This window comes from Pseudoalteromonas sp. B131b (assembly GCF_037162545.1).
Lineage (GTDB): Bacteria > Pseudomonadota > Gammaproteobacteria > Enterobacterales > Alteromonadaceae > Pseudoalteromonas > Pseudoalteromonas fuliginea.
Genome location: NZ_JARLUZ010000002.1, coordinates 692058 through 749728 on the forward strand (window position 1 = coordinate 692058; position 57671 = coordinate 749728).

Consider the following 57671-nt stretch of genomic DNA (forward strand, 5'->3'; position numbering starts at 1 on the left):
ATTTTATCACCAACGGCGCATTTAAATACCCTGTACGCGCATTGCCATACGGTTTTGACGGCAGAACGTATTATGCAAAAGTAAGCTTTAGCTTTTAATTTGTAAAGCAAACTAAGTAATTATAAGCGCAGTTATTAACTGCGCTTTTTTTATGCTTTTTTATTATTAAAAAGTACCTGTTGGGCATTAAAAATACTTGCGCGGTTGAAAATTAAGCCTACAATCGCCATCTCTTAAATAGGCCAATATAAAAGCCTCTTTATTATTTAACTTAAAATAACCATTAGTTGATAGGAAATATATGACTAAAAAATCTAAAGCAAAAACCGCAAACACCAGCGCGGTAGACACAGGACGAGGCGTTATAAACCACAATGCACTAGCGGCGATGGTCACCTCTAAATTATTTAAACCACAAGTAGTTAAAGCTAAAAAAGGCAAAGGTTCGTTTAAACGTAGCAACAAGCTTTCAGGACAAGAGTCCTATTTAATCGCCGCTTAAATAGCACCGATCAAATAGGGCTTTCGCCAGCGCAGAACTAACTCACGCGAGAAGCAAAGCTTCTCATTACTTAATATCCTAAAAACTGCGTTTTTACACGCCAGCAAGCTGCGCGTCTACAAGGGTTTATACCCAAGTTTCAGAATATGATGTGTAGACGTCGAGCTTGCTCACGTTAGAAGCAAAGCTTCTCATTACTTAATACCCTAAAAACTGCGTTTTTACACGCCAGCAAGCTGCGCGTCTACAGGGGAATGATCATTGAGCTGCGGTTACGATTTCTTGTAGGCGTAGAGCTTGCTCACGCGAGAAGCGCAGCTTCTAATCTAAAGTCTGTTTTTCATTTTAAATATGACGAGCTGCACTCGTTACGCCAGCAAGCTGCGCGTCTACAAGGGAATGATTATTGAGCTGCGGTTACGATTTCTTGTAGGCGTAGAGCTTGCTCACGCGAGAAGCAAAGCTTCTCATTACTTAATATCCTAAAAACTGCGTTTTTACACGCCAGCAAGCTGCGCGTCTACAAATGAATGATCATTGAGCTGTGGTTACGGTTTTTGTAGACGTCGAGCTTGCTCACGTTAGAAGCAAAGCTTCTCATTACTTAATACCCTAAAAACTGCGTTTTTACACGCCAGCAAGCTGCGCGTCTACAGGCTATTCCAGTCTTGTTACTTTTACTTTTATTTTTCCTGCGTTCGCACCATAAAAGCGGCTTAAGTCGTTTGCAAATGGGCAAAACTCACCAGATTTAGTAATTTTAATATCAGCGCCGTTAGCTATTTTAAATAGGTGCTCGTCGTTTTTATTAATCGCTCCTATCAACGAAAACCATTGTGCATGAGGCAATCGTCTAAATGGCTCAAGCACTGCCATTGGGATTTCTTTTACGCCAAGCTTCACATTATCGCGATGCCAACCTATTGGTGTGCACTTTATACCATCGTCAAACCAGTATTGATTTGGATATGGGGTAAAACGGTAAGTAGCGCCTTGCTCTAGCATAAGGCCAGTTGCATTGTATTGCTCACTAGCAAATACTATTACATCTTGGCTTTGGTTAACGCTCAGCACATTCATGTTTTGATTAGCCAGTTCTATATGTTGGCTTAAACCAATAAAGCTAAGCGTGGTGTTGTCGTTATAGCTAATTTTGTAATGCAGTTTTTTAAGCGATTCTGGGCGGTAACTGGTTAGCTTGTTAATACGCTCTGCAACGCTGTGATGCACTAAAGGTTTAAGATTGCTAGCTTCGTTATCTATAAGTACATAGCATTCTCTGTCTACCAGTTTAAATAAGGGGTTAAACCAAAAGTAATTTTGCTGATGGCTTAATGCGAGCGGATCAGGAATAACCGTCACATCATCTTGCGCAACTAAGTTGTTATCGGGTAGTAGTGTTGTGTAATCTATATCGCGGCTAGTTAATAACGAAATATTAAGCGGTTGCTCTATTAACCACTCAAGTGCATAACGTAAGCTAATATCGGCTAGGCCATCGCGGTAGTAACCACCGCCAATGTCTGAATGCGCGCCAGCAAACCACAGCTCGGTAATATTATTTTGATGGTTCATTAGTGTGGGTTCAAAGGCGCGGCGTTTTTCGTCAAGCGATACACAGTGCAGAGCTTGAGATACGTTTGTGGCTATGGTGTGGTTTTCAAAAATAACATGTTCAGCGCCGCGCGTTGCTTTACTTACTTTTGATAAGCCAATTGAGGCTACTGTATCAAATACACAAAGGTAGACTCGCTCACATATTAATAACTCCAAACATTTTGCAAAGCGCCTGGCAAGTGCTGCACCTCGACTAAAGCCTGCTAAAAGTAGTGAATCGCCTAGTTGGTAATGAGTTTTAAAATCGGTTAAAGCCTGATTTAAAATACTGGCTACATCGTCACCACGAGGTGCAAATGTTTGGTTTAATACACGCTTTAAGCGACTACCTTTAGTGCCTATCCCTTGATAATAAAAACTGAGTTGGTTTGACTGTGGGGTAATGGGGAGTCTTCTAATTTACCGCCAAGCAGTAAGTGTAATTTTAGAATATTAGAAATACTGGCGTCTTCTTTAAAGTGTTCTGAGCTAAATTGCTCTGCGTCACGGGGCTCATTCCCTGTGCCATCAAAGTTGAAAATTAGCGTTTTGCCCGTCATAACCCAATTTCCTTAGTTGTTTTAAATACTCTACACAGACAATGTTAAAAATTAAAGACAGTGATAACGCTCACTGCCTTTAATTTAAATCGCCTTTAATGTAACTTCATTTTTGGGCGCACTACACGCAGTACTTTTTCGCTTATCCATAATGCAAAGGTTTTTGCACTGCCGTGAATAGCGCGTTGATGCATTCTATAAAGCGATATATACATAAAGCGGGCAATTTTACCTTCAATAAAAAAGGTATTACTGGTGAGGTTACCCATTAAATTACCCACAGTACTGTAGCTTGATAAATTAACAAGTGAGCCATGGTCGCTATACTTAAAGCCGCGTAGTGGTTGCTGTTTTAGCGTGGCGATAAGGTTTTTTTCGACGCACTGCGCCATTTGGTGCGCCGATTGTGCGCGTGGTGGTACTTGCTTACCATCTGCTTGCGTAAATGCGCAGCAATCGCCTAACACAAAAATGCTTTCATCAACGGTGCTTTGTAAAAACTCGTTTACTTGAATTTGGTTGCTGCGGGTCAACTCAAAAACACCTAAATCTTTTATAAAATCAGGCGCTTTTACGCCTGCTGCCCACACCATAATATCGGCATCAATGTGTTCTTCATCTTTGGTGATAAAGCCTTGTGCGGTGCCTTCTTTTACTTGCGTTTGCTCACGTACGTTTACGCCAAGCTTTAATAGTTCGCGTTTGGCGCTGGTGGCTATGCGCTCTGGTAATGCAGGTAGAATACGCGGGCCTGCCTCTATTAAATGTATATGTAAACGTTTAGAGGACATATTTGTTAAGCCGTATAGCTTTAATAGCTCAGACACATGGTAAAGCTCGGCAGATAGCTCAACACCGGTAGCACCGCCGCCTACAATGGCGATATTAAGCGATTGTTGTTGATTGTCGTCCTGATGAAGGCGCGTAAAGCTGTCGAGTAATGAATGCTGAAAGCGTTCTGCTTGTTGGCTTGAGTCTAAAAAGTAACAATGCTCTTTTATACCTGGGGTATTAAAGTCGTTACTTACGCTGCCAATGGCAATAACAAGGTGATCGTAGCGTACCGTGCGCCCAGGTAAAATGGTGTGGCCTAACTCGTCGTTGAGCGGGGAGAGAGTAATTGTTTTATTGCTTTGGTCTATATTGCAAAAAGTACCAAGTTGAAAACGGTAATGATGTTTTGCGGCATGGGCTGAGTACACAACGCCATCTAAATCGGGGTCAATAGAGCCTGTCGCTACTTCGTGCAGTAACGGCTTCCATATGTGGGTACGGTTTTTGTCTATTAACAGTATATCTGCTTGGTTTTTTTCCCTAGTTTATGCCCTAGTTGGGTTGCAAGCTCTAGCCCGCCAGCACCACCGCCAATAACGACTATTTTAGGTATTGTAATACTCATAACGTTGCCCTTAAAAATAATATACCCAAATAATCTGTATTATTTTTAGTGTTTTGAGGTTATTTGGGTATTATGAAAATTATTTTTGGCAAACGTAATAACATACTCTTTAGTGAGGTTATTTTGCGCTTAAATAAAGGATATGTCAGCAAAAAATGATGATTAAAGGCATATAAGTTATACTCACTTTTTTATCGCTTAGCTGTGCAGTTAAATCGCTGTTTGAAAAACAACGAAAAGGGTATTTATGACCACGCCATTAATTCAGTCACTTGAACAACATTTTGGTTTTAGCCAATTTAGAACAGGGCAGCAACAAACTATAGAGCAGCTTTTAAATGGTCAATCGTCGTTGGCTATATTTCCGACCGGCTCGGGTAAATCGTTGTGTTACCAACTCACTGCTTTGCACTTACCTAATTTAACCTTAGTGGTTTCGCCTTTACTTGCGTTGATGAAAGATCAAATTAGCTTTTTAAATAGCAAAGGCATTTATGCTGCCAGCCTTGATTCGAGCCAAGATCAAATGCAAAGCAGCACTGTAATGAACGACGTGCGAAACGGTAAAATTAGAGTATTAATGGTCTCGGTTGAGCGATTTAAAAACGAACGCTTTAGAGAATTTATAAGCCAAGTGGCGCTTTCGATGTTAGTGGTAGACGAAGCGCACTGTATATCAGAATGGGGCCATAACTTTAGACCCGACTACCTTAAACTGCCACGTTACCGCGAAGAGCTTAATATTCCTTTAGTGTTGTTGCTTACTGCAACGGCCACAAAAAAAGTAAAGCGCGATATGGCAGAGCGATTTGCTATATCGCCTGAGTGCATTGTACAAACGGGCTTTTACCGCGCTAATTTAGATTTAAGCGTGTTGAGTGTTAAAACAGCCGATAAAAATACCGAGCTTACCAACATTGTGCGCGCGCAAAGTGGCCCTGGTATTGTGTATGTAACGCTACAGCAAAGCGCAGAGCAAGTCGCTAATGTGCTAAGCGCGCAAGGTATTCACGCTGTTGCTTACCATGCAGGGCTTGAAGATACGCTACGCTGGCAAATTCAAGATGACTTTATGGCGGGTAAAATTAACGTAGTGGTGGCTACCATTGCCTTTGGTATGGGCGTTGATAAGTCGGACATTCGCTTTGTTATACACTATGACTTACCTAAATCGATAGAAAACTACAGCCAAGAAATTGGCCGTGCAGGGCGCGATGGCAATCCATCAAATTGCTACACCCTTGCCAATTTAGATGGGCTAAATACGGTTGAAAACTTTGTATATGGCGACACCCCAGAGCTTAGCGGTATTGAATATGTAATTAACGATATTCGCCAAAGCCACCAGCAATGGGAAATGCAAGAGTACAGCCTTTCAAGCGAAAGCAATATTAGGCAACTGGCCCTTAAAACCTTGCTAGTACAACTAGAAATGCAAGGCGCAATAACGCCACAATATGCCTACTATGCCGATTTTAAATACAAATTTTTGGTTGATAAAAACGAGCTACTAAGCCAGTTTGACCAGCAGCGCCAAGCATTTTTAACACAAATATTTAGCCATACCGATTTTAAAAAAATATGGGGTACGCTAAATTTTGACTCCCTTACACAAGCCGCGCAGGTTGATCGAAAACGTGTAGTGGCTGCTCTTGACTACCTAGCCGAAAAAAACCTAATAACGCTTGAAACCAAACGTATTACCCAAGTATACAAAGTGCATGGAGAGGTTATAAACAACCCTGAACTTGCCCAGCAACTGCACGACTACTTTAGCGATAAAGAACAGGCCGAAATTAAACGTATTGCTGCACTGGTTCGCTTTTTTGAGCTACAAAGTTGCTTAAGCTATAACTTAGCGCGCTATTTTGACGATCAAAATGCACCTGAGCAATGCGGGCATTGTAGTGTGTGTAGAGGCCATGCGGTTAAGCTTGAATACTCTATAGAGCCTGCCTATATTGACGAGCAACTTATTTATCAAAAGGTAGATGAGTTTTTAGCGCATATGGCAGGTAAGGGTAATCATAATGTGGGTATTGAAACCCAATGCCGCTTTTTAGCGGGGATGAGTGTGCCGTTATTTGCGCGTAATAAAGTGCGCCAGCTGAGTGGTTTTGCACTGTGCGAGCAGATGCGTTATAGCGAAATTAAAGCAACACTTCTTGCTAGATAGGTATTTAAATAATTACCAAACCAGAATAACGATAAAAATGTTAAATTTTTGTTTATTTTCTCGTGGTTTAACTATACTCAACGTGGATATCTCGTTCATACATAGATGATGTGAGCATCGAGACTTCAAAATTGATTGTTTTAGATGTGTTTAAAACTGCTGCAAGAAAGAGACAAAGTGGCTCGTTTTCATCAGCAGTAATGAGTAATAGTAAAGTAACCACGTTTGGTATTGTTTTTTAAGGGGATAGAGATGAAAAAATTAGTGTTATGTGTTCTGTTTTTGTTTAGTAATGTTGCCTTTGCAGATTTTGCCATTATTGTGCATCCCTCGAATGATAGCAGCTTTGACGAGTCTGTTATTACTCGAATTTACACCGGAAAAGAAAAGTCGTTTAGTAATGGCAATACAATTATTCCTGTATCTCAAGAAGAAAAAAATACCGCTACAGAGCAGTTTAACAGCAAGTTACTCAATAAAAGCGCTTCACAGTTGAGAGCATATTGGTCAAAACTTATTTTTACTGGCAAAGGCACGCCACCTAAAGCGCTCGAAAATGACGCTGAGGTCATTAAAATGGTTGCAACTAACCCAAATACCATTGGTTTTGTTTCTACCTCTGCGGTATCGGGCGATGTTAAAGTGGTTTTAAACTTTTAATATTAAACAACACCAAACAAGCGTGCTAAGTAATTGCACGCTTAATATTTTTAATTGGCATACCCGCTCGTTTAATTAAATGAGCTACTTTAAGATAAAAAAGTATTGGTTATAACAAGACAAAAATTTTGTTATTTAGTTGTTATCGATAATTGCTCCCTGCATTGCTCTGCATCCATGCAGTCGTATATAAGAAATTTTAGTATCAGATTAACTAATCAAATTGATTAAGTATTATTTCGGATTAGTATTATATTTATCAACTACAATAAAATTTACTAGCACGTTTTGTTTGCTCGTGTATCCTAATTGACGAGTTTCTCTTATTTAAGCCACTATGCCGCATATTGTTATCCCCGTTGAAAATATTTCTACTATCTCAGAGCCAGTTACATGTGCTAACTGCCAAGCCTGTTGTTGCCAATTAGAAGTGCGCATAGTAACCGATACCGGCGTGCCCTTTAACTATATTGAATACGACAAATGGGGGAGCGAGGTAATGAAGCGCGCAGACGATGGTTGGTGCGAAGCGCTCGATAGAAATACGCTTATGTGCTCTATTTACGAAAACCGCCCATTGGTATGCCGCGAGTTTGAAATGGCGTCGGGTGAGTGTATTACTGAGCGCGATTTAGCGGGTATATAGTGATAGCATCCAAGTTAGTTAACTAGATTATACCTACATACAACTTATTACTACCTACAACAAAGGGGCTTAAAGCCCCTTTTTTAATTACTGTAAAACGCTAAACACTTAAACTTTAAAGTAACTAATATATTTCTTAAGTGTGTTTGAAAGGTCAGCTAATGCAACGGCTTCTTGTGCGTTACTATTAAGTGACATACTGGTTTCTTTCGACATACTGGCAATTTCTTCAACGCCGGTACTAATTTGCGCCACGGTGGCTACTTGGTTTGATGTTGCTTCAACAATTTCAAGTACGTTACTTAATGAGTCGTTAGCTTGTTGCTGTATTTGGTGTAGTAACTCGTTTGCCTCGTGAGTAAGCGTTAAGCCGTTTTCGACTTGCGGTACAGTGGTTTCCATTGCTGTTACCGATGCTTGCGTGTTTTCTTGTACTTGCAAAATCATCTTTTCAATATCGCCTGTTGCATCACCGGTACGCTGGGCAAGTTGTCTTACCTCATCAGCAACAACGGCAAACCCTCGGCCTGTTTCGCCTGCTCTTGCGGCTTCTATTGCAGCATTTAGTGCAAGCAAGTTTGTTTGATCAGAAATACCGCGTATCACACTTAAAATATCGCCAATGTGCTTTACATGTTCTTGAAGTACATTTACTTGAGTAACCGTCGCTTTTACCGTTACCGATATTTGTTCAATTTCGGCTGCTACTTTTTGCACTGCCGTACTGCCTTGCTGCGATAACTGGGCCGTAATTTTTGAATTGTCTTCAGTTTGCCTTACTGCATCGGCAACAGAGTGAATACTGCGACTCATTTCTTCTAAACTACTGACAGCAGAATTGGTATATGTCACTTGTGTATCGGCTGCGCTTAGTGCTTGTTGTGAGCCTGATGCCACACTTGCCGAATGTGTTGAGAGCTCTTCAGATGAATTAATAATACTATCTACAATGGCTTTTAGCTTAGTTTGCATTACTCCTACTGATGCCATCATGCTGTTGGGGCAACACGAGTGTACATCGCCTCTTAAATCGCCTTGTGCGATAAGTGCAATTACTTCAGCGGCTTCTTGCGGTTCTCCACCGACTGAATTTCTGATCAGTTGGCTAATAATATAAGCGACGCTTGCACCAATGATAATAGCGAGTGCCGTTAGCGAAATCATCCAAATTTCAAACGAGCTGGCAATATCGAGAGTATCAATAGTAGTGGTTTGGTTTGCTTGCGCTTGCAAGTTTATAAATTGATTTATGGTATTAAGCCACTCGGTAAAAGCAGGGCGGGCATCGTTTAATAAAATATTCGAAGCCTCGTTTAAATTACCTGCATTTCTAGCACTTATTACATTTTGTATAAAAGGGAGGGTACGTCGTTCTATTTGGTTAATCTTATTTATAAGAGCGCGCTCTGCACTCGACATATCTGTAGTTAACTCGGCCATAGCGCGACTCGATGTTTGATAAAATGTGTCGAGTTCTTTTATATTATTAAAAACTGTATTTAAATCGCTCTGGTTTGTTATTAACACAACATCGCGAACTGCAATAGCCCTGTCGTGTACACTGCCTCTAAAATTAATAGCGTATCGCTGCTTTACCGAATTTACGTCTGTTATGTGAGTAATATTAGAGTTAATGAGGCTAACACGTGAAATTCCGATAATGGTTAAAATAAGCATCATTGATAAGATCACGCCGAAACCAGTAGCTAAGCGCATATTTATTGTCATGATTTGTCCCAAATATGAAAAGTACTCGTTTTTAAGCTTACCAGTACAATTAAGAAATTTTATAATAATGAATGTATTATGCACCATGACCATTGGTTTTAGCACAATAATAAGTTTTTTTGTAAAAAATATGTATATAAAATTTATGGTTAAGCTATAAAGCTAAAAAAGAGGCCTAAGGCCTCTTGAATTTATCTGTATTAAATCATTTATTAGTCGTACTTTGCTTCTAGTTCATTAGCTGTATGAAACTTTTCATGGCTTTGTAATTGCTCGTCGTATTTAACGAGGTTTTTAAAGTGCGCTAATTGACCTGAGTTTTTAACTATTTCAACAATAAACGACATCATAAAATCAGCGCCCGTTAGGGTATCGCCCACTAAATAACGTTTACTTTCAAGGCGGTCGTTAAAGTAGCTAATTACTTTAGCTGTTTCAGCGTCGGCATAGCCTTCTAAAAACTGTGTTTTAGCGCCGTCTTTTAGTACAAACATTTTAAGTAAAAGCGGTAAAATTGCTGAGCTTTCTGCAAAGTGAAGCCATTGCTGGTAGTCAACATATTCAGCGGTATCTACTTTTGGAGCAAATTTACCGTTACCGTATTTAGAAATAAGGTAGTCGGTAATAGCGCCTGATTCAGCAATAATTAAACCGCCGTCTTCAATTACCGGAGACTTACCAAGTTGATGAATATGCTTTAATTCGTCAGGTGCTAGGAAGGTGTCTTTATTGCGCTGATAAGCAACAATTTCGTAGTCAACATCTAGCTCTTCTAAAAGCCAAATTATACGTTTAGAACGGGATTTATTTAAATGGTGTAGTTTGATCATGTCAGTCCTTTTGTGGCTTGTAAGGGCTTGGCCTTACAAGCCGTTTAAAATTAAAGTGGGTTATTAATTTTAACCACTGTTTTACCAAAGTTTTTGCCGCAAATCATATCGTTGAACGCGCCTACTGTATTTTCGATGCCTTCTACCATGTGCTCACGGTATTGAATTTTTCCGTCTTGTAGCCATTTTTGCATGTCTTGTGCAAACTCGTCGTAACGGTCACCGTAATCATCAAAAATGATAAAACCTTGCATTTTAATACGCTTAGTAAGCAATTGACCCATTAGCATACCTAAGCGGTCTGGGCCTTCTGGCAAGCTAGTAGCGTTGTATTGCGATACTAAACCACACAGTGGTACGCGCGCTGCGGTATTTAATAGTGGCAGTACGGCGTCGAATACTTTTCCGCCCACATTTTCGTAGTAAACATCAATGCCTTTATCGCAGGCTTTTTCTAGCTGCTCCGCAAAGTCATCAGCTTTGTGATCGATACAGGCATCAAACCCTAGTTTTTCAACTGCGTGTGCACATTTTTCGCTACCACCAGCAACACCCACTACTTTACAGCCTTTAATTTTAGCTATTTGACCAACGGTTGCGCCTACAGGGCCTGTTGCTGCTGCAACAACTACGGTTTCGCCTTCTTTAGGCTGGCCAATATCAAGTAAACCCATGTAAGCAGTAAAGCCAGGCATACCCATAATACCTAATGCGTATGAAGGGTTTGCAGGTTCTTTACCTAACTGCATTAAGCCTTCGCCGTCGGTAATGGCGTAGTCTTGCCAACCTGTGTAGGCAAGTACCCATTCGCCGATCCTAAACTTATCGTTTTTAGACTCCTCTACTTGGCACACGGTTGCGCCAACCATTACATCGCCAATATTAACTGGGTCTGCGTACGACTTAGCATCGCTCATACGACCACGCATATACGGGTCTAGTGATAGGTAAATAGTGCGTAGTAAAACTTCGCCGTCTTTTAATGCAGGAAGCTCTACTGTTTTTAATTTAAAGTTTTCATCTGTTGGAGCGCCATTAGGGCGTGATTCAAGAGTAAGTTGGCGACTAGTTGTAGACATAAAAGATCTCCTATTAAAGTGAATTTACTTAGCGAATGTTTATGCGTTAAATTAATATCTAACCTAAACTAAACAATAATGCGTGCTAAGCAGTGTAAATATATATTTTTACCTCAATAGATGAGCTTTGGGCGAGGTACTGGTAATTCAAGCTTTGCAGAGTATTTATTCTAAATGGTTTATTTTAGCTTACTAAATATATGATTGTTGTAAAACACCCCGTTTTTATAAATGGCCTGTTTAAGCACAGCCTCTTGCTCAAAGCCGCTCTTAGTAAGTGCCTTCATAGAGCCAGTATTACCAGCAAACACAGCGCCAAAAATTCTATTTAGGTTAGATTGCGCAAACGCTTCTTCGCAGATAAGTTCAATAGCGCGAGTAATAATGCCTTGCCCCCAATAGGTTTTATTTAGCCAATAACCAATTTCGCCACTGTGGCTGTATTCAAATTCGCCGGAAGTTATGCCAATACAGCCCGCAAATTCCCCATTTACAACAATGGCCTTAATAATACCGTTTTTTGAGCCTTGGTTTATCCACCAATCAGCATCGGCTTGAGTATACGGGAACGGAATTTTTGACGATAAGTAACGAGTCACCTGTTCATCATTTAAGGTGTTAATAATAAAAGGCGCGTCTTGGGCTTTAAAATCTCTGAGGGTGATCATTGGATTCCGTCCACAAATGATTTTTATATAAAAGAGGTATTGAAATTGCTCTATAGGTAATTATTAAGATTTTTCTTTAAAATACTTCAACAAAGTTGATATGGGTATAAAGCCATGTAGCTTAGTTGATTGGTCGTGTTTTGCAGATCCTCTGGATGCTATGCCAATAACTTTTTGATCTTTATCTAATACTGGTCCGCCACTATTCCCATGAATTATAGGAATATCCAAAAGCCATATTTTTTGGTCATATAATATTTTCGACTGTATAATTTTTCCAGTATTTATATAGGGGGTTTCATCTGGTGAGTATTGAGGAAAGCCTAACACTGTAACTTCTGAACCAATATCTAGTGAGCTATCATCACCAACGTCGAGCCTTTTGATACCATTAAAATCTTTTGTTGGTTTTAATATTGCCAAATCTCTAGATTTACAAGATTTTTTAAAAGTAACATTTTTCTTATTTGTTTGCTCAAAATGCCTAAAAACTCCAGAAGCTCAGGGTTGTCTTCATCAATACCTTCCACGACATGTTCGTTTGTTATCATCCCTATATCTTTTAATAAAAAAGCTGTCCCTTGCGAAGCATCAAGCATATTTTCAATGATGAATATGGAATCACACACTTTATCTAAGGGGGTTTTAATTAAGTCTGAATTAGGTTTACCAGTTAATACAGAATAGTCATAAGCAATTTTTCTATAAATAATGTCTTCTGAGCCGCGTACCATTTTTATAAAATTAATACGCCCTTTGACTATTTTCTGAAAAAATACCCCCTCTTTTTTATCTATTTTTCTTTTGTGCTTTTCAAATAAGGTTTTCTTATGATATTTGTCTAAATAGTGGAATTCGGCATTCTCTAACCCAAAAGTTTTCCAAGCATAAAGCATTGATCGAGTTTGTTTAATAAAACTTCTGGGAACATTCATTCTTTCATTAACTGTGATCCCTGTAACTTCTTGCCTTTGGCATTTTGAAGAAATGCGTGTTTTAGAGTCATTAATAGTAAATCCATTTTTTGATATAATTTCCTTGAGGTCATGGCCAATAGTGATGTCTAAATCACTCGATACCTTGACTATAGATCTGGGTAGTTTTCTTCTTTTTTGGGTGAATGAAAACGTCAAATCATCCGCATAGCGTGTATATGTACACCTATTATTCGATGCTAAATACTGAATTTCTTTATCTAACCGGTAAGCTATCATATTTGAAATAATAGGAGATGTTGGTGCGCCTTGGGGTAACTTTCCTTGATAACAACATAAATGAGATAACACTGTCGCAACAGGCTTCGATAAAACTAAGGGGTAAGAACAAAACAGATTTCTTACTCGTCCAAAATGGATTGAATCAAAAAAATTTTCAAGGTCTAAATTCAATACATATTTTTTATCTACATGTTTAGCTGCATTGCTTACAATACTGCGATTTTTAATGAAGCCGTGAGTCGAGTTTCTAGGAGAAAAATAGTTACCTAATTCAATGTTGATCAATTCTTGGATACTTTTTAAAGATTTCCTCGGTGCTTTTATTATGCGCTTATGACCGTTTTTTTTGGAATTTTAAAGCTATAATAAAGATGATTAATTGATGGGTATACTAGTTCATCTAATTGACTGTAAGAAGTAAACCCAAGAAACCTAGCTAAACCTTCAACACATTTACATTCTTTCAAACATGTTGGTGTCTTGATTATTAGTGAAGTAGAAAAATTCAGCATTGGTAACTCATAAAATATTCATCCATAAAAAAGCGAGGCGACTTTGTTTTCTCTTATACATTGATACACCAAGGAGCAGAGCATCAGAAACGGATATAAATGAAACATGCCAATGACCGCCGCAGATTAACAGCAGAAAGTTAAACTCTCGCCTCGCATAATAAAACTACACCATGAATCAGTTACTTGTAAAGTATTAGTTATTTTAAACTGGATTTCTATCAGTTTAATTTACTCAAGTGTTTGTTGTGAGAGTTATGTCTATTACTTTGTTTTAAAGTCCTCTAATATAAGCAAAATATTACACCTATTTTAGATGCCATTATGCACCCTCACATTAAAGCGCTTTATAACAGCGCCCAAAAACCAAGCCGTTTAATTATTGGTTTAATGAGCGGAACCTCGTTGGACGGGCTTGATGTTGCACTGTGTAAAGTAACGGGCGCAGGCTTAAATACACACATTGAGGTTTTAAATTTTACCACCGTTGACTACAACGACGATTATAAAACTAAAATAAAGCAGGTATTTGCTAAGCGAGAATGCGATTTAGAGCTTGTTACTTTATTGCACCCGTGGGTAGGTAAACTCCATGGCGATATGGTTAACCAGTGCTTACATACTTGGCAAATAAAACCAGCAAATATTGATGTAATAGCGAGCCACGGGCAAACCATTTACCACTGTCCGCAGTCGCAACATAATCACAAAAGCTTTAATAACGGCACCTTACAAATTGGCGATAGCGACCAAATAGCCGTTACTACGGGTATTACAACCATTGGGGATTTTAGGCAAAAACACATAGCCGCAGGAGGCGAGGGCGCACCACTGGCTGTGTATGGCGATTATTTATATTTTTCGAGCGCTATTGAAAGTCGGGTTTTGCTAAATATGGGCGGCATAGCTAACTTAACGTTTTTACCCAAAAATGGTGATGCAAACGGTGTGTTTAGCTCCGATATTGGCCCCGGTAATACCATTATGGATGCCTACGTACAGCAGCATTTTATAGGACTACATTATGACGATGGCGCAAAAATAGCAAAAGCAGGCAAGGTAAATACGCCATTATTGAATGCATTATGTAATAACGCGTTTTTTAAACTCCCAATGCCTAAAACCACAGGGCCTGAGGTATTTAACTTAGCGTATTTAAACGCCGCACAGCAACTTACAAATACTCACCATTTAAGCTATGAAGATATAATGGCCACCTTAAATACCTTTACTGCAACCGTTATAGCAAATGCATTAAACGAGTGTGCAGAGCGCGCACAAAATTGTGTGGTGTATGCAAGTGGTGGCGGTATTCATAATCCGTTACTAATGGCGCAACTTACAGCGCTTTGTCCACGTATTAAGGCTTTTAAAAATACTGACGATTTAGGTATAAATCCCGACGCAAAAGAGGCCGTGTTATTTGCTATTTTAGCAAACGAATGCCTAGCAGGAGAGCAGCAACACCTAAGTAATACTGCACAAGGTATCGCGGGAGTCACTATGGGTAAAGTAAGTTTTGCAGACTAATAACTTATAAATCTGCAAAGAGTGCAGCCAGCACTAAAACAGCGATAAAAACGTAGATCCCATACTCGCAAAATAGCTACGAATACCTTGTGGTTTAGTCCGTTCTACATTAACAAAGGGTGCGCAGTAACCTTGTTCAAATGCGTTAATATGCATATCGAATTGTAGGCTGTTTTTTAAAGTTGCGTGTTTACCGTGCAGCATCATTTGCATTACAAAGTATTGGCTTTGTGTAATTTGGCTCAAAGTAAGGTTTACGTAATCACGTTCAAGATCTGCATTAGTGAGTGTGTGCTCACTAAAGTACTGTGCACCACGCGCACTTGGATGTGTTGCGCTAAGCGAAATTATATCGCCCTCATTGACTGCATCAGGCAATACACATTGCAGTGTAATATTATGCGCAGCATTGGCTGTAAGCGATAATTTTTCGTATTCCATGGTGTGGCTCATAGCCGCAGACATCGGATCTTCAAATGATTGCAGTGCAAATGTTAGTTGCACTAAAGGTGTACTCATCTTACTTAATCTTCTAGAGTGTATTCATTTATCGGATAAAGATTATCGCGGATCAAAGTTACAGAATTATGACTAATTGCATTGATTAGTACAATTATTGAGTGGTTTGATCAAAAAGGATCGGTCCTTTTTTACTCGATTTTGAAATCATTTCTCAATCAGAAATTATAAGGTATGAAGTTAATATTTGACGTGTAGATTCGCCTTGTTTTCACTGGAAGTCTCTGGTGAGAGAGAAATAAATTTAAATATAATCATGTCTCAATGTGTTAGTAAACCTCTTAACTAGAGTTCAGTTAGATACACAGTCTGTTTTTTACAAAGTAGAATATTTGGATATAGTTTCGAAATTAGAATACTCTGATAACTTACATATAATTAGAGCTTTTGAGAAGTATTGGCTATGATTCCAAGTAACTACATCAAAACATTTTAGTAGCCTTGACGGTCGATTTTTGATGTTGAGTGACCATGCGAGGTCGTAATGATCTAAGGCCAAATATAAGGTAATTATTTAGAAAGAAGTGTTTTATTTTTAACCATATAAATAGGTGTTATTGTATGTCGTCAACAGTGTTATCTGATTCCTTTCGAGGCATTGTCTATTTTACCGCAGCGGCCAAAAATGAAAGCTTTACCGCAGCAGCTGAAGAGTTAGGTATTTCCAAATCAGCATTAGGTAAAAGCATTGCTAAATTAGAAAATCATTTAAACACCAAGCTTTTTCATCGCACAACTAGGAAACTGAGTTTAACTACTGAAGGAGAGGCGTATTTAGCAAGCTGTCAATTGGCATTAGATACCCTTCAGTCAGCAGAGTTAGCGTTACAATCAAAATTATCCCAACCTTCAGGTCGAGTACGAATCGATGTGCCAGCTGCGTTTGGTCGCTCTTTTGTGTTACCTGTTTTATTGAAGCTTGCTGAGCAACATGCACAATTAAAACTAACAGTAACTTTTAATGATAAAATTATTGATCCTCTCGATGCTGGCTTTGATTTAGCTATTCGATTTGGTGCCATTAAAGATAGTGGTGATTTAGTTGCTAGAAAACTGACTTCTCAACATTTGATTTTAACCGCTTCTCCTGCTTATTTAGCACGTTTAGGTACCCCAACGAGTCTTGCTGAGTTAACAAGCCATCAGTGCATAGTGGCTTGGCGAGGCGGTAGTTCACTACATTGGTTAATTAAAAATACCGATGGTGATGATATGCGCTTTCATCCTAAGCCCTTTCATCAAATTAGTGATGGTGATGCTATGGTCGATGCTTGTATTGCTGGCGCGGGAATCATTCAGTTCCCTAAGTCTTTGCTTCAGCCTTGGCTAGATGAAGGTAAGCTAGTACCAATTTTGCCAGAGTTAAATCCTGCTTCAACTGAGTTACATATTATTTGGCCAAAAACAAAACATCTCCTGCCCAGTGTCAGGTTTATTATTGACGAATTTGTACGCTTATCAGATGAAGGTAATTTTAATTAATTGTAGAAATTAATGCTACTTAGAGTCTCCTTTTTACGTATTTATCTACTTATGCGTCTTTGTTATGCTGTTTTCGTCATATCGTTGACGAGTTAACACCTATCTAATTAAAGGAGATACCTAATGCCAGTAGTTAATATTCAAATGTTTGAAGGTCGTGATCATGCTAAACAAGCGATAGCAAAAGAAGTGACAGCATCAATAGCTAAACACGCTGATGTTGATCCGCAATATGTTTACGTTATTTTTAATGATGTAAAAACAGAAGATTGGGCTATTTCAGGAGAAATTTTTGCTGAAACGCTAAAAAATCATCATAGGTATACAGATATAAATAAGCCATTGATGGAGTTAGAACTATAATCAATGGCTCTCTTCTATACTTTTTTTACAAATACCTTTCATTATTGCTTATGCTGAAGATACACAGAAATTGTTTTAATAGAGTCGCAAATTAAAAGCAGCTAGTTTAAACGCTAACGGCGTTGAATTTACTTGCAATAGGCCAGCTATTGACGCGTAAATTCGCCTTGTTTCACTGAAAACCTCTGGCTAGAGAAAATAAATTTAAATATCACCATGATTGAATACGTTAGTAAATCTCTTAACCAGGGGGCAGGTTAAATATTTTTATTTAGAACAATTATGTATACGTGTTTTTGCTAGTTTTAGCGCAATTCTCTTGTCGATAAATAGCCCTCATATATAAGCTGGTTATTTATAAAAAGAGTAATATTCACAAGTGTATAATTTTATATTAGTGCTTTTCTTGTATTATTATCGAGAAAACCCATCCACTAATACATGGTATTTAGCGCCAAATACGTCCAGTCTCTCACGTAAATTGTTATCTGGAACACCGTAAACATTTAATGCATAAATATCAACCAAGGATAAAAAAGCTTTCGCGAATGGCGCAAAACTTTCATCAATATGACTGATGATTGACGCTATATTTTTATATCTCTCAACGATGTGAATTTTTTTCCCATCTTCACTGATATTATATGTGTACGTTAAAGTGCCAGGCTCCTTTTTTACAACATCCACAATTTTATAAATGAGTTCTTTGAACTCTATTAATTTACCTTCTTTCACATCAAGAAAAAAATTGCACGTTATTTCATTTTTCATAAATACTCTCCATAGAGTTAAATTTTATACAGCCTGAAGGAAGAAAATAGTTATTTTCAAGTACAACTATTTAAAAATCATTATAAATGCAGTCTAAAAGTGGATAAATAGGCTCATTTTCGACTCAGAGTGGAATTTTAATCAACAATTATAAAAATATGATCTTGTGATTTAATCTGCTCATTGTTGAGCTCAAATTTAAGCGTTCAAATAACCTAAAGCTTTTAACCAAACGACCGATAAATTACTTAATAGAGTTTAGCGATTAGGGATAATCATGGTTAATAATGTATTTGGCAGTTTGGCTAATTTAAACACTTTGCTTGCCCAATCAGTTAATAACACTAACCAAACCTCTGTGACTCCTGCGCTACTAACCAGCGGCGATCTTCAAGCTATTAATGATTTGCAAACTAACGCGCCAAAAATATCCGATGGGTTATTAAGCCAGTTAAATAATGAAACTCTTGATGAAGCACTAGCCAGTAATCAAAAGGTAAGTGACGTTTTACAACAGCAACTTACCTCTTTATTTACAATTTCAAGCACACCTAGCGCGCTTAAATATAAACTCTCCGATGAAGAACTTGCCCTGCGCACCGTAATAAGCTCTCAGCATGAGGGGTTATTAAAAAACGAAAACAGCACTCAATTAATTGAGAGACTAAATACGTCAGTTAAAAATATTCAGGGCGCGTATGCTAATACCAGTGATATTTTATCGAGTTTAGGTCAGCTAGGGCATGAGCAAAAAACTTTTTAGCCTCAAGCCAGCAACGTGTTGAGCGCTCACTTAATCCATACATGGAAAGCCTCAATCGCGCAAAATATGAGGATGACGATAACTACCTGTTTGAGCTTTCGGTAAAAACTAAAGAGGGTGATGTTATAAACATTACCTTTAACTCATCACAAGGTTATGACGAAGAAACAGGTGAAGCGATAGATGGTTTTGGCATAAGTTACGAAGTTAATGGCAATTTATCAGAGGCTGAACATGGCGCTTTAACGCAGGTTATGGCGGGTGTTGGCGAAATGGCCGATGAATTTTTTAAAGTGAGTGAAAATTCATTCAACCCTCTTATAGTCCCAAATCAAACAGATACGAGCTTAGATTTTTTAGCGGGCTTTAATAGTGAGCAGTTAACCGGTTTTAATGTGTCGTTTTCAACAACGCAAAATGATGCGCTTGATACAGGCGAAAACACGCTTGATTTAAGTTACTCCATTGATGAAACGAAAAATCAGCAAGCGCTTGTGTTTAAGGCTGAGAGTGGGAAAAACGAAATCGACTTTGCACTCGATATGTCTACCATTGGCGCTAAAGATACGCAGCAAATGCAGCAGTATTTAGCGTCGCTCGATCAAAGCCTAGAAGATAGCCGAGTAAACAGTACTGAAGATGATAAAACATCGGCATTTGGTAAAAGTGGCGATGAGGCAATGCAACAAGGTTTTGCATTGTTTAAAGGCGCTTTTGCGAGTATGTCATCAGCGGCTGAGCGTTATAGCAATTTGGAGTCACTTGCAGAACAGCACTTGAATGACGGGCGCGCCATGGTTGCTGATTTGGTTGATAACATGATTACAAACGATGCCCGTTACCAAGGGCTTGGTAATAAGGCGCCAAATACATTAGGCACGGGTATTTCTAAGCTCGCTGATTTTGATGCTACGTTTTCTTATGCGCTTGATAACGGCGACTATCAACCTAAAAGTACAATTGAGCTAAGCCAAGCGACTGAACAAGCCCAATTAGGGGATCTTAGCGGTGTAACGCAAAGTAAAAATGTAAGTAGCCACTTTGATTATCAATATAGTCGCCCTGATTATTACGACAAAGAAGAGAGTTATAACGTAAACACCGCCGTTAAAAATAAAGAACTTGTGGGGCTCGATCAGTCTCACGAGGTTGATGTTGATACAAAAATGTTTGAGTTTAATCCGCAAACAAATCAATACGAGCTGCAAATGGCGATGCAAGAGCAAACCGTTACTAAAAGCGACATTCGCTTAATTGACGATATTTGGCTTGAAGAAAGCGAAAACAGCTACAACATGAATAAAAAAGAGCGTGTTGAGAGCGACGAAAAGCAAGACGAGTTTAAAAAAACAAGCAGCCATTCTCATAATAAACTAGTTACCTTAATTGGTGACTTAGATAAGCTAGCTGAGAATAAAAACGTAAGGCGAGAATATTTAACTAACTTATCGCAAGTTAACTTTTTTATGGATAAAAAGTAACGGTTTTGAGTTGTTCACTCCACACTCAATATTGGGTATAGTCGTTTAATACCTAAATTAATACCTAAATTAATACCTAAAGTAAGAGTAACCTTATGTTTAAACAATTAATTTTACTGTGCGCTTTAAGCATGCCGCTTGTAAGCTGCGCTGCTACGGCGCCATTTTCGGGCGAGATAAGTACGCAAGCACTGCTAAGCGACTACGATAAATTTAACGAACAATACAAAGTGTTTACGCCAACGGCGCAAGATATAGCGCTAATGCAAAAATTAGCAGGTAAAGAGCTTATTGTATTGTTCGGCACGTGGTGCCACGACAGTCAGCGCGAAGTGCCAAAGCTTATTAAGTTGCTAGATGAATCTAAAGTTACCCTTGCCAGTATTGACTACGTGGCCGTAGGCTACAACAAACGCGATGATGCAGGCATTGCACAGGCCCACGACTTACAATACACACCTACGTTTATTGTTAAGCAAAATGGCAAAGAGTTAGTACGCGTAATTGAAAAGCCAACGGGTACGTTAGCGCAAGACTTAACGCAGGGCTTGTAAATAGAGCTATTTATATTAGAGCTTGTCGGTTTAGCTAATCTGTTTATAAGTTAGATGGTGAGCTGCAATAAATAGTTTATTAATACATTAATGTGTAGGTGGTGCACTTCCAATTAGAATCTAGGAGATTTTTTGTCTGTTCAATTAGAGTGGCTGTCCTGTTTAAATAATTTGAGCCCGTATATAAGCTAGCATCTAAATTTATTTTAACTTTTTCTTTTTGACATTTACGGGGAGTCCATATAAGACCCTAGATAGAGGCTGAACAATATTAGGATGATCTCCAGTTAAACCTGCTTAGTGGCGGTCTAGTTTTGTTAGTTCAATAAGCGATTATGCAACATAAACTGCGTGTTGTGTAAATACTAAAGTGTTAACTGTCCAAGGAGGCTACATGATCGAAGCAACTTGCCATTGTGGAAATATAGCAATAACCACAAAAAAATTACCGAAATCAGTAACCAGTTGTAATTGTTCCATATGTTATCGTATTGCAGCTTTGTGGGTATATTACACAGCGAATCAAGTAGTAATAAAACAAGAATCAAATAATGCTGTATATCTATGGGGTAATAAACTACGTTCGTATCACTCGTGCTCGTTTTGTGGTTGCACCACTCATTACACTCAAAAACGAGATAATGGTACAAATAGAGTTGCAATAAATGCCAGAATGGTAAACTCAGATATTATTAAAGCAGTAAATATCAGATATTTTGATGGTGCGAATACATTTAAATATGTCGAGCAATAAAGCACTCAACAAGAGGCTAAGCTTACCAATAATTGCATATACGCGACTTACAAATCGCGTGTACACTTATTGATATAAACATTATTCACTAAACAGGCTTTTTTCGAATGCTTGTGCGGCATGTGAAGACGGTCTGTCTTTATAATGCAGTTGGTATAGCGGCCGAGAGAGTTGCTCGTTATTTTTTTGGCTCAGGCGTGTTAATTTACCTAGCTGCACTAAATCCTCAGTAACTACGTTTGGCAATAAAGCGACCCCCATACCTTGAGCAACAGCCCTTGCTATTGCCTCGTTGCTGCCCAATTGCATACTGCGCTCTGCTATTACGCCATGTTGGGCTAATAACTTAACCGACATTTCTAAAGTGCCCGAGCCCGGCTCACGTAATAACCAAAACTGTTTGTTTAACCATGCTTTTAAGTTTTTAGCGGGCTTAAAGTTACTGGGTATAACGATACTCATTAAATCGTTTTGCCAGTGCTTACTTATAATATGCGGCTCGGTTGGTGTGCCTTCAACCAGTGCTAAATCGATAGTGCATTCTAGTAAGGCAAGCTCAATTTGCGCGGTATTGGCAACTTGTACTTCTACTTTTATATCTGGGTACTGCGCGCAAAACTTAGCTAAATAAGGCGGTAACCAATAACTGGCAATGGTGGTACTGGTGCCAATAACAAGTGTGCCGCGCTTAAGGCCTGTGCGCGATTTAATATCTTCAATGGCTGCTTTTTCAATAGCAAAAATACTACGCGCATGTTCAAAAAGTGCTTGTCCACCTTCACTTAAGGTGAGCTTTTTACCCTTAGATGCACGTTCAATAAGTAGAATGTTTAACTGATGCTCTAGCTCTTTTAGCGCCTTAGAAACAGCGGGCTGGCTTATAAAAAGCGCTTCGGCTGCGCCTGAAAAGCTACCCAATTTAGCCACTGTATAAAACACCCTAAGTGCATGTAAGTTCATTGAACACCTTAAACTGTATAACCTTAGGTTATCAAATCATGATTTTAATATATTGGAGTTATATTTTGAGCTTTTTTACAATTAAGTCAACACATCAACATGGTTTAAGTGAGGGAATATTATGCTTAGCGCTATTAAAAATAGTTTTCAGCCTTTGGGTATTAATACTAAGCAATACGGCGATACGCGCTGGTGGATTGGCATGTTACTGGTTATTGTACTTGCGGGTGTTGCTATTGCGCTGAGTAAATTACCAATAATGCAAACTGCGCAATTTAGCTCACTCACTATTGGTATTGTGGTTGGTATTATTGTGGGCAACAGTGTGTTTTCGCGTATAGCTACGCGTACCGATGTAGGTGTTGATTACGCTAAAAGTATTTTACTCAAAGCGGGTATTATTTTATTTGGTTTTAGAATTACTTTTGCGCAAGTAGCGGGCGTGGGCTGGGAAGGCTTATTAACCGATGTTGTAATGCTGTTAGGCACATTTATTTTGGCAGTGCAGCTAGGTAAGCGCGTATTTAAGCTTGATGAACAAACAACCATATTAATTGGCGCGGGTAGTTCTATTTGTGGTGCCGCTGCGGTTATGGCAACTGAGCCGGCTATAAAAGCGCAGGCGCATAAAGTATCGGTAGCGGTGGCAACGGTTGTGGTGTTTGGCACGTTAAGCATGTTTGCCTACCCAATTATGTTTGATTATATGGGGCTGAGTGAGCACGCATATGGTATTTTTGTTGGTTCAACCATTCATGAAGTAGCACAAGTGGTTGCAGCGGGCACAGCTGTAAGCGCCAATGCTGCTGATACCGCCGTTATAGAAAAAATGCTAAGGGTGATGATGCTTGCGCCATTTTTAGTGGGCTTATCGTTTTGGCAAAGTAAAAAGCATGCTAAAACAAACAATAACGTGCATGGCGGCGAGCAAAAAGCAGGTATTACAATCCCTTGGTTTGCGGTGTTATTTATTGTGGCAAGTGGTGTACATTCGCTATCAGTTATTCCTCAAGTGGCTACAAGCGCAGTTGTTTGGTTTGATAATATATTACTAACCATTGCGATGGTGGCTTTGGGCTTACGCACACATGTTGGGGCAATTCGCCAAGCGGGTATTAAACCGCTGTTACTGGCGCTGTGTTTATTTTTGTTTTTAACATTGGGTGGTTACGCTATTAATATAGGCATTGCTGAGCTGTTTTAAACGTTACTTGGTAAAAGTTGATTGGCGGCTTAAATTGGCCAATCAACTTCGTTTAAGGTATCCAGCTGCCTGCTGGTATTTCTATTGCCTTGCCATTTATTAGTGTAAACAGTGTGCGGGTCAAACTGTAACGTTTGTTTTTGTATATTAAAGTGCCTACCACCACGCGGATCTACGCCTACACCTGCTATATATTGCCAATTACCCCAATTAGCGGCTACATCGTAATCAATCAGTTGCTGTTCAAAATAAGCTGCGCCGTATCGCCAATCAAGGCCAAGCTCGTTTACTAAGCAGCTTGCTGCAATTTGCCTTGCTCTATTTGATATATAACCCGTAGCATTAAGCTCATTCATAATGGCATTGACTAATGGGTAGGGTGTTGAGCCATTACACCATGCAGCAAATCGGCTTGGCATAAATGTAGTAAGGGGTTTGGTTTGCTTTTGGCCTTTAAAGCTAAACAGGCTTTTACCGGCCTTAAGTGCATGCCATTTAAAATACTCTCGCCATAGCAATTCAAATTTAATCCAGTAGGTAGACTCGTTTGTTATATAACTTTGTTCGTACGCCTCAACTGCTTTATAAACTTGCCGCGCACTTACACAGCCAAAAGCAAGCCAGGTACTAAATTTTGTGGTGTTATTAAAGCCATCAAGCTCGTTTCGAGTTATTTTATAAGTACTTGGCAGCAAGCCTGAAAAGTATTGCTCTAAGTGTGTTTGCGCACTTTTAAACCCGCCATGCATTACACCATTATTTGCTATACGCTCTAAAGGTTTTTTAGCGCACAAGGTTATTGGCTGAGGGAGCAAACCGTTTGGTAATGTTGAAAGTGAAATGGGGCTAGTGGCGGCCTCTACCTTTTTACGAAACGGGGTAAAGTGTTTAGGTAATTCGCTTAAATCAAACGGTAGGTCACTTTGTTTATAGAGTGTGTCTTGTTGCGTTCCTGTAAATTGTGTATTTGGGCAATGTGCTTTGAGTAAGTTTATTTGGCGTTGCTCGTACAGGCCAAATTGCTCGCTGTATACCACTTCATCTATATTTTGCTCATTTATACGCGCTTTTAAAAGCGATACGGGTTCGCCTTCAAGCAAATGTAGGGTTTGCCCACGCTCAATAAGTGCTTGTTGTAGTTCGTACAAGCTTTGCATTAAAAACTGATGTTTATGCACGCCATATGGCTTTTGTTGGTAGTTATTATTTTTAAACCAGTGTGGGTTTATAACAAATACAATATCTAGTGCGCATTGCTGCGACACAAGGTCACTAAAAATAGCATTGTCGGTTAGACGTAAATCGTTTTGTAGCCAATATAAAATGCGTTTGCTCATAGGTTAGCTCAGGTTTTTGTAATCATTAACTTTACGAAGCAAAAGCGGGTAGGGATTAGTTTTGAGGTGTTTAAGAGGGTTTTAAAAAGAGGCGGCAAATAATACCGCCTCCTTTAATGTTAAATAGCTGATTTTTGCTCTGCTATCCAATCGTTTATTACGTCTTCAAGTACAGCCATAGGGAGTGAACCTTGACCTATAACGGTGTCGTGAAAGCTGCGTATATCAAATTTAGCGCCTAGTTCTTTTTCAGCTTTTGCGCGTAGTTCGCGTATTTTTATTTCGCCCATTTTGTACGAAAGCGCTTGGCCTGGCCATGAAATATAACGATCTATTTGATCCTCCACCGCACTTTGTGGCAAAGCAGTGTGATCTGCCAAGTAGTCAATAGCCTTTTGGCGGCTCCAACCAAACGCATGAATACCGGTATCAACAACAAGCCTCACAGCACGCCACATTTCATAACCTAAACGACCAAAGTCGCTGTAGGGGCTTTGATAAAAGCCGGCTTCTTTACCTAAGCGTTCTGTGTAAAGTGCCCAACCTTCGCCAAATGCTGAGTGGCTAAGTGTGCGTCTAAATTCGGGTACATTTAACTCCATTGCAATGGCGTTTTGTAAATGGTGCCCTGGTATTGCCTCGTGAAGGCTTAGTGCTTCTAAATTATACAAAGGCTGTAGCTTAGGTGTTGAGGCCAAAAAGTAAGTGCCAGGGGAGCGGTTATCAGCAGGTGGCATATAAAACGCACCACGACTCGCTGAGCCTTTAATAGTAAAGGTGTTACGCGGTAAATGATTAAAGTAGGTTGGTAATTTTCCATACATTTTTTGCGTTATAAAAGCGGTTTTTTCTAGCAAGTCTTGCGCGTCTTTTGCGTAAAATTGCTCATCGGTTGCTAAAAATTCTAAAAAATCGCTGTATGTGCCATCAAAACCTACTTTATAAATAATACTTTGCATCTGCGCTTTAATACGCGCGACTTCTTTTAAGCCAAGCTCATGAATTTTCTTTGGTGTGGCATTGGTTGTGGTGTAGTAATTAACTGCATATTTGTAATACTCAAGCCCGCCTTTAACGCTTGCAATACCCGGCTGGGCTCTACAGTTAGGCATGTAATCGTTTTCAAAAAAGTCGTAAAAATGCTGATAAGCAGGGACTACTTTTGAGCTGATTAAGGCCTTTGCTTTATTTTGGTATGTGGCTTTTTGCTCTGCTGTAAACGTGTTTGGTATACGTGTAAAGGGCTCGTAAAGGGCACTGTTTTCAGGTTGCTTAACAATATGCGCGCTAATGCTTTGGCTGTAATTTTCAAAGGTTTTGCAGTAATGAGTAAAGCCTGTTTTTATACCTTCTTTCATTAAATCAATATTTTGCTGATTAAATCGAGGGTAGTCGGCAAGGCTGATTAAAAATGCGTTGTAATCGTCGGGTGTTAAAAATGCCATGTTAGCCGGTGCTTCGGCAAAATAAGTATGCCAGCCACTTAAAAAATTAACCGGAAAATACTTATCTTGATAAAGGTAGCTTTGCTGCTCTGTTTCTCGCTCATATTTAAATAAGCGGTAGTTCATTAGCTGCTCGTTGTTGAGCGTTTTTGGGTCAATGCTGGCTAAGCTTTTTAGTACGCTGTTGTTATAAGCTTGGCGCTTTGCAATGGCTTGCTCGCTCCAATTTGGCAATGTACCGCTGGGTTTCCAGCCGTCTGGGTCGGTACGAAAAAATATTTTTTCGGTTTTGGCATTTTGCCAATGGTTATCAATAATGGTTTTTAAATCAGTGTTACTGTCGGCTAAGCTTGGTAGCGATACAACCGCTAAGCATATAGCTAGAATACTTTTTTTAAACATAGTCATCCGTTATTGGCGAGTTAGTTATTATTTATCGCGCTTTTTTATTTTAATTTGTGCTCAATATAGTACCAAGTTAACTTAATCAATGCGCTTACTTTTATAACCAGTACCTCTAGGTTTTACTGTTGATTGAACAAATTTCACTGCGTAACTGATTGGCGTACTAGTTTATTGTTTTATCAGCGTTTAGAATGATTAAAACTTATTATAAAAAATGACCGTCATGTTTAATAAAGTAATTACCTTAATTGATGAAGCTAATAACCAAGACCCAAATAGTGAACAGCACAATGGACAACGCTTTCCTAAAGAAAGTTTATACGCCTTGCGCATGAGCGAAATGTTAACTCGTTTTAAACCAGATGCCGATGAACTCATGCAAATTGCAGTGCGCGGGCAGCATATACAACGCTGGAAGTCGCCACGTAGTGACTTTGAAATGAATAAGCAGGGCTATCATCAATGGCGCAGTGCACTTTATATATTTCATGCTAGCAGTGTTGTTGCGCTCATGAAGCAAGCTGGTTACGATGAAGCTGAGCAAAACCGAGTGTACGATGCGGTCGCTAAAAAGAATATTAAACGTAATCCAGACAGCCAGCTTGTTGAAAATGTGGCTAGTTTGGTGTTTATTGAACATTATATGCTTGGATTTGCCAATGCAAAACCAGATTACAATGAGGAAAAGTGGATTGGTATAATTCGTCGTACTTGGCAAAAAATGTCAGATGAAGCGCATGAGTTTGTACTTGCAGGTAATATTACATTACCCGCACCACTTGTTGGGCTTATTCACAAAGCGCTTGAGTAAAGTAGTATAAGTTAAGTATTAAAATAAAAGGAGTTTTAAATGCATTGCCCACGTACAAATGCCTCTCTTGAGCCGTTATTAATTGGCGGTATTACTGTTTACACTTCAGCGCAAGGCGGCGTATTTTTTGATAACAGCCAAATTTTTAAATTTAGCTCGCCAGAGCTAAAGCATGGTCAGGTGTTGCTAAAGCATTTGAGTGAACATAGCGAGAGTGAATACGATGTATCGCTACGAATTAATTGCCCAAAGTGCAAAAAAATTGTAATGATGCGCAGGTATTTTTCGCCAGTAAAGGCCGTTGAAATAGATGAATGCCCAGGCTGTGCAGGAATATGGCTTGATAGTGGCGAGCTGGCAAAAATACACGAAAACCACTTAACACCCAAAGAGCGTAAGCTATTAGCTCATGAAATGGCAACCAATCATGGGTTTATAACTATTAAATCACCTACTTCTAGGTTTACGCCAACTAATAAAAATAAAAGTGCGCATGAAACCACCGTTGAGAACTTGGTTCGCTTAGCTTTACTTAGTTTGTGACTGTTAAAAACATATTAAAACAAAAACGGCGTACTAAAAAGTACGCCGTTTTTATTACAATAAACTAATTTTTAACGAATTTATTTATTACGATTTTCTTTAGCAAATGCACGTATTTTACGCTTTTGCGACAGTGTTACTTTATTAACACGACCAGCAAATGGGTTTTCACCTTCTCTAAATTCAATTTTGATTGGGGTGCCCATAATTTTAAGCGCTTTACGGTAGTAGTTCATCAGGTAGCGTTTATAACTATCTGGTAAATCTTTAACTTGGTTACCGTGAATAACAATACGTGGTGGGTTATAACCACCGGCATGCGCATATTTGAGCTTAACACGACGACCACGAACAAGTGGCGGCTGGTGATCGGCTTGAGCCATGTCCATAATACGACGCAACATTGCAGTACTTATACGTTTAGTCGCTGATTCATACGCTTCGTCAACAGACTCGAATAAATGACCAACACCTGTACCGTGTAGTGCAGATATAAAGTGTAGGCGTGCAAAGTCAATAAAGCCTAAACGGCGATCGAGCTCTGATTTAATACGATCTTTAACGTAATCGTCTAAGCCATCCCATTTGTTCACTGCAATTACCAATGAACGACCTGAGTTAAGAGCAAAGCCTAATAAGCTTAAATCTTGATCTGAAATACCATCGCGAGCATCAACAATCAATAACACAACGTTACAATCTTCGATTGCTTGAAGCGTTTTAATTACAGAGAACTTCTCAACTACGTCGCTTACTTTTTTACGTTTGCGAACACCGGCTGTGTCAATTAACACATATTCTTTTTCATTTCGCGTCATCGGAATGTAGATAGAGTCACGTGTTGTACCTGGCATATCGTATACAATTACGCGTTCTTCACCGAGTATGCGGTTAGTAAGTGTAGACTTACCAACATTAGGACGACCAATAATAGCAAGCTTTACAGGTTTGTCTGCAAATGCCTGGTGATCGGTGTCGCTGTCTTCATCTTCTTCGTAAAGATTAATAAGCTCTTCGTCATCGCCTGTTACGTCTTCGTCTTGTGCAGCTAATTCAGCAATAAGCGGCTGAAGTGTTTGCTCAAGTAATAACGTAATACCACGACCATGGGATGCTGCAATATGATGAATTTCACCTAATGATAATTGGTAAAATTCAGCACAGTTTGAATCTGCATCAATACCATCGGTTTTGTTGGCAACAACAAAACACTTTTTATCTTGCTTGCGTAAGTGATTAGCAATTGCTTGGTCAGCTACGGTCATACCTACACGAGCATCTACTAAAAACAGAACAATGTCGGCTTCTTCAATGGCTAGCAGAGATTGATCTGCCATTTCGATTTCGATGCCTTCTTCTGAGCCATCAATACCACCCGTATCTACCACGATAAATTCATAGCCATCATAACTAGCTTGGCCATATTTTCTATCTCGTGTTAAACCAGGGAAATCGGCTACGAGCGCATCACGAGTACGTGTTAAACGGTTAAATAATGTGGACTTGCCCACATTGGGTCGCCCAACTAGAGCGATCACGGGAAGCATAAACTACCTCTTTAAAAAACAACAAAAGGCTTCGCAGTGCGAAGCCTTACAAAAAATAATTAACTATTAGCAGGTTATACTAATAGTAGTAAGTTAGTTCGGTATTTTAACCGCACTAACTTCACCATCACGGGTGTATAAAATCAGTTTATCGTCGGCAACAACAGGCTCAATAAAAAATCCTGAACTGTCAAAGTCTTCACGAGATACTAGCTCGCCAGTTTCTTTATTTAACCAATGCAGGTTACCTTCTTGGTCGCCTATAGCTAAATGGCTACCCGCAACTGTAGGGCCTGTTAAGTACCAACCACGTAGAGCGGGTTGGCTCCAACGTTCAATACCTGAATCTTTATCCAATGCGTAAATAACACCATCGCTATCTACTACATAAATACTTTGTGCGTCCATTGCAATATCGCGGTAGCTACTGTATTCACGTTTCCAGACAATATTACCTGAGCGAATATCAATAGCGGCTAAGTTACCATTATAAGCAATAGCATATGCGTATGGGCCGCTAATAAGTGGTTGAGTATCTACGTCAACTAGGCGTTCAAACTCTGATGCACCTTTAGCTACCGCTATTTCTGCGCTCCATGCTGAGTAACCACTTTCTGAAATCAAAACGTTTAACTTGCCTGTTTCAAGGCCAACTAATACACCACCGTTAGCAACGGTTGGCGAGCTTTGTCCTCGCAATGTTAGCGGCGGTACTTCTTGTTCAAAGCTCCAACGCTGCTCACCTGTATCTGGGTGTAACGCTAATAATTTACCAGACGCTAAATTAACAAAAACTAAGCCATCGCCAGCAGTTGGTTTTGATAGCGATTCACCAGGTACATTTTTACGCCAAACTTCTTCACCGGTTTCGCGATCTAGGGCAATAATAAAGCCATGTTCAGAGCCAATATAAATCTTACCATAAGCTTGTAAAATACCGCCTGATAATTTTGCTGTACCGTTGTCACTCCATGGCCAAAATGATAAATCCTGACGCACGTCAGTTTCCCATTTTGTGTCGCCATTCGTAAGCGAAAGTGCTTCAACTTGGCCTTCACGGCTAGCAACGTATACAGTATCTTTATAAATAGCAGGCGTTAGACGAGAGAAATAATGCTCTACACCGTCACCAACTGATTCTTGCCAAACAACGTCAGTTTCAAACTGGTTTACAATTTCAGGAAGTACTAGTTCGTCTTCATCATCACTTGATGAACAACCCATCAGTGTTGCCATACATAGGGCAAGGGTTGCAGTCGTTAATTTTCTCATGCCTAAAACCTTAAGCCGCTGGGCTAGTTACTGCTAGGTCATCTAACTTAACTTGTAATAGTGGGTTACTGGTTAATCCACCTGCATCTACAGCTGCTTGGTAAGCAGTGCGAGCCTGATCTTTATTACCTTGCTGAGCGTAAATATCGCCTTTAAGCTCGGCAACGTTTGCGTTAAATGCTTCTGGTAATGGTGCATTTAATGTATTTAATGCATCGTCATATTTAGTTTGTGCAATTTGAATGCGGGCTAAGCGTGTAATAGCAATTGCTTTTAGTTCTGTATTTTGCACATTAGATACGATCCAACTCAGTTTTTCGCTTGCTACATCTAACTTTTGCGCATCTACAGCATCTTTAGCAGCAACAAATGCGGCTAATGTTGCGTAGTTTGTGCCTTTATTTTCGCTGATAAACGTATCTGCTGAAGATAATACATCATCACCTTCAACAAGCTTAGTGAAAGAGTTTGATGCTTTCTCAGCTGTTGTGATTTGGTTTTGGTTATACGCTTTCCAGCCATACAAACCACCTAAGCCAACAACTATACCTAGTGCAAGTGAAACGCCGTTTTCACGGAAAAAACGTTTAATGGCTTCTGCTTGTTCTTCTTCTGTTGAATGTATATCCATGTTTACCTCTAATGTCAGCTTAGCCGTTAATAAGCTCAGCTAATAGCGTTTTAGCTTGTTCTAGTTCTAATGTGACTTGCTCTTTACGTTCACGTAAGTACTTTATAGTCACAACGCCTTTTTCTAATTCATCTTCACCGATAATAACAGCAACAAGTGCATCGCTTTTATCAGCACGTTTTAATTGTTTTTTAAAGTTACCGCCGCCAGCATGTACCATAACACGTAAACCGGCTACGTCACGACGTAGTTCAGAGGCAATAATAGGTGCTTGAATACTTGCTTTGTCGCCCATCGCTGCTAAATATACATCAGCATTGCGACGAATGTCACCCACACACTCAATAGCCTGTAGCAATAATACTAAACGTTCTAGGCCCATTGCAAAACCAACCGCTGGGGTTGCTTTACCACCTAGTTGCTCAACTAAACCATCGTAACGACCGCCAGCACAAACAGTGCCTTGTGCGCCTAAACTGTCGGTTACCCATTCGAATACGGTACGGTTGTAGTAGTCTAAACCACGTACTAATTTTTCATTAACCGTGTATGAGACGCCTGCAGCGTCTAAACGTTCACATAAATTTTCAAAATGTTCTTTTGATTCAACATCTAGGTGCTCAGATAATTTAGGTGCGTCGGTTAATATGGCTTGTACATCTGGGTTTTTGCTATCAAGTACGCGTAATGGGTTTGAATACATACGACGTTTTGAATCTTCATCAAGCACATCTATGTGTTGTTCAAGGTAAGCTACTAATGCATCACGGTAATCGGCGCGCGCTTCGTTAGATCCTAATGAGTTAAGCTCTAAGCGTACGTGCTCAGTAATACCAAATGCTTCCCATAGTTGCGCTGTTAATAAAATAACTTCGGCATCTATATCGGCTGTGGCAATACCAAATGTTTCTAAACCAAATTGGTGAAACTGGCGGTAACGACCTTTTTGCGGGCGTTCATGGCGAAACATTGGTCCCATATACCAAAGACGCTGCTCTTGGTTATATAATAATCCATTTTCGTTACCTGCGCGCACACATACAGCGGTGCCTTCAGGGCGCAGTGTTAATAAGTCGCCATTGCGATCTGCAAAGGTGTACATTTCTTTTTCTACTATATCGGTTACTTCACCAATAGAGCGTTTAAATAAGTCGGTTGATTCTACAATAGGAAAACGAATTTCTTGATAACCGAACGATGCTACTGTCTCGCGTAAAATGTTTTCTACTTTCTGCCAAACTTGTGTGTCGCCTGGCAGACAATCGTTCATACCGCGAACTGCCTGAATTTGTTTTGCCACTGATAAATCCTAAATGCTGTTTATGTGTAATAAAAAATGCTTACACAACAAGAATGCTAAAAATTGACCCGCTATTATATACCCAAACTACCCCATGATGCGAGCGTCGTTGGAATTAAAAGCGATTTAGGCAAGGCATTGATTGCAAATAATAGAGGTTCTATTGTTAAAATCAATAACGCAGTATAAATCGCTTTAAAACCAACCCATTGGGCGGTTCACAGGCACTTACTCTCATCGTTGTTACTTTTTAAAAGGGATTGCCATTCTTGCAAAGTAACGCCTTGATATTAAATCCCTGTGAAACGCTGAGTTCTGTATTTTGAGGTGGTTTGGGTATCCACTTGCTATAAAGGTCAACGGCAAACAGCGTTGTTTGCCGCTAAATACGGTATTTATTCGACTATTTTTATGTCGATAGGTGTCTGGTTTTGCTTTTGGGCTATAAAGTCACGTACATAACCTTCGAGTTGTTCAACAATATTATTGTTATCGATACGTGCTTTTTGACGCTCGCCATTAATATATAAGCCAGAGCGACGGTTTGCACCAGCAAGACCTATATCACTAACGAGTGCTTCACCTGGGCCATTTACAACACAACCAATTACCGAAACCGATACAGGCTCAATAATATCCTCTAAACGCTCTTCAAGCTGGTTCATGGTGCTAACTACATCAAACTCTTGGCGTGAGCAGCTAGGGCAGGCAATAAAGTTAATACCGCGTGAGCGTATACGCAGCGATTTTAAAATATCAAAGCCGACTTTGATTTCTTGTACTGGGTCGGCTGCAAGTGATACTCGTAGTGTGTCGCCAATGCCTTCAGCAAGTAGCATACCTAAACCTACTGCGGATTTAACCGAGCCTGAGCGCATTCCGCCTGCTTCGGTAATACCTAAATGCAGTGGTTGGTCTATTTCTTTAGCAAGTAAACGATACGCACCTACCGCTAAAAATACATCTGATGCTTTTACTGATATTTTAAATTGGTCAAAATCAAGGCGGCGTAATATATCTACATGGCGCATTGCTGATTCTAATAAGGCTTCAGGTGTAGGCTCGCCGTATTTTTCTTGTAAGTCGCGCTCAAGTGAGCCTCCATTTACACCAATACGAATAGGAATGTTATGCTCGCGAGCTGAATCGACAACGGCTCTAATACGTTCTTCGCTACCTATATTACCTGGATTTATTCGTAGGCAATCCACGCCGTACTTTGCCACTTTTAAGGCTATACGGTAATCAAAGTGAATATCGGCTACTAAAGGGATAGTGACTTGTTCTTTAATACTTTTAAATGCATCTGCTGCATCCATTGTTGGTACTGATACACGCACAATGTCGGCACCGGCATCTTGTATTGCCTGAATTTGTGCCACGGTTGCATCTACGTCCATGGTATCGGTATTGGTCATTGATTGCACTGCAATCGGTGCACCATCACCAATAGGTACATTACCTACATTGATACGAGTTGATTTTCTGCGTTTAATTGGAGATTCTGAAAACATAGCGACTACTCTGCTAGTGGTAATTTAAATTTAGCTAAACGATTTTTAGGAAAAGCCGAAATGTCGATAGGCTCACCATCCAAGGTAATACTTACAACGTCATGCTTACCTAGTACAACAGAAAAAGGAGGAGTACCGCTAACCGTCATCTGGTAGCCTGCTTTTTTAACACCAAAAGCGACTTTTTCACCCTCACCGTCATAAACTTCAACCCAGCTTTCATCGTTAAAGTTCATCACGATTGTACTTATACCTGGTGTTTTATCCAGGTCAGTAGTTACTGTTTCTACGGGTTGTTCTACTGAATCATTTAATGTTTCGCTTTGCGGTTGTACCGTTTTATTAGTATCTGCTTGTTGTTCTTGTTCAAAAAAAGGAGATTGTGCTGCTTGTCGCTCACTCATAATTGAGTTCTCAACATTAATATTACTTGTTTGTTCTTCAATTGGCGTGGCATTTTGCCAAAACCAAAGTGCAGACGAACCAATGACGATCGCTAAAATAATATAACTCACGAACATTAATCGGCTGTCATTGGCTTCTTTCTCCGTTCGGCGTGAAAAGCTTTGCATGTTCGCGGGTTTAGCCGGCTCAGGTGGGGCTGGCATCATAGCTAGAATAGGCGTGCAATCAACTTTTAATTCTCGGCAATAGTTTTTAATATAACCTTTTACAAACGTAATAGGACCGAGTAATTGAAATTCATCGTTTTCAAGACGCTTTATTTGTAGTTCAGATAGTTTTAACGGCTTAGCAATTGCTTCAATGCTCACATTCGCTTGCTCACGATGTGCTTTTAGTATTTGACCAACCGTTGGTTGTTCGCTCTGTGTTTGCGTATTGTCTTCATTCATAATGTGTATGAGTCTGGATCCACTAGTAAAAGTCTATGCCCTGGCGTAAGTGCTATGTCAGGACTTAATTTATTCCATCGCATTAATTGATCAATTAATACACGCCGCTGGGTAGCTATTTCGTAAAGGGTGTCGCCAGCTTTAATTTCGTAATAAACATTAGGATCGTTTAGGTAAATTTTACTTCCATTCATTACCCGATCCGACTCTTTTAAACCATTCCATTGTAGAAGTTTTTGTAGTTTAACATTGTATCGCACCGAAATGCTAAATAGGTTTTCACCGAATTGAATTACATGAAATGGGATGCTTAAAGTTGGTACTTTAGGGTTAAGCATTGGTGGTTCAATGTGTTCACTTGCCTCATAACTCTTAAACTGTATGTCATTATTATTTTGGCGGCTACTTTCAGCAAACACGTTAGTATCTTTCGTTGCAGTGTAAAAAACAACATCAGAATCATTCTGTTCTATAGGAGCCTTTATTACAGGGGAGTTTGCTGCGAATTAAAGTTTGCATCTTTAGGGGCGCCAAAAGAAATTATTTTAATGCTGTCATTTGGTTTAGTTAATGTTTTCTCGGCTTGTTTTTGTGATTTAGGTACTTGTGGAGCGGCGACCGTTTTTTGCATCGTATTAGCTGAATTATGACCAGTTGTTAAAGCAAGCATAATAGCCGATGTATCGGTTTTAGTACTTGAACTAGTTACTGTTGGTGTCGTTTCTTTTTCTGAAATAGATGATGGGGGCGCGCTTGTATAAGTATTTCCTTTATTAATTGGATTAACAGTACTTGCAATAACTGAAGTTGCATTATCCATTGGAGTTTGGGGTGCTACACTTATGCGTTTGTTATCGTTGGTAACTAAGCTTGTTGAATTATCTCTAGCAATGTGTTTTTTCCGGGTGATTTTTATTTTTGGTTTAACACTAATTTGTCCACCATTACTTGTTTCTTGTAATTCATCAAGTTTAGCTTTTCGGTATTTTTCTCTTAAAATTTCAAATTCGCTTAACCGTACTTTTTGCTCTCGAATTACGTATGCTTCATTACTCGTTGGGTAGGTCTGTGAAATAGTGCTCGCAATTTTTTCTGCATCTTCTATTTTACCCATTCGATTTTTTATTAAATAGTTAAGCATTAAAGCCCGAGATGAAACTTTGCCTGTATCGTCATAACGCTTTAAAAGCTCATTTGCTTTGTGTAAATCACTCTTAGCATAAAACAGTGCAGCTAAACTGATTAAAGTAGACGTTCTTTGCGAGCTGTGGTTCATGGCTTGTTTAAAATAACTTTCAGCATTATCAAAATCGTTAAACTCAATGGCACATAAAGCTAAATTTTCGTAGCTTTCTGCAACACGAATGTAGCTAGGGATTTCTATTGCTTTTAAAAATTGATCAGTGGCTCGGTCGTATTCATTTATGCCACATAAAAATACACCGTAGTTATTTAAAGTATTTGGATCGTCTGGTTTTATGGCGAGTGCTTTTTGGTAGGCTTTATCGGCCAGTGTATTTTCACCAACTTGTTGATAGTAATAAGCTAGAGAGTAATGAACTTCTGGTAAATTTGGTGCAAATTCGGCTGCACGCTCTAGATTATATTTAGCCTGAGAATTATTGCCTGTATTTAGGTATTGTAATGCTAGAGCAATACGCGTTCGCGCTGCGCCTATATTATTAATTTTATTTTCGACGACGGGTTTGTCACTGCCGTTATAACTATTTTCGGTTACACACCCGCTTAGAGCGAGTGCCGATATAGTTAAAGCAAGTAAAGATCGCATTACCTTATCTCTGTATTTTAATCCATATCTTCTATCTTACCTAAAAGCCTTTATGTTGCATCATATATTTAAAAATAAACGAATTAATATAAAGGCTTTAAGTATTTTACTAAAAGTTATGCTTGATGAATGTTTACAGTAATCGCATTATCATCACGCATTTTCTTTTTAGCTAAGCGCTTAGTACGATCCACTACATCACCCACTAATTGTCCACAAGCTGCATCAATATCGTCCCCTCGAGTACGACGAACAATACAGGTAACGCCGGCTGCTTGTAATACCTTTGAAAAGCGATCAATACGGCTGTTACTTGAGCGAGTGTACTCATTACCTGGGAACGGGTTAAACGGAATAAGGTTTACTTTAGATGGTGTGCCTTTTAACGTTTGCACGAGTGCATGCGCCTGATCGGTGCTGTCGTTAATACCGTTAAGCATAACGTATTCAACGGTTACGTCTTTATTAGCTTTTGAACCGTCGATATAACGACGACACGCGGCTAAAAATTCTTCAATAGGGTACTTTTTATTAACGGGCACTAAAATGTCACGCAGTGCGTTATCTGGTGCATGCAATGAAATAGCCAGTGCTACGTCAATTTTCTCTTTTAGTAAATCAAGTGCAGGTACAACGCCTGACGTACTTAATGTTACGCGTCGCTTAGATAAACCAAAGCCCCAATCGTCCATCATTAGTTCCATTGCTGGCACTACGTTTTTAAGATTAAGTAAAGGCTCACCCATACCCATCATCACAACGTTAGTTACTGGGCGCTTTTCGCTATGGCCATCAAGGCCTATATCTTTAGCTACACGCCAAACTTGGCCAATGATTTCAGATACTTTTAAGTTACGGTTAAAGCCTTGTTGAGCAGTAGAACAAAAAGTACATTCAAGCGCACAACCAACTTGTGATGATACACATAAAGTAGCGCGTTCTTTTTCAGGGATCCAAACGGCTTCTACTTCTTGGCCGCCTTCAAGAATAAGCGCGTACTTAATTGTACCGTCGCTTGCTTGTTGGCGAACGGTGATTTCTGGCGCAACAATTTCACATTCAGCTTTAAGTTTTTCTTTAAGCTTTTTGTTTACGTTGGTCATTTCGTCGAAGTTATCTACGCCAAAATGATAAATCCATTTCATCACCTGGTCACTACGAAACGGTTTTTCACCGAACGATGCAAATAGCTCGCGCATTGCATCTCGGTTTAAATCTAATAAGTTAATCTTTTTTTGCTCGGTCATGAAACAACCTCAATCGGTGACGGTGGAGATAAAATTTACGAGGACGAATTGTACACAATTCACTCACTTTAATCATTAAGTAAAACATTATTAGTTTACTGATTAATACTTTACGTAATGACTAAAAAAGGGCCCGAAAGCCCTTTTCAATATGTTAACGAATTCGAATTAACGAGTACGTGAACAAAGCTCTTCGTCAGCGAAGAAGTACGCGATTTCGCGAGCAGCAGATTCAACAGCATCAGAACCGTGAACAGCATTTTCGTCGATGCTATCAGCGTAGTCTGCACGTAAAGTACCAGCTAGTGCTTCAGCAGGGTTAGTAGCACCCATGATTTCACGGTTTTTAAGAACAGCGTTTTCGCCTTCAAGAACGGTAACCATTACTGGACCAGATGTCATGAAAGATACTAAAGCACCGAAGAAAGGACGTTCGCTATGTTCTGCGTAGAAACCTTCAGCTTTCTCTTGTGAAAGGTGAACCATTTTAGCTGCAACGATTTTAAGGCCAGCAGATTCGAAACGGTTGTAGATAGCGCCAATGTGGTTTTTAGCAACTGCATCAGGTTTTACGATTGAGAAAGTACGCTCTAAAGCCATCTTTATGCTCCAATAATTTTAAGTAAAAGTGTGAATATTAACGGGCGCGAATTATACGCGTTTTAAGTGAAAAATCCTAATTTTATTAAAAACCAGTTTGATTGCAGTTTTGTGATCTTGATCAAAAGCACAATGCTTGGCGGATTTATAATGCCGCGCTCGTAAATTAATTAATCATGCAACCGACTTATACTCGGTTCGATGTATGGAGCGCACATGTCACCCATTATTTCTTCAACGCCTTTTACTCCTGAACTATTATGCCCTGCAGGCACTTTAAAAAACATGCGCTACGCGTTTGCTTATGGCGCAGATGCGGTTTATGCGGGGCAACCCCGCTATAGTTTGCGTGTGCGCAATAATGAGTTTGACCTAGACACGCTGCAAATTGGTATTAGTGAAGCACATGCGCAAAATAAAAAGTTTTATGTGGTGTCTAATATTGCGCCGCATAACGCGAAAGTAAAATCGTATTTACGTGATATAGAGCCAGTTATAGCAATGAAACCCGATGCGCTGATTATGTCAGATCCTGGTTTGATCATGCTGGTTCGTGAAAAGTGGCCGGCGATGCCTATTCACTTATCGGTGCAAGCAAACGCCGTTAACTTTGCAAGTGTGCAGTTTTGGGCGAAGCAGGGCATTGAGCGGGTTATTTTATCTCGCGAGCTGTCGCTCGAAGAAATAACCGAAATACGCACACTCTGCCCAGAAACCGAACTTGAAGTATTTGTACATGGCGCATTGTGTATGGCGTATTCAGGGCGTTGTTTGCTCTCTGGTTATATAAACAAACGCGATCCAAACCAAGGTACATGTACCAATGCATGCAGATGGGATTATGATGTTAAGCCAGGTGTTGAAAATGAAACCGGTGAAATGGTGCATAAAATTGACCCAAAACAGGTGATTCCTACATTGGGAGAAGGGACGCCGAGTAACGATGTATTCATGTTAGAAGAGCAAGGCCGCCCTGGCGAATACATGCCTGCGTTTGAGGATGAACACGGCACGTATATTATGAACTCAAAAGATTTACGCGCTGTGCAATACGTAGAGCAGCTCACAAAAATGGGTGTACATAGTTTAAAAATAGAAGGGCGTACTAAGTCATTTTATTATGTGGCGCGCACAGCACAAGTTTATCGCAAAGCAATAGACGATGCGGCTTCGGGTAAACCATTTGATACTAACTTATTTAAAACACTCGAAAACCTTGCGCACCGTGGTTACACCGAAGGCTTTTTAAAACGTCACGCCCATCAAGATTACCAAAATTACGAGTATGGTCACTCTGTATCAACTAAGCAGCAATTTGTGGGTGAAGTACTTGGGCGCTGCGAAAATGGCTTAGTTGAAATAGACGTTAAAAATAAATTTTGCACAGGCCACTCTTTAGAGCTAATGACGCCAAAGGGAAATATTAGTTTTGTGCTTGAATACATGGAAAACAAAAAAGGCGAAAGTATTAGCGATGCTAAAGGCTCTGGTCACACTGTAAAAATACCGCTAGATGAGGGCGTTAACTTAGCGCACGCTATTTTAATGCGTAACCTAGATGAAAACCAAGATACCCGCAATCCGTTTAAACAAGCAGTTTAAGGGGTATAAGTAACACCAAAAATCGGTATTTTGGTGTTACTTCATAATCTATTTTAACTACCCGTTAAATGCTTATTCATGGCGTACGTATTATTAAGCTGTTGCTCTATTAAGCTAATCGTTTTTTATTTACGTCGAGTGTTTTAGCGGTGTCTTTAAAGTTTAAAATAATCTCCGCTATTTCAGATATTATAACTTGTACTTGTTTCCAGTTTGCATAACCTGCTGCAGAGGCCAGCTTTTGAATCGCTTTTAGTGGCGGGTTTTTTCCAAATCCAGCAAACGAAGTAGCATGCTCGTTAAAAGGGTGAGGACTAAAAGTGACATCATAAAAAGGCGCTAAATCCCACTCACCAGAATCTTCTTGTAAAAAAGCCCATTTTTTACTGTGGTCGTCTTGGTTACAGCTAAATAAATTAAACATAGCCCGACGAAATTGTAATTGCCCCGCAGCAGGTGATTTGCATAAAACACGGCTCGCTTTAATTAAATCCTCATAATCTAATGTAAGTGTACGAAAATCAGCATCTAGCAAGCCACATGCACTATGCATATGTTTGCAGCCCATTTTATCACCCGTTAATTTAAACCTATCGAATCGCTTTAAGGCAAGCCATTGCTTTGCACCGGTCCCTTCTGGGGCGGGTACCAGTAATCGTTGAGGTGGGTTTAATCCCGCTTGTTCAGCTAAATCCAAATACACAGCTTCACATAACCCTTTCTCATGTCCTAAAGCGAGGTTTTTGGATGTGAATTTGATTAACCAAGCATCATCGCCTGTTTTAGGTTTTGTCCTACATTCTTGTATATTATTGTCAGGAAAATAAATTTTAGCTTTAGGGCGTGCACCGCCGGAGCTGCCAGCAGCCACTAACGCAGAAAGTACTTTTTCTGTCTGCCCGTCAAATATTGTTTGGGCTTGTTGACCCAATGTAGCAAGACCAGCGTCATCGTCATTTGTGCCATCATAATGAGTTTCAGGTGTAAACGATAATGCCCCCATAGCTAAACGGCCAACAAAAGATAGCGGTCCATTTGGGTCACAAAGTTAGGCATTATATTATTTTTTCTGAATACACGATCCTGTAGTAGTAATACCAATTCCATTAAGTATGAGATCTAAATTTTACGCCGAAAAAACAATTCAGTTCTAGGCGTAAATTGATGTAATTGGTTGTTCCATTTGCGAAATTTACAACAAAGAAATGGGTTGTTTTAGCAAGTAAAATAGATCAGCTATTTATTGGAATTGGTATAACCCCCACTCATCAGGTAAACAATCAGAAAAGACCCCATGCAATCCATTATGTGGGCTTTTGGGTGCTAACTGAACATCTCTATTGAAGCTAACTGAACATCTCTATTGAAGGCGAGTGAGAATGGCGAAAGATTACCATATGTGTCTAAATAACTTTGGTCGAACTGAAAGTAAACACCTTGCCTATTTTGAGCAAGTACACCCACCATTAACTCTGTTGAGTCTGACAGTGTACGTTGTACTTCTAGCTTTTCTATGGGTTTAATAAAGGCCATTGTTTAATACCTGATCAATAGGCGTTGGCGCATTCTTGCCTTGAGTTGGCGCTTTTGTTAAGTCATATAAACGAGTTAAATCGTCGAGTGTTTGCCACAAAAGCAATAGCTGCCTAAACGAAATAAGCCCTGTAACCTCAAACTTTTTTATTGTAGAAGCCGGTACTGTGCTTTTTTGCGACGTTCTTTTAGGTGCTCAGCAAAAGCCAGCTGCACATCACCTTCGCTTAATAATTAATAACAGAACCTCGCGAACTTGATTGGGCATTACTGTGTCCAAAATTGCTTTTTTATGAGCGTAATGGATATTATAGTGTCCATTTTTAGTTATAAAGTTAATGATTGAATGCGAGTTACACAATGTAATTTTTATTGATTGAGATCAACAAGAAAACGCAGAATAAAATGCATAATTTACGGCTGCAAATTTATGCTAGAAGTACTAGAGGTTAGAGAATGGCTTTACTAATTAACAGCAAATGTATTAACTGCGACATGTGCGATCCAGAATGCCCTAACGAAGCCATTTACATGGGCGCTAAAATTTACCAAATAGCCCCCGCAAAATGCACTGAATGCGTAGGCCATTACGACAAACCAACCTGTGTCAGCGTATGCCCAATTGACTGCATAAAGCCCGATCCTAATCATCGAGAAAATATAGACGAACTGGCTGAAAAATATGTCAGGCTAACGAGTTAGTTTGTTAATTGGCTTTTATGTGTAATGGGTTACGAAGCGAAAGTGGCGACACTGTCGCAACAACCAAACTGCTCGCATATTGCGTATTATGACTAGGGCGTGTTGATCTTTGGTGGGTGAGTTTGCAGCTGTATGTTTGGTTTTTAGGCAAGGCAGAGCCTATGTAGTGTGGTTATTCCCCATAAATAGGCGATAACGCAGCATAAATACCAAACATGCGCTGCCCTTTGGGTTCTTTCTAGGGACGATAAACTCTTTGTTGCTCGGTTTTTACTTAGCCCACTAGGTTACAAACCTCGCGCCGCGATTTAATCGCCCCTAGATTGAACAAATTTCAATCCACAAAGATCAACACGCCCTAATAAATATCCCCTCATATATTTTTAATTAAGTCTCAATAATTCGCGCTCTTTACGGTATGATAACTCAATAATTTGTATTGATATTCTGGTCTGAGATAGTTATGGAAACCGCACCTAAAAAAACCGCCACAAAGCCCGCTACTAAAAAAGTTGCTAAAAAAACCACAAAACAAGCACAAGTCGGGTTTGAAGAATCGCTTTGGGATGCCGCCAATAAACTGCGAGGCAGTGTTGAATCAGCCGAATATAAGCACATTGTTTTAAGCTTAATCTTTCTTAAATTTATCAGTGACAAGTTTGAAGTACGTCAAAAAGCCATTATTGCTGAGCACGGCGATGAATACATCGACATGGTCGACTTTTACGCGATGTATAACGTGTTTTATCTTCCAGAAGACGCCCGCTGGTCATACATTCAAACCAACGCAAAGCAAGGCGATATTGCTGTTAAAATAGATACCGCCCTGCACGGCGTTGAAAAAAACAATAAATCACTCGCGGGCGCATTGCCCGATAACTACTTTTCACGCTTAGGGCTCGATGCCAGTAAGCTCTCAGCGTTAATCGATACCATTAATAATATCGACACCATCGCCAACCAAAACGAAAAAACAGAAGAAGATTTAGTTGGCCGTGTGTACGAATACTTTTTAGGGAAATTTGCTGCATCTGAAGGTAAAGGCGGGGGCGAGTTCTATACGCCAAAATCAATTGTTACCCTAATAGCCGATATGATCGAACCATTTCAAGGCAAAATTTACGACCCATGTTGTGGCTCGGGCGGTATGTTTGTGCAATCGCTAAAATTTATTAATAGCCATAACGGCAATCAAAAAAATGTGTCTATTTATGGGCAAGAGTACACCAACACCACCTATAAACTGGCTAAAATGAACCTCGCCGTGCGCGGTATATCGGGCAATTTAGGCGATGTAGCCGGCGACACTTTTTTAAAGACCAACACCCCGACCTAAAAGCCGATTACATTATGGCAAACCCGCCGTTTAACCAAAAACAGTGGCGCGCCGATAACGAATTAGTCGACGATGCCCGTTGGGCCGGTTACCCAACACCGCCTACTGGTAATGCTAACTATGCGTGGATCATGCATATGATCTCAAAATTGAGCGAGCATGGCACCGCAGGCTTTGTACTGGCCAATGGCTCAATGAGTTCTAACACCAGTGGCGAGGGCGATATTCGCCAAAAAATAATCGAAAACGATTTAGTCGATTGTATGATAGCCCTACCAGGGCAGCTGTTTTACACCACGCAAATTCCGGTGTGTTTATGGTTTATAAGTAAAGATAAACGCGGTAATAACGAAAAAGGCCTACTAAAACGCCGCGACCGCCAAGGCGAAACCCTATTTATAGATGCCCGCGAAATGGGCTCTATGGTTAACCGCACCTTAAAAGAACTCACCAACGACGACATAGCTAAAATAACACAAACCTACCATATTTGGCGCGGCGAAGAGCTTGTCACTGAAAGCACCGAGCGAGAAAGCGCAAATAAAGAGCAAAGTGCAAATAAAGAGCAAAGCGCAAATAAAGAGCAAGAGCAAGAATACCAAGATATCGCCGGTTACTGTAAATCAGCCACCCTTGGGGATATAAAAGCGAACGACTACGTACTCACCCCTGGGCGCTATGTAGGCGCGGCCGATATTATCGACGACGGCATCCCATTCGAAACCAAAATGAGCGAGCTTAGCCAAACGCTTTATAGCCAAATGAGTCAAGCCGATGAGCTTGATAACGCTATTCGTAAAAACTTGCAGGCTTTAGGCTATGGTGAAGAGCGTTTTGGTGAAAAGCGTGATAGTGAAGAACGTAATGACTAGCAGTAAAGAACACCCATCTACTCAAAACGAGCACTTATTAGTTGATATTAAGCGCATTGTTGAGCAAGCCCGTGGGCAAGTTAAACAAACCGTAAATACCGCCATGTTACAAGCGTATTGGCAAATAGGGCGCTTAATTGTAGAAGATGAGCAAGGCGGTGAAACACGCGCAGCCTATGGTAAAGCAACATTAAAACGGTTATCGCAGCAACTCACCACAAACTATGGTAAGGGGTTTGACATAACCAACCTGCGTAATATGCGCCGTTTTTATCTCGCCTTTGAAAAACGAGACGCAGTGCGTCTCGAATTAAGCTGGACGCATTATCGCGCCCTATTACGGGTTGATAGTTCAACTGCACGCAACGGGTATCGCGATGAAGCCATTTTACAAAATTGGTCAGCGCGCGCGTTAGATCGCCAAATTGGTACGCTTTACTACGAGCGTTTACTCTCAAGTAAAAATAAACAACCCGTTGAGCAAGGTATTATAAATAACCTACAACAGTTTTTATTAGGGCTTGGTAAAGCGACCCTCAGAATCGTGGAAACGCATAATTATAGAGAGCGATGTAATGGAAAATAAACACCCTTTATTGCTTGATATAGAAAAAGGTGAAAGCAAAAATTTAGAATTTAAAGTGCAATTACCAACCAGTAAAGAGTGGGTTAAAAGCATTATCTCTTTTGCCAACTCTGCGGGTGGAAAGCTGGTTATAGGCGTTTCTGACAATAGAACTCTAATAGGTTTGCAACATTTTGATCTATTTGAATTAATGGATAAAATTAGTTCAACAATGCATGAACTAGTTGCGCCTACGCTATTACCTAATATTTACATAGAGAATATTAACGGGGTTGAGTTATTAGTAATAGAAGTGCAGCGCGGAGCATTACTCCCTTATTATTTAAAGAGTAAAGGCAAAGAGCTGGGTTGTTATCAACGTATTGGTGCGACTAATCGCATAGTCAGTCAGGCGCAAGTGATAGAGCTTGAACGTCAACGTAACCATATTAGCTTTGACTCACTTATTAACTATGAAGTGGATTTATCAACCCTTGATTTAACGCCACTTCAACAACGTTTTGCAGCACATGGTAAACCATTAACGCCAGAAAAATTATTAAGTTTAAAGCTGGTCAAAAACGATAATAATATGCTTTACCCCACACATGGCTTGCTAATTTTACTGGGCTTTTATGAGCATGTAGAAATAAAATGTAGCCGATTTAAAGGCACTACCATGTCTATCTTTTTAGATAAAAAAGAGTACACGGGTGATCTATTTCAGCAAATAGAAAACGCAGAACTATTTATAAAAAATCATCTTCATTTACGCGCAGAGGTACTGGGGCTGCAGCGTACTGATACCTTTGAGATCCCCTTTCCAGCAATTCGAGAGGCATTACTCAATGCAGTAATGCATCGAGATTACAGCAATTTTGGACGAGATATAAAAATAGGTATTTACGATGATATTCTTAATATTGTATCGCCAGGCGGTTTACCACATGGGCTAACTATTCATGATGCGTTAAAAGGGCGTTCTGAAATCCGTAATACAGTCATTGCAAGAGTGTTTAAGGAGTTGGACTTAGTTGAGCAATGGGGCAGCGGTATACAAAGAATTAAAGAGTATTGCATCAAGGCAAACATCGGTTTACCTGTATTCTCTGAGTCAGGTGATTTTACCGATTGGGAGTTTCCAAGAAAAATACGCCACAGTAATGAAGCAGTAGTAACGACTGATGGAATAAATGACGGAATAAATGGTGGAATAAATGATGGAATAAATGATGGAATAAATGATGGAATAAATGATGGAATAAATGATGGAATAAATGATGGAATAAATGATGGAATAAATGATGGAATAAATGATGGAATAAATGATGGAATAAATGATGGAATAAATGATGGAATAAATGATGGAATAAATGATGGAATAAATGATGGAATAAATGATGGAATAAGTGATGGAATAAACCATCAAACTATTATTCCCAAAAATATTCAGCCATTGTTAACGTGCATTAAGCACTCGCCTTCATTGTCTACAAAAGTATTTGCTAAGCAGCTTAATTTAGGCACTGCAACGGTTGAGCGTCATATTAAGTGGTTAAAAGACCATAACGTAATCAAGCGGATCGGCGCAAACAAAGACGGATATTGGCAGGTGTTAAACAATGAAAAATAATAAATATAAACAACTCGCACTTAGCCAACGTTTTTATAGCGAAGTGAACCAAAGCGATGAGCTTGATAAAGCGATTCGTAAAAATTTGGAGGCACTGGGTTATGGGGAGTGATTGGATTGATTGCGAGCTTGGTGATTTAATCGAGTTGAAGCGTGGCTATGACTTACCTAAAACAAAGAGAGTGAATGGTGGTGTTCCCGTTGTGTCTTCATCTGGATCTTCTGGTGAGCATAACGAAATAAAAGTTAAAGCTCCGGGTGTCGTTACTGGACGATATGGAACTATTGGTGAAGTATTTTATATTGAAGATGATTTTTGGCCATTAAATACAACATTGTACGTTAAAGATTTTAAAGGGAATGATCCTTTATATGTTTATTACTTTCTAAAGACAATCAGGTATTCCGACTACACAGATAAAGGAGCTGTACCTGGAATAAATAGAAATCATATACATAGAGCAAAAGTAAAAGTGCCTGTTGACCCTTTACATCAAAGAAACTTGGCGCTTAAACTATTTGATTTAGACAAAAAAATACAGCTCAACAAACAAACCAACCAAACCCTAGAAAAAATGGCGCAGGCGTTGTTTAAAAGCTGGTTTGTTGATTTTGATCCGGTGTTCGACAACCTACTTGCCAGCGCTGATTTTAAATTAGAAAACCTTGAAACTAGTCTGCCTGACGAGTTAATACAAAAAGCACAGCGCCGCTTAACGGCACTGAACAGCTTACACAATGCGACACAATGCAAAGCATCACTCAGTGCGCTCGCTCACGAGTTACAAGCACAGCTACCAACAAAAGAAGCAACACAAGCAGCAGAGAAAGGCACTGAGACACCCGTTAAAGCAAACTTTAACGCCAACCCTACAATATTAGCGCAACACGCAAACACCCACGCCCACTTCCCTAATGAGTTCGAGCACAACGAACAACTAGGCTGGATTCCAAAGGGGTGGAGCGTTTCTAATGTAGAAGGAATATCTGCGAAAGTATTTAGTGGAGGGACTCCAAATACGAGAACTTCAGAATACTGGAACGGAGAGCTTCATTGGTTTTCTTCTGGTGAAACTAGATCTAATTTAGTACTAGATACAGAAAAAAGAATAACTGAGGAAGGAGTTAAAAATTCGTCGACTAAATTGTCTATTCCTGGCGATATATTAATTGCTGGCGCAGGTCAAGGGCATACCAGAGGGCAAACATCTCTTAATAGAATCCATACTTACTTCAATCAGTCTGTAGTTTGTATAAGAGTTAAGGATGTAAAATTAAGTAATTGGCTTTTTGAAAACCTACACTCTAGATATGAAGAAATGAGAGCATTATCAGATTCTCATAGTGTACGTGGTAGTCTTACAACTAAGATTGTTGCAAGGATGCAGGTCTTACTACCTTGTGATAATCTAATTGATATTTTTAATAAAAATGCAAAAGCATACTCCATCAGACAGGAGAAACTGCTAAGCGAAATATCAGTGCTAACAAAACTCCGTGACACTCTGTTACCCAAACTCATCTCTGGCGAACTACAAATACCTGATGTAGCCACTAACGATGAAACAGTAGATTAATACATAGGCTAAGCACTTAACCATTTAAAATAAAAAGAATAAGGATGTTTGATGAAATTTACTGAAGCCAAATTAGAACAAGCGGTGGTTGAGTTATTAGCCGAACAAGGCTACCCGCATTTATTGGGCGGGCAGCTCACCCGCAATAATAGCGACGTATTAATTAAAGAAGACTTACGTGCTTTTTTAACCAAGCGTTACGCTAAAAATAATATTACTACCGGCGAAGTAGACTCTATTATTGCAAAGCTTGAAAAACTCCCAGCCAGTGATTTATATGAGAGCAATAAAACCTTTTGTAATTGGCTAAGTGATGGGTTTTTACATAAAAGAGACATGTTAAGTGGTCAAAGTAGTGATGCGGCGAAGAGCCAGTCTCAAAAAGATTTATATATTCAACTACTCGATTACGACAACGTTGAGCAAGGCATTAAAAGTAGCCTAATAGCAGGCAGTGCTATTGCTGCTTTGGATAATATGGCTTTCGATAATGTAAATGAAGCCAGCGTTACTTACCTGCAAGACAATAACATTTACCGCTTTGTTACCCAGTTAGAAATAGAAAGCCCCACAAGCTACGACAATATTGAACTGCGTATTCCCGATGGCATTTTATATGTGAATGGTTTGCCGCTGGTGGTGTTTGAATTTAAAAGCGCGATACGCGAGCAAGCCCCTATTTTTGAAGCGTTTGAGCAACTAACGGTGCGCTACAAACGTGCTATTCCTCAATTATTTGTGTTTAATACCTTGTGCGTTATAAGCGATGGCGTGAATAATAAAATGGGTAACTTATTTGCGCCATATCAGTTTTTTTACTCGTGGGGAAAAGTAACGGGGCAAGAGCTAACCGCACAAGAGGGCATAAATTCATTACATACTTTATTGCATGGCTTGTTTGATAAAGCGCGTTTGCGCGATGTAATGCGCAACTTTGTATTCTTCCCTGATTCTGATAATAAAAGTGCGTGCAAAAAAGAGAAAAAATTGTGCCGCGTTACCCGCAATATTATGCCGCTAATAAGCTGTTCGAAAATATAAAGCTGCATTTAAAGCCAAAAGGCGATGGTAAAGGCGGTACGTACTTTGGCGCAACGGGTTGCGGTAAAAGTTACACCATGCAATTTTTAACACGCTTGCTGATGAAAAGTGTTGAACTTAAAAGCCCGACCATTATTTTAATTACCGACCGAACCGATTTAGACGATCAACTCTCGCAGCAGTTTGGTAATGCTAAAACCTACATTGGCGATGACACGGTAAAAACAGTCACCAGCCGTACTCACTTGCGTGAGCTATTAAAAGGCCGTAACAGCGGCGGTGTATTTTTAACTACCATTCATAAGTTCACCGAAGACACCCAGTTATTAACTGAGCGCACTAACGTTATTTGTATCTCTGATGAGGCGCATCGTAGCCAAGTTAATCTCGATCAAAAAATTACTATTACCGACAAAGGCCCAAATGCCGGAGTGAGAAAAACCTTTGGTTTTGCAAAATACCTGCATGACTCATTGCCAAACGCCACCTATGTTGGTTTTACTGGTACGCCAGTAGACGCGACTTTAGATGTGTTTGGTGAAGTAGTTGACTCGTACACTATGACCGAATCAGTCAAAGATGAAATAACCGTACGCATTGTTTATGAAGGGCGCGCCGCCAAGGTGTGTTTAAACAACAGCAAGCTGGCAGAAATTGAAGCTTATTACAAAGAATGCGCCGATGCAGGCAGTAACGAGCTGCAAATAGAAGACAGTAAAAAAGCCACTGCGAACATGAATAGCATTTTAGGCGACCCTGATCGTATTAAAGTGTTAGCAAAAGATTTTGTACAGCACTACGAAAAACGTGTTGAAGAATGCTCAACGGTTGCCGGCAAGGCAATGTTTGTGTGTAGCTCACGCGGTATTGCTTATCAGCTGTATCAAGAATTAGAAGAATTACGTCCAGATTGGTTTGCTGTAGTCGACTCTTTAAACGAGCAGGACAACGCGCAAAACTTATCGGATACCGAGCGAAAGCGTGCTATTAGCGAAGGCCGTATTGCAGCCCCTTCTGAAAAAGTAAAAATGGTGATGACCCGTGGTAAAGACGACGTCGCACGCTTATATAATTTACTGGGCAGTAAAGACGAACGTAAAGAGCTTGATAAGCAATTTAAAAACAAACATTCAAACTTTAAAATAGCCATAGTGGTAGATATGTGGCTAACCGGTTTTGACGTGCCATTTTTAGACACCATGTACATTGATAAGCCACTGCAAAAGCACAGCTTAATACAAACTATTTCGCGGGTTAATCGCCAGTTTGAAGGTAAGAACAAAGGCTTGGTAGTCGATTACATTGGTATTAAATCTGAAATGAATAAAGCGTTAGCGCAGTATTCAAAAACAGACGAAACCAATTTTGAAGACATTACCGCCTCGGTTATCGAAGTAAAAAACCACTTAGCGTTACTTGCTCAGTTATTTCATAAGTTTGACAGCAGCGCGTACTTTACCGGCGAAGCCGTTGCACAGCTTAATTGTTTAAACCACGCCGCCGAGTTTGCGCTAATTACCGAAAAGCGCCGAAAACGCTTTATGGATCTAGTTAAACGTTTAAAAGCCGCTTACGATGTATGTTGTGGCAGTGAAAAAATTAACGAGAATGAGCGAAACCACATTCACTTTTACCTTGCTATTCGCTCTATTATTTACAAGCTAACCAAAGGCGAAGCGCCAGATACCGCACAAATGAACGCCAAAGTACGTGAAATGATAAGCGAAGCCCTGCAAAGTGACGGCGTAGAAGAGGTATTTAAACTCGGTAATGAAGACGGCGGCGAAATTGACATTTTTAATGATGACTACATCGCTAAAATAGAAAAAATAAAGCTCCCCAATACCAAAATAAAAATACTGCAACAAATGTTAGCTAAAGCCATAGGCGAGCTTAAAAAAGTAAACCAAACCCAAGGTATCGACTTTACTAAACGCTTTGAATCGCTGGTACAGCGCTATAACGAGCGAAAAGATGATGACATATTGGTAAGTAACGTACTTGATGAGTTTTCAGACACTATGGTTAATATGATTTACAGCGTACGCGACGAAATGAACGCCGGCGACGAGCTAGGTATTGATATTGAAGAAAAAGGCTTTTACGACGCATTAAAAATGCTCGCGGTTAAATACGACTTTGATTACCCCGAAGATAAGTTGATTGAGCTCGCCCAAGCGGTAAAAGTAATAGTGGACGACAAAGTTAAATTTGTTGATTGGAACCACCGCGAAGATATTAAATCATCACTAAGAGTAGAGCTTATTTTAATACTGGCTAAATTTAAGTATCCGCCAATTAGCCACGACGAAGTGTACAAAGAAATATTTGAGCAAGCACAAAATGTAAAAGCGAATAAAGAGAAGTAAAACATAAAGCGGACGATGTTCAATAGCTAAGCGAATAATTGGTAGTGTTTAAAGTTGGTATCTGTTCAGTAAATTTGTGAAAAGAAAATTCAATTGAATTTCATAGATACAGTTTAAGCTACTTAATTAGCTTAAGCTCAATGATCAATACATTATAATGTCAGCTTTGTTATTGCGCTATTTTAGTGGCGCTATAGTAAAACACTTATTTAATGCAGTAGTGATAACCGCACAGTTAACATAGCTCTGCAGTGTTATTTATAGAGGTGTTTTTAAGTCCCCCTGGGATTTGTGTACAAATTGGTTGTTTAATGGGCAAAAAAGGCGATGCAGCCCTTTGTTTGTATAGCTTTTGTACTAAATTCATTTAATTGTCAAAAAGCTGAAATAAAACATTGACCCTTGCCCGAATCTCCCTATAATGCGACCCCACTGAGACGGGAAACGCAGAGGCATAGCGAGGCAGGAACTACTCAGAGAGTTAAATAAAACTTCGGTTTTAAATCTTCCAAAAGAAAGTTTAAAACAAAGTATTGACTCAAAAAATAAAGGGTGTATTATTCGCATCCCTTGAGGCGCTAAGGTGGCTCAAAACGTTCTTTAACAATATAAAGCAATCATCTGTGTGGGCACTCGTACAGATTGAGTTCTAACAGCCAAACTACTTACTCTTTATGGGTAATTAGCGAGGCAAAAAAATTAGAGTCTCAATTGAAGCTGAGTGACCATATGTTATTAAAAGATTCAGCCTTGAGCTGTTTTGATTTCACTTTTTTAAAAGTGAAAATAATAACGCACAGTCAATTCGTTTTTGGCAACAAAAACAAAAATTCAGAATTCATTGAGCTGTCGAAAGACATAAAACTTTTTAATTGAAGAGTTTGATCATGGCTCAGATTGAACGCTGGCGGCAGGCCTAACACATGCAAGTCGAGCGGTAACAGAGAGTAGCTTGCTACTTTGCTGACGAGCGGCGGACGGGTGAGTAATGCTTGGGAACATGCCTTGAGGTGGGGGACAACAGTTGGAAACGACTGCTAATACCGCATAATGTCTACGGACCAAAGGGGGCTTCGGCTCTCGCCTTTAGATTGGCCCAAGTGGGATTAGCTAGTTGGTGAGGTAATGGCTCACCAAGGCGACGATCCCTAGCTGGTTTGAGAGGATGATCAGCCACACTGGGACTGAGACACGGCCCAGACTCCTACGGGAGGCAGCAGTGGGGAATATTGCACAATGGGCGCAAGCCTGATGCAGCCATGCCGCGTGTGTGAAGAAGGCCTTCGGGTTGTAAAGCACTTTCAGTCAGGAGGAAAGGTTAACGGTTAATACCCGTTAGCTGTGACGTTACTGACAGAAGAAGCACCGGCTAACTCCGTGCCAGCAGCCGCGGTAATACGGAGGGTGCGAGCGTTAATCGGAATTACTGGGCGTAAAGCGTACGCAGGCGGTTTGTTAAGCGAGATGTGAAAGCCCCGGGCTCAACCTGGGAACTGCATTTCGAACTGGCAAACTAGAGTGTGATAGAGGGTGGTAGAATTTCAGGTGTAGCGGTGAAATGCGTAGAGATCTGAAGGAATACCGATGGCGAAGGCAGCCACCTGGGTCAACACTGACGCTCATGTACGAAAGCGTGGGGAGCAAACGGGATTAGATACCCCGGTAGTCCACGCCGTAAACGATGTCTACTAGAAGCTCGGAGCCTCGGTTCTGTTTTTCAAAGCTAACGCATTAAGTAGACCGCCTGGGGAGTACGGCCGCAAGGTTAAAACTCAAATGAATTGACGGGGGCCCGCACAAGCGGTGGAGCATGTGGTTTAATTCGATGCAACGCGAAGAACCTTACCTACACTTGACATACAGAGAACTTACCAGAGATGGTTTGGTGCCTTCGGGAACTCTGATACAGGTGCTGCATGGCTGTCGTCAGCTCGTGTTGTGAGATGTTGGGTTAAGTCCCGCAACGAGCGCAACCCCTATCCTTAGTTGCTAGCAGGTAATGCTGAGAACTCTAAGGAGACTGCCGGTGATAAACCGGAGGAAGGTGGGGACGACGTCAAGTCATCATGGCCCTTACGTGTAGGGCTACACACGTGCTACAATGGCGCATACAGAGTGCTGCGAACCTGCGAAGGTAAGCGAATCACTTAAAGTGCGTCGTAGTCCGGATTGGAGTCTGCAACTCGACTCCATGAAGTCGGAATCGCTAGTAATCGCGTATCAGAATGACGCGGTGAATACGTTCCCGGGCCTTGTACACACCGCCCGTCACACCATGGGAGTGGGTTGCTCCAGAAGTAGATAGTCTAACCCTCGGGAGGACGTTTACCACGGAGTGATTCATGACTGGGGTGAAGTCGTAACAAGGTAGCCCTAGGGGAACCTGGGGCTGGATCACCTCCTTATACGATTTAGAACTTATTTGTTCGTAGTGTCCACACAGATGATTGTTAATTAGTGCTTGTCCCTTTGGGATAACTAATTAATATGCTCTTTAAAAATTTGGAAAAGCTGATAATAAAATTCTGATGAATACATTGTATTTATCAAGAGTTTTCAAAAGTAAAAAAACAATGGTAGCAGTACCATTGAGTGCCATTTAGTTAACTCTTATGAGTTGATTGATTGGTATCTACTTTAGTATTCAATATTGACTTCTGGCGAAGTTAAACTGTCACAAAACAAAGACCCGTTTGGGTTGTATGGTTAAGTGACTAAGCGTACACGGTGGATGCCTTGGCAGTTGGAGGCGATGAAGGACGTATTAACTTGCGATAAGCCTAGTCAAGCTAGTAAAAAGCGCTTGAGACTAGGATTTCCGAATGGGGAAACCCACCTGCTTGCAGGTATCGTTAACTGAATACATAGGTTAACGAGGCGAACGCGGAGAACTGAAACATCTAAGTACCCGTAGGAAAAGAAATCAACCGAGATTCCGAAAGTAGCGGCGAGCGAAATCGGAACAGCCCTTAAGCTTATTATGTGTTAATGGAAGGCTGCTGGAAAGCGCCACGATACAGGGTGATAGTCCCGTACATGAAAAGACATTTTAAGTGAAATCGAGTAGGTCGGAGCACGTGAAACTTTGACTGAATATAGGTGGACCATCATCTAAGGCTAAATACTCCCAACTGACCGATAGTGAACCAGTACCGTGAGGGAAAGGCGAAAAGAACCCCTGTGAGGGGAGTGAAATAGAACCTGAAACCGTGTACGTACAAGCAGTAGGAGCCCACTTGTTGGGTGACTGCGTACCTTTTGTATAATGGGTCAGCGACTTATATTTTGTAGCGAGGTTAACCGAATAGGGTAGCCGTAGGGAAACCGAGTCTTAACTGGGCGACTAGTTGCAAGGTATAGACCCGAAACCCGGTGATCTAGCCATGGGCAGGTTGAAGGTTGAGTAACATCAACTGGAGGACCGAACCCACTAACGTTGAAAAGTTAGGGGATGACCTGTGGCTAGGAGTGAAAGGCTAATCAAACCGGGAGATAGCTGGTTCTCCCCGAAATCTATTTAGGTAGAGCCTCGGACGAATACTTACGGGGGTAGAGCACTGTTAAGGCTAGGGGGTCATCCCGACTTACCAACCCTTTGCAAACTCCGAATACCGTAAAGTAATATCCGGGAGACACACGGCGGGTGCTAACGTCCGTCGTGAAGAGGGAAACAACCCAGACCGCCAGCTAAGGTCCCAAAGTCATAGTTAAGTGGGAAACGATGTGGAAAGGCCCAGACAGCCAGGAGGTTGGCTTAGAAGCAGCCATCCTTTAAAGAAAGCGTAATAGCTCACTGGTCGAGTCGGTCTGCGCGGAAGATGTAACGGGGCTAAACTATGCACCGAAGCTGCGGATTCAGAATTTATTCTGAGTGGTAGGGGAGCGTTCTGTAAGCGGTTGAAGGTGTACCGGGAGGTATGCTGGACGTATCAGAAGTGCGAATGCTGACATGAGTAACGATAATGGGAGTGAAAAACTCCCACGCCGGAAGACCAAGGGTTCCTATCCCATGTTAATCAGGGTAGGGTAAGTCGACCCCTAAGGCGAGGCCGAAAGGCGTAGTCGATGGGAAACAGATTAATATTTCTGTACTCGATATAATTGCGATGGGGGGACGGAGCAGGCTAAGCAAGCATAGCGTTGGTAGTCTATGTGAAAGTGAGTAGGGCGTTTGTTTAGGTAAATCCGGACGAACATTAAACCTGAGACACGAGACGAGTCACTACGGTGATGAAGTTGCTGATGCCATACTTCCAGGAAAAGCCTCTAAGCTTCAGATTATATGGAATCGTACCCCAAACCGACACAGGTGGTCAGGTAGAGAATACTAAGGCGCTTGAGAGAACTCGGGTGAAGGAACTAGGCAAAATCGTACCGTAACTTCGGGAGAAGGTACGCTCCTATCTGTGATGAGACTTGCTCTCTAAGCGGACGGGAGCCGCAGTGACCAGGTGGCTGGGACTGTTTATTAAAAACACAGCACTGTGCAAAATCGCAAGATGACGTATACGGTGTGACACCTGCCCGGTGCCGGAAGGTTAATTGATGGGGTTATCCTTAGGGAGAAGCTCTTGATCGAAGCCCCGGTAAACGGCGGCCGTAACTATAACGGTCCTAAGGTAGCGAAATTCCTTGTCGGGTAAGTTCCGACCTGCACGAATGGTGTAACCATGGCCACGCTGTCTCCACCCGAGACTCAGTGAAATTGAAATCGCAGTGAAGATGCTGTGTACCCGCGGCTAGACGGAAAGACCCCGTGAACCTTTACTACAGCTTGGCACTGAACATTGAACCTACATGTGTAGGATAGGTGGGAGACTTTGAAGCAGCGACGCTAGTTGTTGTGGAGTCAACCTTGAAATACCACCCTTGTAGTTTTGATGTTCTAACGTTGGCCCCTGAATCGGGGTTACGGACAGTGCCTGGTGGGTAGTTTGACTGGGGCGGTCTCCTCCTAAAGAGTAACGGAGGAGCACGAAGGTTGGCTAAGTACGGTCGGACATCGTACGGTTAGTGTAATGGTAGAAGCCAGCTTAACTGCGAGACAGACACGTCGAGCAGGTACGAAAGTAGGTCATAGTGATCCGGTGGTTCTGAATGGAAGGGCCATCGCTCAACGGATAAAAGGTACTCCGGGGATAACAGGCTGATACCGCCCAAGAGTTCATATCGACGGCGGTGTTTGGCACCTC

41 protein-coding genes, 2 rRNA genes and 6 pseudogenes (2 of these 49 cut by a window edge) are annotated in these 57671 nt (G+C 40.4%); 25 read left to right on the forward strand and 24 right to left on the reverse strand.

Annotated elements, in window-relative coordinates; genetic code table 11:
• Positions 1 to 98, forward strand: partial view of a TonB-dependent receptor plug domain-containing protein gene (locus P4S65_RS20995; protein WP_337121117.1) — the 3' portion only. The gene continues 2443 nt to the left of window position 1, outside the view; 98 of the gene's 2541 nt are visible here — the last part of the coding sequence; its start codon lies beyond the left edge, outside the window; it ends in the stop codon at positions 96 to 98.
• 203 nt (positions 99 to 301) lie between these two features.
• Positions 302 to 502 carry an alternative ribosome rescue factor ArfA gene (arfA, locus tag P4S65_RS21000; RefSeq protein ID WP_337121118.1) on the forward strand — a complete coding sequence of 67 codons (201 nt, stop codon included), beginning with the start codon at positions 302 to 304 and terminating at the stop codon, positions 500 to 502.
• A 657-nt stretch (positions 503 to 1159) separates the two neighbouring features.
• Here arfA and P4S65_RS21005 read toward each other — a convergent pair.
• Positions 1160 to 2658: pseudogene (locus tag P4S65_RS21005) on the reverse strand (phospholipase effector Tle1 domain-containing protein).
• A gap of 95 nt (positions 2659 to 2753) precedes the next feature.
• Positions 2754 to 4057: pseudogene (locus P4S65_RS21010) on the reverse strand (NAD(P)/FAD-dependent oxidoreductase).
• A 247-nt stretch (positions 4058 to 4304) separates the two neighbouring features.
• Between P4S65_RS21010 and P4S65_RS21015 the strand changes: the two are divergent.
• The 3 genes from P4S65_RS21015 (at position 4305) to P4S65_RS21025 (ending at position 7539) form a co-directional block, all read left to right on the forward strand.
• Positions 4305 to 6233, forward strand: a complete 1929-nt coding sequence (locus P4S65_RS21015; RefSeq protein WP_096794239.1) for a RecQ family ATP-dependent DNA helicase — start codon at positions 4305 to 4307, stop codon at positions 6231 to 6233.
• Positions 6234 to 6485: 252 nt separating this feature from the next.
• The gene (locus tag P4S65_RS21020) at positions 6486 to 6893 is read left to right on the forward strand and encodes a phosphate ABC transporter substrate-binding protein (RefSeq protein WP_007377412.1); all 408 of its coding nucleotides are present in this window, start codon (positions 6486 to 6488) and stop codon (positions 6891 to 6893) included.
• A gap of 337 nt (positions 6894 to 7230) precedes the next feature.
• Positions 7231 to 7539, forward strand: coding sequence for a YkgJ family cysteine cluster protein (locus tag P4S65_RS21025; protein ID WP_007377413.1), 309 nt, complete (start codon positions 7231 to 7233; stop codon positions 7537 to 7539).
• 108 nt (positions 7540 to 7647) lie between these two features.
• Here P4S65_RS21025 and P4S65_RS21030 read toward each other — a convergent pair whose 3' ends face one another.
• The 6 genes from P4S65_RS21030 to P4S65_RS21055 all read right to left on the reverse strand — a co-directional run bounded on the left by P4S65_RS21030 (position 7648) and on the right by P4S65_RS21055 (position 13388).
• Positions 7648 to 9267 carry a methyl-accepting chemotaxis protein gene (locus P4S65_RS21030; protein WP_337121119.1) on the reverse strand — a complete coding sequence of 540 codons (1620 nt, stop codon included), beginning with the start codon at positions 9265 to 9267 and terminating at the stop codon, positions 7648 to 7650.
• Positions 9268 to 9479: 212 nt separating this feature from the next.
• On the reverse strand, positions 9480 to 10097 hold the full coding sequence (locus P4S65_RS21035; protein ID WP_096794241.1) for a glutathione S-transferase family protein: 618 nt from the start codon (positions 10095 to 10097) through the stop codon (positions 9480 to 9482).
• Positions 10098 to 10147: 50 nt separating this feature from the next.
• Positions 10148 to 11176 (reverse strand): NADP-dependent oxidoreductase, encoded by a 1029-nt coding sequence (locus P4S65_RS21040; RefSeq protein WP_007377416.1) that lies wholly within the window; start codon positions 11174 to 11176, stop codon positions 10148 to 10150.
• Between the two features lie 179 nt (positions 11177 to 11355).
• Positions 11356 to 11844: a GNAT family N-acetyltransferase gene (locus P4S65_RS21045; protein WP_337121120.1), complete on the reverse strand. Its 489-nt coding sequence runs from the start codon at positions 11842 to 11844 to the stop codon at positions 11356 to 11358.
• 63 nt (positions 11845 to 11907) lie between these two features.
• Positions 11908 to 12267, reverse strand: a complete 360-nt coding sequence (locus P4S65_RS21050) for a S1 family peptidase (RefSeq protein ID WP_337121121.1) — start codon at positions 12265 to 12267, stop codon at positions 11908 to 11910.
• The gene (locus P4S65_RS21055) at positions 12255 to 13388 is read right to left on the reverse strand and encodes a reverse transcriptase domain-containing protein (RefSeq protein ID WP_337121203.1); all 1134 of its coding nucleotides are present in this window, start codon (positions 13386 to 13388) and stop codon (positions 12255 to 12257) included. Before P4S65_RS21055 ends, P4S65_RS21050 begins: the two co-directional genes overlap by 13 nt.
• A gap of 509 nt (positions 13389 to 13897) precedes the next feature.
• On the opposite strand from P4S65_RS21055, the gene P4S65_RS21060 reads away from it, so the two are divergent.
• Positions 13898 to 15103 (forward strand): anhydro-N-acetylmuramic acid kinase, encoded by a 1206-nt coding sequence (locus tag P4S65_RS21060; protein WP_337121122.1) that lies wholly within the window; start codon positions 13898 to 13900, stop codon positions 15101 to 15103.
• A gap of 33 nt (positions 15104 to 15136) precedes the next feature.
• Here the strand turns inward: P4S65_RS21060 and P4S65_RS21065 are convergent, their stop codons facing one another.
• Positions 15137 to 15622, reverse strand: coding sequence for a hypothetical protein (locus P4S65_RS21065; RefSeq protein ID WP_337121123.1), 486 nt, complete (start codon positions 15620 to 15622; stop codon positions 15137 to 15139).
• A 561-nt stretch (positions 15623 to 16183) separates the two neighbouring features.
• Between P4S65_RS21065 and P4S65_RS21070 the strand changes: the two genes are divergently transcribed.
• Together P4S65_RS21070 and P4S65_RS21075 are read left to right on the forward strand one after the other, a co-directional pair.
• Complete coding sequence (locus tag P4S65_RS21070) at positions 16184 to 17104, forward strand: LysR family transcriptional regulator (protein WP_024604337.1); 921 nt, start codon at positions 16184 to 16186, stop codon at positions 17102 to 17104.
• 123 nt (positions 17105 to 17227) lie between these two features.
• On the forward strand, positions 17228 to 17467 hold the full coding sequence (locus P4S65_RS21075; RefSeq protein ID WP_337121124.1) for a tautomerase family protein: 240 nt from the start codon (positions 17228 to 17230) through the stop codon (positions 17465 to 17467).
• 414 nt (positions 17468 to 17881) lie between these two features.
• On the opposite strand, the gene P4S65_RS21080 is transcribed toward P4S65_RS21075, so the two are convergent.
• Positions 17882 to 18238 carry a putative quinol monooxygenase gene (locus P4S65_RS21080; protein ID WP_007377423.1) on the reverse strand — a complete coding sequence of 119 codons (357 nt, stop codon included), beginning with the start codon at positions 18236 to 18238 and terminating at the stop codon, positions 17882 to 17884.
• Between the two features lie 277 nt (positions 18239 to 18515).
• Between P4S65_RS21080 and P4S65_RS21085 the strand changes: the two genes are divergently transcribed.
• The 4 genes from P4S65_RS21085 to P4S65_RS21100 all read left to right on the forward strand — a co-directional run bounded on the left by P4S65_RS21085 (position 18516) and on the right by P4S65_RS21100 (position 21790).
• Positions 18516 to 19001 carry a hypothetical protein gene (locus P4S65_RS21085; protein WP_337121125.1) on the forward strand — a complete coding sequence of 162 codons (486 nt, stop codon included), beginning with the start codon at positions 18516 to 18518 and terminating at the stop codon, positions 18999 to 19001.
• 41 nt (positions 19002 to 19042) lie between these two features.
• Positions 19043 to 20482, forward strand: coding sequence for a hypothetical protein (locus tag P4S65_RS21090; RefSeq protein ID WP_337121126.1), 1440 nt, complete (start codon positions 19043 to 19045; stop codon positions 20480 to 20482).
• Between the two features lie 95 nt (positions 20483 to 20577).
• Complete coding sequence (locus P4S65_RS21095; protein WP_337121127.1) at positions 20578 to 21036, forward strand: thioredoxin family protein; 459 nt, start codon at positions 20578 to 20580, stop codon at positions 21034 to 21036.
• A gap of 394 nt (positions 21037 to 21430) precedes the next feature.
• Positions 21431 to 21790, forward strand: coding sequence for a GFA family protein (locus tag P4S65_RS21100; protein WP_337121128.1), 360 nt, complete (start codon positions 21431 to 21433; stop codon positions 21788 to 21790).
• 81 nt (positions 21791 to 21871) lie between these two features.
• On the opposite strand, the gene P4S65_RS21105 is transcribed toward P4S65_RS21100, so the two are convergent.
• Complete coding sequence (locus P4S65_RS21105; RefSeq protein ID WP_337121129.1) at positions 21872 to 22750, reverse strand: LysR family transcriptional regulator; 879 nt, start codon at positions 22748 to 22750, stop codon at positions 21872 to 21874.
• A 121-nt stretch (positions 22751 to 22871) separates the two neighbouring features.
• On the opposite strand from P4S65_RS21105, the gene P4S65_RS21110 reads away from it, so the two are divergent.
• Positions 22872 to 23954, forward strand: a complete 1083-nt coding sequence (locus P4S65_RS21110) for a YeiH family protein (protein ID WP_337121130.1) — start codon at positions 22872 to 22874, stop codon at positions 23952 to 23954.
• Positions 23955 to 23983: 29 nt separating this feature from the next.
• Here P4S65_RS21110 and P4S65_RS21115 read toward each other — a convergent pair whose 3' ends face one another.
• Together P4S65_RS21115 and P4S65_RS21120 are read right to left on the reverse strand one after the other, a co-directional pair.
• On the reverse strand, positions 23984 to 25291 hold the full coding sequence (locus P4S65_RS21115) for a DASH family cryptochrome (RefSeq protein ID WP_337121131.1): 1308 nt from the start codon (positions 25289 to 25291) through the stop codon (positions 23984 to 23986).
• 119 nt (positions 25292 to 25410) lie between these two features.
• A complete protein-coding gene (locus tag P4S65_RS21120; RefSeq protein WP_337121132.1) occupies positions 25411 to 27138 on the reverse strand; it encodes a DUF885 domain-containing protein in 1728 nt (575 codons plus the stop codon).
• A gap of 226 nt (positions 27139 to 27364) precedes the next feature.
• Between P4S65_RS21120 and P4S65_RS21125 the strand changes: the two genes are divergently transcribed.
• On the forward strand, positions 27365 to 27952 hold the full coding sequence (locus P4S65_RS21125) for a DUF4202 domain-containing protein (RefSeq protein ID WP_007377432.1): 588 nt from the start codon (positions 27365 to 27367) through the stop codon (positions 27950 to 27952).
• Positions 27953 to 27991: 39 nt separating this feature from the next.
• Complete coding sequence (locus P4S65_RS21130; protein WP_007377433.1) at positions 27992 to 28495, forward strand: TFIIB-type zinc ribbon-containing protein; 504 nt, start codon at positions 27992 to 27994, stop codon at positions 28493 to 28495.
• A gap of 80 nt (positions 28496 to 28575) precedes the next feature.
• Here the strand turns inward: P4S65_RS21130 and der are convergent, their stop codons facing one another.
• The 9 genes and pseudogenes from der to ndk all read right to left on the reverse strand — a co-directional run bounded on the left by der (position 28576) and on the right by ndk (position 39249).
• Complete coding sequence (gene der / locus P4S65_RS21135; protein WP_033017497.1) at positions 28576 to 30042, reverse strand: ribosome biogenesis GTPase Der; 1467 nt, start codon at positions 30040 to 30042, stop codon at positions 28576 to 28578.
• A gap of 93 nt (positions 30043 to 30135) precedes the next feature.
• On the reverse strand, positions 30136 to 31314 hold the full coding sequence (bamB, locus tag P4S65_RS21140; protein WP_008139563.1) for an outer membrane protein assembly factor BamB: 1179 nt from the start codon (positions 31312 to 31314) through the stop codon (positions 30136 to 30138).
• A gap of 10 nt (positions 31315 to 31324) precedes the next feature.
• Positions 31325 to 31945: a YfgM family protein gene (locus P4S65_RS21145; RefSeq protein WP_337121133.1), complete on the reverse strand. Its 621-nt coding sequence runs from the start codon at positions 31943 to 31945 to the stop codon at positions 31325 to 31327.
• Between the two features lie 19 nt (positions 31946 to 31964).
• Positions 31965 to 33245, reverse strand: coding sequence for a histidine--tRNA ligase (gene hisS, locus P4S65_RS21150; RefSeq protein ID WP_337121134.1), 1281 nt, complete (start codon positions 33243 to 33245; stop codon positions 31965 to 31967).
• 395 nt (positions 33246 to 33640) lie between these two features.
• Positions 33641 to 34759, reverse strand: a complete 1119-nt coding sequence (gene ispG / locus P4S65_RS21155) for a flavodoxin-dependent (E)-4-hydroxy-3-methylbut-2-enyl-diphosphate synthase (RefSeq protein ID WP_008139556.1) — start codon at positions 34757 to 34759, stop codon at positions 33641 to 33643.
• Between the two features lie 5 nt (positions 34760 to 34764).
• Positions 34765 to 35613, reverse strand: a complete 849-nt coding sequence (locus P4S65_RS21160) for a RodZ domain-containing protein (protein WP_007377439.1) — start codon at positions 35611 to 35613, stop codon at positions 34765 to 34767.
• A pseudogene (pilW, locus tag P4S65_RS21165) lies at positions 35610 to 37402 on the reverse strand (type IV pilus biogenesis/stability protein PilW). Before pilW ends, P4S65_RS21160 begins: the two are co-directional and overlap by 4 nt.
• A 116-nt stretch (positions 37403 to 37518) precedes the next feature.
• Positions 37519 to 38649 carry a bifunctional tRNA (adenosine(37)-C2)-methyltransferase TrmG/ribosomal RNA large subunit methyltransferase RlmN gene (locus P4S65_RS21170; RefSeq protein ID WP_008139552.1) on the reverse strand — a complete coding sequence of 377 codons (1131 nt, stop codon included), beginning with the start codon at positions 38647 to 38649 and terminating at the stop codon, positions 37519 to 37521.
• Positions 38650 to 38817: 168 nt separating this feature from the next.
• On the reverse strand, positions 38818 to 39249 hold the full coding sequence (gene ndk / locus P4S65_RS21175) for a nucleoside-diphosphate kinase (protein WP_007377442.1): 432 nt from the start codon (positions 39247 to 39249) through the stop codon (positions 38818 to 38820).
• Positions 39250 to 39465: 216 nt separating this feature from the next.
• On the opposite strand from ndk, the gene trhP reads away from it, so the two are divergent.
• The gene (trhP, locus tag P4S65_RS21180; protein WP_337121135.1) at positions 39466 to 40851 is read left to right on the forward strand and encodes a prephenate-dependent tRNA uridine(34) hydroxylase TrhP; all 1386 of its coding nucleotides are present in this window, start codon (positions 39466 to 39468) and stop codon (positions 40849 to 40851) included.
• Positions 40852 to 40904: 53 nt separating this feature from the next.
• Here the strand turns inward: trhP and P4S65_RS21185 are convergent.
• Both P4S65_RS21185 and P4S65_RS21190 read right to left on the reverse strand, forming a co-directional pair.
• Positions 40905 to 41946, reverse strand: a pseudogene (locus tag P4S65_RS21185) (type II toxin-antitoxin system HipA family toxin); the annotation flags it as partial.
• Between the two features lie 228 nt (positions 41947 to 42174).
• The gene (locus P4S65_RS21190) at positions 42175 to 42384 is read right to left on the reverse strand and encodes a hypothetical protein (RefSeq protein WP_442961892.1); all 210 of its coding nucleotides are present in this window, start codon (positions 42382 to 42384) and stop codon (positions 42175 to 42177) included.
• 456 nt (positions 42385 to 42840) lie between these two features.
• On the opposite strand from P4S65_RS21190, the gene P4S65_RS21195 reads away from it, so the two are divergent.
• The 9 genes and pseudogenes from P4S65_RS21195 to P4S65_RS21235 all read left to right on the forward strand — a co-directional run.
• Entirely contained in the window at positions 42841 to 43086 is a 246-nt protein-coding gene (locus P4S65_RS21195) for a YfhL family 4Fe-4S dicluster ferredoxin (RefSeq protein ID WP_045984404.1), read from the forward strand.
• A 463-nt stretch (positions 43087 to 43549) separates the two neighbouring features.
• A pseudogene (locus P4S65_RS21200) lies at positions 43550 to 45294 on the forward strand (N-6 DNA methylase).
• Positions 45287 to 45880, forward strand: a complete 594-nt coding sequence (locus tag P4S65_RS21205; RefSeq protein ID WP_337121136.1) for a DUF1016 N-terminal domain-containing protein — start codon at positions 45287 to 45289, stop codon at positions 45878 to 45880. Before P4S65_RS21200 ends, P4S65_RS21205 begins: the two are co-directional and overlap by 8 nt.
• Complete coding sequence (locus tag P4S65_RS21210) at positions 45870 to 47492, forward strand: ATP-binding protein (protein WP_337121137.1); 1623 nt, start codon at positions 45870 to 45872, stop codon at positions 47490 to 47492. Before P4S65_RS21205 ends, P4S65_RS21210 begins: the two co-directional genes overlap by 11 nt.
• The gene (locus P4S65_RS21215; RefSeq protein ID WP_337121138.1) at positions 47482 to 47604 is read left to right on the forward strand and encodes a hypothetical protein; all 123 of its coding nucleotides are present in this window, start codon (positions 47482 to 47484) and stop codon (positions 47602 to 47604) included. The genes P4S65_RS21210 and P4S65_RS21215 overlap by 11 nt, the downstream gene beginning before the upstream one ends.
• A complete protein-coding gene (locus P4S65_RS21220; protein ID WP_337121139.1) occupies positions 47594 to 49069 on the forward strand; it encodes a restriction endonuclease subunit S in 1476 nt (491 codons plus the stop codon). The genes P4S65_RS21215 and P4S65_RS21220 overlap by 11 nt, the downstream gene beginning before the upstream one ends.
• A gap of 51 nt (positions 49070 to 49120) precedes the next feature.
• Positions 49121 to 52479, forward strand: a pseudogene (locus P4S65_RS21225) (type I restriction endonuclease subunit R).
• An 869-nt stretch (positions 52480 to 53348) separates the two neighbouring features.
• Positions 53349 to 54884: ribosomal RNA gene (locus tag P4S65_RS21230) — 16S ribosomal RNA — on the forward strand.
• A gap of 299 nt (positions 54885 to 55183) precedes the next feature.
• Positions 55184 to 57671: ribosomal RNA gene (locus P4S65_RS21235) — 23S ribosomal RNA — on the forward strand (it continues 403 nt past the right edge of the window).
• Together the 16S and 23S rRNA genes form the textbook arrangement of a ribosomal RNA operon.

Excerpts from the sequence above, each read along its gene's own strand:
- arfA (WP_337121118.1), top strand. The coding sequence starts at position 302 with ATGACTAAAAAATCTAAAGCAAAAACCGCAAACACCAGCGCGGTAGAC.
- P4S65_RS21015 (WP_096794239.1), top strand. The coding sequence starts at position 4,305 with ATGACCACGCCATTAATTCAGTCACTTGAACAACATTTTGGTTTTAGC.
- P4S65_RS21020 (WP_007377412.1), top strand. The coding sequence starts at position 6,486 with ATGAAAAAATTAGTGTTATGTGTTCTGTTTTTGTTTAGTAATGTTGCC.
- P4S65_RS21025 (WP_007377413.1), top strand. The coding sequence starts at position 7,231 with ATGCCGCATATTGTTATCCCCGTTGAAAATATTTCTACTATCTCAGAG.
- P4S65_RS21030 (WP_337121119.1), bottom strand. The coding sequence starts at position 9,267 with ATGACAATAAATATGCGCTTAGCTACTGGTTTCGGCGTGATCTTATCA.
- P4S65_RS21035 (WP_096794241.1), bottom strand. The coding sequence starts at position 10,097 with ATGATCAAACTACACCATTTAAATAAATCCCGTTCTAAACGTATAATT.
- P4S65_RS21040 (WP_007377416.1), bottom strand. The coding sequence starts at position 11,176 with ATGTCTACAACTAGTCGCCAACTTACTCTTGAATCACGCCCTAATGGC.
- P4S65_RS21045 (WP_337121120.1), bottom strand. The coding sequence starts at position 11,844 with ATGATCACCCTCAGAGATTTTAAAGCCCAAGACGCGCCTTTTATTATT.
- P4S65_RS21060 (WP_337121122.1), top strand. The coding sequence starts at position 13,898 with ATGCACCCTCACATTAAAGCGCTTTATAACAGCGCCCAAAAACCAAGC.
- P4S65_RS21065 (WP_337121123.1), bottom strand. The coding sequence starts at position 15,622 with ATGAGTACACCTTTAGTGCAACTAACATTTGCACTGCAATCATTTGAA.
- P4S65_RS21070 (WP_024604337.1), top strand. The coding sequence starts at position 16,184 with ATGTCGTCAACAGTGTTATCTGATTCCTTTCGAGGCATTGTCTATTTT.
- P4S65_RS21075 (WP_337121124.1), top strand. The coding sequence starts at position 17,228 with ATGCCAGTAGTTAATATTCAAATGTTTGAAGGTCGTGATCATGCTAAA.
- P4S65_RS21080 (WP_007377423.1), bottom strand. The coding sequence starts at position 18,238 with ATGAAAAATGAAATAACGTGCAATTTTTTTCTTGATGTGAAAGAAGGT.
- P4S65_RS21085 (WP_337121125.1), top strand. The coding sequence starts at position 18,516 with ATGGTTAATAATGTATTTGGCAGTTTGGCTAATTTAAACACTTTGCTT.
- P4S65_RS21090 (WP_337121126.1), top strand. The coding sequence starts at position 19,043 with ATGGAAAGCCTCAATCGCGCAAAATATGAGGATGACGATAACTACCTG.
- P4S65_RS21095 (WP_337121127.1), top strand. The coding sequence starts at position 20,578 with ATGTTTAAACAATTAATTTTACTGTGCGCTTTAAGCATGCCGCTTGTA.
- P4S65_RS21100 (WP_337121128.1), top strand. The coding sequence starts at position 21,431 with ATGATCGAAGCAACTTGCCATTGTGGAAATATAGCAATAACCACAAAA.
- P4S65_RS21105 (WP_337121129.1), bottom strand. The coding sequence starts at position 22,750 with ATGAACTTACATGCACTTAGGGTGTTTTATACAGTGGCTAAATTGGGT.
- P4S65_RS21110 (WP_337121130.1), top strand. The coding sequence starts at position 22,872 with ATGCTTAGCGCTATTAAAAATAGTTTTCAGCCTTTGGGTATTAATACT.
- P4S65_RS21115 (WP_337121131.1), bottom strand. The coding sequence starts at position 25,291 with ATGAGCAAACGCATTTTATATTGGCTACAAAACGATTTACGTCTAACC.
- P4S65_RS21120 (WP_337121132.1), bottom strand. The coding sequence starts at position 27,138 with ATGTTTAAAAAAAGTATTCTAGCTATATGCTTAGCGGTTGTATCGCTA.
- P4S65_RS21125 (WP_007377432.1), top strand. The coding sequence starts at position 27,365 with ATGTTTAATAAAGTAATTACCTTAATTGATGAAGCTAATAACCAAGAC.
- P4S65_RS21130 (WP_007377433.1), top strand. The coding sequence starts at position 27,992 with ATGCATTGCCCACGTACAAATGCCTCTCTTGAGCCGTTATTAATTGGC.
- der (WP_033017497.1), bottom strand. The coding sequence starts at position 30,042 with ATGCTTCCCGTGATCGCTCTAGTTGGGCGACCCAATGTGGGCAAGTCC.
- bamB (WP_008139563.1), bottom strand. The coding sequence starts at position 31,314 with ATGAGAAAATTAACGACTGCAACCCTTGCCCTATGTATGGCAACACTG.
- P4S65_RS21145 (WP_337121133.1), bottom strand. The coding sequence starts at position 31,945 with ATGGATATACATTCAACAGAAGAAGAACAAGCAGAAGCCATTAAACGT.
- ispG (WP_008139556.1), bottom strand. The coding sequence starts at position 34,759 with ATGTTTTCAGAATCTCCAATTAAACGCAGAAAATCAACTCGTATCAAT.
- P4S65_RS21160 (WP_007377439.1), bottom strand. The coding sequence starts at position 35,613 with ATGAATGAAGACAATACGCAAACACAGAGCGAACAACCAACGGTTGGT.
- P4S65_RS21170 (WP_008139552.1), bottom strand. The coding sequence starts at position 38,649 with ATGACCGAGCAAAAAAAGATTAACTTATTAGATTTAAACCGAGATGCA.
- ndk (WP_007377442.1), bottom strand. The coding sequence starts at position 39,249 with ATGGCTTTAGAGCGTACTTTCTCAATCGTAAAACCTGATGCAGTTGCT.
- trhP (WP_337121135.1), top strand. The coding sequence starts at position 39,466 with ATGTCACCCATTATTTCTTCAACGCCTTTTACTCCTGAACTATTATGC.
- P4S65_RS21190 (WP_442961892.1), bottom strand. The coding sequence starts at position 42,384 with ATGGCCTTTATTAAACCCATAGAAAAGCTAGAAGTACAACGTACACTG.
- P4S65_RS21195 (WP_045984404.1), top strand. The coding sequence starts at position 42,841 with ATGGCTTTACTAATTAACAGCAAATGTATTAACTGCGACATGTGCGAT.
- P4S65_RS21205 (WP_337121136.1), top strand. The coding sequence starts at position 45,287 with ATGACTAGCAGTAAAGAACACCCATCTACTCAAAACGAGCACTTATTA.
- P4S65_RS21210 (WP_337121137.1), top strand. The coding sequence starts at position 45,870 with ATGGAAAATAAACACCCTTTATTGCTTGATATAGAAAAAGGTGAAAGC.
- P4S65_RS21215 (WP_337121138.1), top strand. The coding sequence starts at position 47,482 with ATGAAAAATAATAAATATAAACAACTCGCACTTAGCCAACGTTTTTAT.
- P4S65_RS21220 (WP_337121139.1), top strand. The coding sequence starts at position 47,594 with ATGGGGAGTGATTGGATTGATTGCGAGCTTGGTGATTTAATCGAGTTG.